The sequence below is a fragment of the Pseudomonas sp. AGC41 genome (genome assembly GCF_057334555.1).
This window is the reverse complement of sequence record NZ_JBHFJB010000020.1, coordinates 1-41,854: the sequence shown is the minus strand read 5'-3', so window position 1 is coordinate 41,854 and position 41,854 is coordinate 1. Positions and strand designations below refer to the sequence as shown.

41 protein-coding genes are annotated in these 41,854 nt (G+C 61.4%); 17 read left to right on the top strand and 24 right to left on the bottom strand.

What is annotated here, in order from left to right; genetic code table 11:
• The 12 genes from ACE04F_RS02465 to gspM all read left to right on the top strand — a co-directional run.
• Positions 1–571 (top strand): cytochrome b (locus ACE04F_RS02465; protein ID WP_486104561.1); only part of this gene is annotated, 571 nt, incomplete at its 5' end.
• Between the two features lie 50 nt (positions 572–621).
• Positions 622–1,104: a type II secretion system protein N gene (locus ACE04F_RS02460; RefSeq protein WP_486104559.1), complete on the top strand. Its 483-nt coding sequence runs from the start codon at positions 622–624 to the stop codon at positions 1,102–1,104.
• A gap of 7 nt (positions 1,105–1,111) precedes the next feature.
• A complete protein-coding gene (gene gspD / locus ACE04F_RS02455; protein ID WP_486104557.1) occupies positions 1,112–3,040 on the top strand; it encodes a type II secretion system secretin GspD in 1,929 nt (642 codons plus the stop codon).
• Positions 3,033–4,505, top strand: a complete 1,473-nt coding sequence (gene gspE / locus ACE04F_RS02450) for a type II secretion system ATPase GspE (RefSeq protein WP_486104555.1) — start codon at positions 3,033–3,035, stop codon at positions 4,503–4,505. Before gspD ends, gspE begins: the two co-directional genes overlap by 8 nt.
• Positions 4,506–4,510: 5 nt before the next feature.
• Positions 4,511–5,719: a type II secretion system inner membrane protein GspF gene (gspF, locus tag ACE04F_RS02445; protein WP_486104553.1), complete on the top strand. Its 1,209-nt coding sequence runs from the start codon at positions 4,511–4,513 to the stop codon at positions 5,717–5,719.
• Between the two features lie 3 nt (positions 5,720–5,722).
• Positions 5,723–6,178, top strand: coding sequence for a type II secretion system major pseudopilin GspG (gspG, locus tag ACE04F_RS02440; protein ID WP_486104552.1), 456 nt, complete (start codon positions 5,723–5,725; stop codon positions 6,176–6,178).
• A 3-nt stretch (positions 6,179–6,181) separates the two neighbouring features.
• Entirely contained in the window at positions 6,182–6,649 is a 468-nt protein-coding gene (gspH, locus tag ACE04F_RS02435; RefSeq protein ID WP_486104550.1) for a type II secretion system minor pseudopilin GspH, read from the top strand.
• Positions 6,642–7,016: a type II secretion system minor pseudopilin GspI gene (gspI, locus tag ACE04F_RS02430; protein WP_486104548.1), complete on the top strand. Its 375-nt coding sequence runs from the start codon at positions 6,642–6,644 to the stop codon at positions 7,014–7,016. Before gspH ends, gspI begins: the two co-directional genes overlap by 8 nt.
• Positions 7,009–7,542 (top strand): type II secretion system minor pseudopilin GspJ, encoded by a 534-nt coding sequence (gene gspJ / locus ACE04F_RS02425; protein ID WP_486104546.1) that lies wholly within the window; start codon positions 7,009–7,011, stop codon positions 7,540–7,542. Before gspI ends, gspJ begins: the two co-directional genes overlap by 8 nt.
• Complete coding sequence (locus ACE04F_RS02420) at positions 7,539–8,390, top strand: type II secretion system protein GspK (protein ID WP_486104544.1); 852 nt, start codon at positions 7,539–7,541, stop codon at positions 8,388–8,390. Before gspJ ends, ACE04F_RS02420 begins: the two co-directional genes overlap by 4 nt.
• Positions 8,387–9,493, top strand: coding sequence for a type II secretion system protein GspL (gspL, locus tag ACE04F_RS02415; protein WP_486104542.1), 1,107 nt, complete (start codon positions 8,387–8,389; stop codon positions 9,491–9,493). Before ACE04F_RS02420 ends, gspL begins: the two co-directional genes overlap by 4 nt.
• The gene (gspM, locus tag ACE04F_RS02410) at positions 9,490–9,945 is read left to right on the top strand and encodes a type II secretion system protein GspM (RefSeq protein WP_486104540.1); all 456 of its coding nucleotides are present in this window, start codon (positions 9,490–9,492) and stop codon (positions 9,943–9,945) included. The genes gspL and gspM overlap by 4 nt, the downstream gene beginning before the upstream one ends.
• On the opposite strand, the gene ACE04F_RS02405 is transcribed toward gspM, so the two are convergent.
• Complete coding sequence (locus tag ACE04F_RS02405) at positions 9,946–11,202, bottom strand: MFS transporter (protein ID WP_486104600.1); 1,257 nt, start codon at positions 11,200–11,202, stop codon at positions 9,946–9,948. It lies immediately after the preceding gene.
• Positions 11,203–11,343: 141 nt separating this feature from the next.
• Between ACE04F_RS02405 and ACE04F_RS02400 the strand changes: the two genes are divergently transcribed.
• Positions 11,344–12,231, top strand: coding sequence for a LysR family transcriptional regulator (locus ACE04F_RS02400; RefSeq protein WP_486104538.1), 888 nt, complete (start codon positions 11,344–11,346; stop codon positions 12,229–12,231).
• Between the two features lie 65 nt (positions 12,232–12,296).
• On the opposite strand, the gene ACE04F_RS02395 is transcribed toward ACE04F_RS02400, so the two are convergent.
• Complete coding sequence (locus ACE04F_RS02395) at positions 12,297–18,308, bottom strand: M3 family metallopeptidase (protein ID WP_486104536.1); 6,012 nt, start codon at positions 18,306–18,308, stop codon at positions 12,297–12,299.
• A gap of 490 nt (positions 18,309–18,798) precedes the next feature.
• Between ACE04F_RS02395 and ACE04F_RS02390 the strand changes: the two genes are divergently transcribed.
• Positions 18,799–19,359 (top strand): hypothetical protein, encoded by a 561-nt coding sequence (locus ACE04F_RS02390; protein WP_486104534.1) that lies wholly within the window; start codon positions 18,799–18,801, stop codon positions 19,357–19,359.
• A gap of 233 nt (positions 19,360–19,592) precedes the next feature.
• On the opposite strand, the gene ACE04F_RS02385 is transcribed toward ACE04F_RS02390, so the two are convergent.
• Positions 19,593–19,961 carry a DUF6124 family protein gene (locus tag ACE04F_RS02385; RefSeq protein ID WP_486104532.1) on the bottom strand — a complete coding sequence of 123 codons (369 nt, stop codon included), beginning with the start codon at positions 19,959–19,961 and terminating at the stop codon, positions 19,593–19,595.
• 441 nt (positions 19,962–20,402) lie between these two features.
• On the opposite strand from ACE04F_RS02385, the gene ACE04F_RS02380 reads away from it, so the two are divergent.
• A complete protein-coding gene (locus ACE04F_RS02380) occupies positions 20,403–20,999 on the top strand; it encodes a helix-turn-helix transcriptional regulator (RefSeq protein ID WP_486104530.1) in 597 nt (198 codons plus the stop codon).
• Positions 20,992–21,870 (top strand): queuosine precursor transporter, encoded by an 879-nt coding sequence (locus tag ACE04F_RS02375; RefSeq protein WP_486104528.1) that lies wholly within the window; start codon positions 20,992–20,994, stop codon positions 21,868–21,870. Before ACE04F_RS02380 ends, ACE04F_RS02375 begins: the two co-directional genes overlap by 8 nt.
• 43 nt (positions 21,871–21,913) lie before the next feature.
• On the opposite strand, the gene queC is transcribed toward ACE04F_RS02375, so the two are convergent.
• From queC to ACE04F_RS02270, 21 genes are all read right to left on the bottom strand, one after another.
• Positions 21,914–22,621, bottom strand: a complete 708-nt coding sequence (gene queC / locus ACE04F_RS02370) for a 7-cyano-7-deazaguanine synthase QueC (protein ID WP_486104526.1) — start codon at positions 22,619–22,621, stop codon at positions 21,914–21,916.
• 117 nt (positions 22,622–22,738) lie between these two features.
• Positions 22,739–23,965 (bottom strand): beta-ketoacyl-ACP synthase, encoded by a 1,227-nt coding sequence (locus tag ACE04F_RS02365; RefSeq protein WP_486104524.1) that lies wholly within the window; start codon positions 23,963–23,965, stop codon positions 22,739–22,741.
• A complete protein-coding gene (fabG, locus tag ACE04F_RS02360; protein WP_486104522.1) occupies positions 23,965–24,693 on the bottom strand; it encodes a 3-oxoacyl-ACP reductase FabG in 729 nt (242 codons plus the stop codon). Before fabG ends, ACE04F_RS02365 begins: the two co-directional genes overlap by 1 nt.
• Positions 24,690–25,157 carry a hotdog family protein gene (locus tag ACE04F_RS02355; protein WP_486104520.1) on the bottom strand — a complete coding sequence of 156 codons (468 nt, stop codon included), beginning with the start codon at positions 25,155–25,157 and terminating at the stop codon, positions 24,690–24,692. The genes fabG and ACE04F_RS02355 overlap by 4 nt, the downstream gene beginning before the upstream one ends.
• Positions 25,154–26,350, bottom strand: coding sequence for a beta-ketoacyl-[acyl-carrier-protein] synthase family protein (locus tag ACE04F_RS02350; protein WP_486104518.1), 1,197 nt, complete (start codon positions 26,348–26,350; stop codon positions 25,154–25,156). The genes ACE04F_RS02355 and ACE04F_RS02350 overlap by 4 nt, the downstream gene beginning before the upstream one ends.
• Positions 26,347–26,829, bottom strand: coding sequence for a DUF3261 domain-containing protein (locus ACE04F_RS02345; RefSeq protein WP_486104516.1), 483 nt, complete (start codon positions 26,827–26,829; stop codon positions 26,347–26,349). The genes ACE04F_RS02350 and ACE04F_RS02345 overlap by 4 nt, the downstream gene beginning before the upstream one ends.
• The gene (locus ACE04F_RS02340; protein WP_486104514.1) at positions 26,826–27,554 is read right to left on the bottom strand and encodes a class I SAM-dependent methyltransferase; all 729 of its coding nucleotides are present in this window, start codon (positions 27,552–27,554) and stop codon (positions 26,826–26,828) included. Before ACE04F_RS02340 ends, ACE04F_RS02345 begins: the two co-directional genes overlap by 4 nt.
• A 10-nt stretch (positions 27,555–27,564) precedes the next feature.
• The gene (locus tag ACE04F_RS02335; RefSeq protein ID WP_486104512.1) at positions 27,565–28,812 is read right to left on the bottom strand and encodes an NAD(P)/FAD-dependent oxidoreductase; all 1,248 of its coding nucleotides are present in this window, start codon (positions 28,810–28,812) and stop codon (positions 27,565–27,567) included.
• On the bottom strand, positions 28,799–29,956 hold the full coding sequence (locus ACE04F_RS02330) for a cation:proton antiporter (protein WP_486104510.1): 1,158 nt from the start codon (positions 29,954–29,956) through the stop codon (positions 28,799–28,801). The genes ACE04F_RS02335 and ACE04F_RS02330 overlap by 14 nt, the downstream gene beginning before the upstream one ends.
• Positions 29,953–32,292, bottom strand: coding sequence for an MMPL family transporter (locus ACE04F_RS02325; protein ID WP_486104508.1), 2,340 nt, complete (start codon positions 32,290–32,292; stop codon positions 29,953–29,955). The genes ACE04F_RS02330 and ACE04F_RS02325 overlap by 4 nt, the downstream gene beginning before the upstream one ends.
• On the bottom strand, positions 32,276–32,869 hold the full coding sequence (locus tag ACE04F_RS02320) for a LolA family protein (protein WP_486104506.1): 594 nt from the start codon (positions 32,867–32,869) through the stop codon (positions 32,276–32,278). Before ACE04F_RS02320 ends, ACE04F_RS02325 begins: the two co-directional genes overlap by 17 nt.
• Positions 32,866–33,291 carry an acyl-CoA thioesterase gene (locus ACE04F_RS02315; protein ID WP_486104504.1) on the bottom strand — a complete coding sequence of 142 codons (426 nt, stop codon included), beginning with the start codon at positions 33,289–33,291 and terminating at the stop codon, positions 32,866–32,868. The genes ACE04F_RS02320 and ACE04F_RS02315 overlap by 4 nt, the downstream gene beginning before the upstream one ends.
• Positions 33,284–34,828 (bottom strand): HAL/PAL/TAL family ammonia-lyase, encoded by a 1,545-nt coding sequence (locus ACE04F_RS02310; protein ID WP_486104502.1) that lies wholly within the window; start codon positions 34,826–34,828, stop codon positions 33,284–33,286. Before ACE04F_RS02310 ends, ACE04F_RS02315 begins: the two co-directional genes overlap by 8 nt.
• Positions 34,809–35,747, bottom strand: coding sequence for a lysophospholipid acyltransferase family protein (locus ACE04F_RS02305; protein WP_486104500.1), 939 nt, complete (start codon positions 35,745–35,747; stop codon positions 34,809–34,811). The genes ACE04F_RS02310 and ACE04F_RS02305 overlap by 20 nt, the downstream gene beginning before the upstream one ends.
• Complete coding sequence (locus tag ACE04F_RS02300) at positions 35,744–36,478, bottom strand: glycosyltransferase family 2 protein (RefSeq protein WP_434673371.1); 735 nt, start codon at positions 36,476–36,478, stop codon at positions 35,744–35,746. Before ACE04F_RS02300 ends, ACE04F_RS02305 begins: the two co-directional genes overlap by 4 nt.
• Entirely contained in the window at positions 36,471–38,156 is a 1,686-nt protein-coding gene (locus ACE04F_RS02295) for an ApeI family dehydratase (protein WP_486104498.1), read from the bottom strand. Before ACE04F_RS02295 ends, ACE04F_RS02300 begins: the two co-directional genes overlap by 8 nt.
• Entirely contained in the window at positions 38,153–38,698 is a 546-nt protein-coding gene (locus ACE04F_RS02290) for a COG4648 family protein (protein WP_486104496.1), read from the bottom strand. Before ACE04F_RS02290 ends, ACE04F_RS02295 begins: the two co-directional genes overlap by 4 nt.
• A complete protein-coding gene (locus tag ACE04F_RS02285; protein WP_486104494.1) occupies positions 38,695–38,949 on the bottom strand; it encodes an acyl carrier protein in 255 nt (84 codons plus the stop codon). Before ACE04F_RS02285 ends, ACE04F_RS02290 begins: the two co-directional genes overlap by 4 nt.
• A 9-nt stretch (positions 38,950–38,958) precedes the next feature.
• Positions 38,959–39,216, bottom strand: coding sequence for a phosphopantetheine-binding protein (locus tag ACE04F_RS02280; protein WP_260959455.1), 258 nt, complete (start codon positions 39,214–39,216; stop codon positions 38,959–38,961).
• Positions 39,197–40,006, bottom strand: coding sequence for a lysophospholipid acyltransferase family protein (locus tag ACE04F_RS02275; RefSeq protein ID WP_486104491.1), 810 nt, complete (start codon positions 40,004–40,006; stop codon positions 39,197–39,199). Before ACE04F_RS02275 ends, ACE04F_RS02280 begins: the two co-directional genes overlap by 20 nt.
• Positions 39,982–40,701 (bottom strand): beta-ketoacyl synthase chain length factor, encoded by a 720-nt coding sequence (locus ACE04F_RS02270; RefSeq protein ID WP_486104489.1) that lies wholly within the window; start codon positions 40,699–40,701, stop codon positions 39,982–39,984. The genes ACE04F_RS02275 and ACE04F_RS02270 overlap by 25 nt, the downstream gene beginning before the upstream one ends.
• Positions 40,702–41,055: 354 nt before the next feature.
• On the opposite strand from ACE04F_RS02270, the gene ACE04F_RS02265 reads away from it, so the two are divergent.
• On the top strand, positions 41,056–41,829 hold the full coding sequence (locus ACE04F_RS02265) for a ParA family protein (protein ID WP_434602605.1): 774 nt from the start codon (positions 41,056–41,058) through the stop codon (positions 41,827–41,829).
• The last annotated feature ends 25 nt before the right edge of the window (positions 41,830–41,854 follow it).

The window sequence follows — 41,854 nt, the reverse complement described above, 5'->3', positions numbered from 1 at the left end:
GGGCTGCCTGGAGCCATACAAATCGGTGCAGAAATTGAAATTTTCAAGCTATTCCAAAAGACGGGTGCTGCTGCATTGGGTATCCGCCGTTGTCATCCTGTGGACGCTGATTTCCGGTTTTTATGTGGCGTACGCTCCCGTATCGTCTTCATTCAGGCAATGGATCGGATCACTCAATGTCTCGCTGACAGTTGTCTTCATTCCGCTTTTTCTCTGGCGGTTTTGGTTGTTTTGCTGCAACTGGGAGTTGCGCAGCGCGGGTTATTCATTTCAGAAAAGCCTGGCATTGACGGTTCACGTAGTGATTTACCTGACAGTCGCTGTCGTGCTGGCATCCGGCGTCATGATGATGACGACGCCCATTGGTGTATTCGGCCTTTTCCAGCTTCCACAGCCTCTGGATGATCGGCAACTGATTGAGCTCGCGTTCCTGGTTCATATCCGCTCCTGCATGACATTGGCAGCGCTCGTTGCCTTGCATATTTGCGCCGTGGTTTGGCATGAGTCCTCCGGTCGCAGGGTTCTGCGGCGGATGTCGTTCCGAAACTCTTTAAGTTCAATGCCCCGATGAGCACGGCGGCAGAACCGGCTTTTTGGGTCGACCGCTTGCCAAAGGCTGCGATGGTGCTTGTGCCTCTGTTGTACGGAGGTTTCCTGGCGACACAGGAATGGCGCTTTCGCCAGGCACTGGCGCTCGATGTGCCAACGGTCGCTACGCCGGATCCCGTGCAGGTCCACGAACGGCTCAATGTGCAGGCGGTGACGACCGTGCTCGGCCTGGCGCCCCTGGAAAACCGGGTACCCAGCACCGCACCGTTCACGCTGCATGCCAGTTTCGCGTCCACCCACGGTGCGTCCCGTGCCTTGCTCGCGGACGCTGCGGGCACACGCCTGTACCAAGTAGGGGAGCGCTTGCCTGGCGGCAGCGTACTGCGCCGGGTCGAGGCCGGTAGCGTGGTGCTGTGGCGCAACGGGCGCGAAGAGCGACTGGAGCTTAAATCGGCAAGTCAGCCTTTCCTGCGCCGACAGGGTCCGGAAGGCACCCGCCAGGCGATGCCTCATTCCTCGCAGTACCTTCGCCCGGTCGACGGGCAAGCAGGATGATCAACTCATGAACCGCTATCTCCGGGGCCGATTTTTGCGCCTCCTGTTCTGTCTTGCCGCGTTTGTGCCATCGGTTCTCCCGGGTTCGCCACGGGCCGAAGAGGCCCGGTGGCAACTGGCGATGAACCATGCGGAACTGCGCGAGGTAGTCGGCGAAGTCTCGGCGATCCTGGGCGAGACCATTATCCTGGACCCCCGAGTGTCGGGTCGCATCACGGTCATGTCGCGCGAGGCGCTGGATCGCGAAGGCGTGCGGCGGCTGTTCTATTCGGTGCTTGATGCCCATAACTTCACGGTGATCGACGAAGGGGAGCGGATCCTGATTGCTCCTGTTGCCGAGGCCAAGACCCAGGCTGGTGCCCACTCGGCAACAGTCACGCCGTCGCAGTTCACCACGCGGGTCGTCAATCTGCATTTCAGTGTTGCTGCCGATATCGCCGGGCTGGTTCGACCGCTGGTCTCTACGGACGGTTATCTCGGCCCATCGGCTTCAGCCAACGCGCTGGTGGTCACGGATACCGTCGCCAATGTGCAACGCATTACCCGGGTAGTGCAGGAGCTCGACTCGGGCACCAGTCGCAATCACGTGGTGCTGCAATTGCGTCATGCCCAGGCCGCGGATATCGCACCGATCATGGAAGCCTCCGGTGGCAAGCGTGACGGCGCTGCAGCGGGCATTGTCATCGCCGATGCGCGTAGCAACCGCTTGGTCATCGTCGGCGCATCGGCAACGCGGCAGCGCCTGGCGGACCTGGCAAGGACACTGGACGTTCCGGCAGCCGCTTCTCAGGACAACGCGCGGGTCATTCGACTGCGTCACAGCAATGCCAAGCAACTGGCCGAGGTGCTGCACGCGGTCGGGCAGGACAAGCAGGTATCCCAGACAGTGCCTGGCGTTCGCGAAAAGCGCTCGGATGCGTCATTCAAGGTCGAGGCCGATGAAAGCCAGAACGCCTTGGTACTGATCGCCGAGCCGGCTCAGATTCGCACGATCGAGCATATTGTCAGCGAGTTGGACCAACCCCGTGCACAGGTGCTTATCCACGCGGCCATTGTTGAAATATCGGGTGATATTTCCGAAGCGCTCGGCGTGCAATGGGGCCTGAATTCAGGGAGCGTGACAGGCAGCATAAATTTCCCCGGCACCGATATTCCACTCGTCGGCGGCGGAGCGTCCGAAGGTACTGAAAACGCGCCGGAAGGGGCGGTGTTGCGTCTGGGCAGCGACCGCTTCAGTGCACTGATATCGGCGCTGGCAAGCAATACCCGAAGCAACCTGCTGTCCACGCCGAGCCTGCTGACCCTGGATAACCAGGAAGCGGAAATCATCGTTGGCCAGAACGTTCCGTTCAAGACCGGCTCCTACGCCACCAACGGCAACGGTGCGGACAACCCGTTCACGACCGTAGAGCGCAAGGACGTCGGCATCAGCCTCAAGATCAAACCCTTCATCAACGAAGGCTCGACCTTGCGCCTTGAAGTCGAACAAGAGGTATCGGACATTGCGCCGTCGGTCTCAGGAGTGGATTCCTCGGACCTGATCACCAACAAGCGAGCCCTGAAAAGCACGATCCTTGCTGACGACGGTGAAATCATCGTGATCGGCGGGCTGATCCGCGACAGTGTGCGCACCCAGGAAAGTGGCGTGCCGTTGCTGCGCAGCATTCCCTATCTGGGGGCGCTGTTTCGCTGGACCCGTGACACCCAGACCAAAAGCAATCTGATGGTTTTCCTGCGTCCCACCATCGTACGCAGCAAGGAAGATTTGGCCGGCGTCAGCCGCAAGCGCTATGACACGCTGCGGGAGCTGAGCAAACCCGGCGCACGGCAGAGCAATTCGTTGCTGCTGCCTCGCGAGCCCGGTCATTTATTCGAGCCACAGGCGGAGGCGTCGCTGACCGATCTGCGGCGGCAGCAGGCAAATGATCATGAGTAGCGCGCCGGTCCGATTGCCCTTCGGTTTCGCCAGGCGCTACGGCCTGTTGCTTGATGGCGAGGGGCCGACAAGTTGCCTGGCCCTGCGCCACGATACGCCGTTGGCGGCAGTGGCCGAGGCTCGGCGATTGTGCTCGGCTGACCTTCCGATCCAGGTATTGGACCCCGCGCAGTTCGCCGTGCGCCTGGCCAGTGTCTATCAACAGGGACAGAGCGCGGCCGAGCAAGTCGCCCAAGGACTGGATGAAGAGTTGGATCTGCTCAGTCTGGCGGACCAGCTACCGCAGACAGCTGACCTTCTGGAGCAGCAGGGCGACGCGCCGATCATTCGGTTGATCAACGCGCTGCTAAGCGAAGCGGTGCGCGAGCAGGCCTCGGACGTGCACTTGGAAACCTTCGAACACTACCTTTCGGTGCGCATGCGGATCGACGGCCAGCTACAGGAAATGCTGCGCCCGCGTCGAGAATTGGCGACGTTGCTGGTGTCGCGCATCAAGGTCATGGCGCGCCTGGACATCGCTGAAAAACGTCTGCCGCAGGACGGACGGATGGCGTTGCGGTTGGCCGGCCACGAAGTGGATGTGCGCGTGTCGACGCTGCCTTCGGCCCACGGCGAGCGTGTGGTGCTGCGACTGCTCGACAAACAGGCGGGACGCCTGGACTTGTTGCGGCTGGGCTTGCCGGACGACACCCTCGCGGGCCTGCAACAATTGCTCGGCAAACCCCACGGCATCGTGCTGGTGACCGGCCCCACCGGTTCTGGAAAAACCACCAGCCTGTATGCGGCCCTCAGCAGCATCAACGACCAGAGCCGCAATATTCTTACCGTCGAAGACCCGATCGAATACCACCTGCCGGGGATCGGCCAGATGCCGGTCAATCCCAAGGTCGACATGACCTTCGCCCGTGGCTTGCGGGCAATCCTGCGCCAGGATCCTGATGTGGTGATGGTTGGCGAAATACGCGACCGCGAGACGGCCGAAATCGCTGTCCAGGCTTCGCTGACCGGCCATCTGGTGCTGTCCACCTTGCACACCAACAGTGCCGTTGGCGCCGTGACGCGACTGGTCGACATGGGCGTGGATAGCTACCTGTTGGCCTCGTCCCTGGCAGGCATCGTCGCGCAGCGACTGTTGCGCACGCTATGCCCGGATTGCAAGGGCGAGTACGTCGCCAACGAAGCGACTTGCCAACGCCTGGGACTCGAGGCTGACGCTGCGCCATGTCTGTTCAAGGCCCATGGCTGTGATCGATGTCAGAACGGCTATCGCGGGCGAATCGGCATTTATGAGCTGGTAAGCATCACGCCGGCGCTGTCGGAGCTGATTCATCTGGGCGCGACCGAACGGGCGCTGGCCGATGAGGCGCGCAAGGCATCGCGCAGCTTGTTTCAAGATGGACGTCGTCGGGTCCTGCAAGGTGTGACCAGTGTCGAAGAACTGCTGCGCGTCACCCAGGAGCACTAGCGTTCATGCCAACTTTCGATTACCGCGCCGAAGATGCCCGTGGTCGGCGCCGCAAGGGCCGCATAGAGGCTGATGGCCCACGCCATGCCCGCCAATTGCTGCGCGAGCGCGGCTTGCTGCCCTGCGAGCTGCTGGAGGCGCGGCAATCGGGAGCGGCTGGGGGCAAGCCGGTCGGAGGTCGTTTGAGTTCCGCCGACCTGGCGCTGCTGACCTTGCAACTTTCCACGCTGATCCAGGCTGGGCTGCCCCTTGAAGAGGCGTTGGATGCGGTAGCCAGGCAAAGCCGCAAACGGCGTGTCGCCAACCTGCTGGCGGCGGTGCGAGGCCGGGTGATGGAAGGCCACGCCTTGGCTACAGCGTTGGGTACGTTCCGTCAGGCCTTTACCGAGCTGTACTGCGCCACCATCGCTGCCGGTGAGCAGTCGGGACATCTGGGCGAGGTGCTTGCACAACTGGCGACATACACCCAGGCCCGTCAGGCCTCGCGTCAACGAATCCAGTTGGCCTTGGTGTACCCGTTCATCCTGATGCTGGCCTGCGTCGCCATTGTGGGCTTTCTGCTGGGTTACGTGGTGCCGGACGTGGTGAAAATTTTTGTCGATAGCGGCCGGCCGTTGCCTTGGCTGACCCAACTGATGATCGCCCTGAGCGGTGGCTTGCGTCGCTATGGCCTGCTGCTGTTCGTCTCGTTGGTCATGGTGGCCGGGCTATGGCGTTGGAGCCAGCGCCAGCCCTTGTGGCGACTGCGCTGGCATCGGCTGTTACTGAAGCTGCCGGTCGCGGGCGAAGTGCTGCGCACGATGGAAGCCGCCCGCTTCGCCAGCACCTTGGCGATCCTCAGCAAAAGTGCCGTGCCGTTGGTAGATGCCCTGCACATCGCTGCCCAGGTGGTCGGCAACCTGGCAATTCGCGCCCGCTTGGCCGACGTGGCCCGTTCGGTCCGCGAGGGAGGGACCCTGACCCGTGGCCTGGAGCTGAGCGGTGATATCCCGCCGCTGATGCTGCACATGATCGCCAGCGGAGAACGGGCGGGCGAATTGGACAACATGCTGGCCCGGGCCGCGGAACAACAGGAAGCCAGCCTCGCGGCGCGCATTGCCCTGGTCGTGAGCCTGTTTGAACCGGCCATGCTGGTGGTGATGGGCGGCGTCGTGCTGCTGATCGTCATGGCCATCCTCCTGCCTATCCTGAGCCTCAACCAATTGGTGAATTGAACCATGAAACTCCAAGACAAACGGCCCGCGCGCCGTCAGCGCGGCTTTACCCTGATCGAAATCATGGTGGTGGTGGTGATTATCGGCGTCCTGGGTGCCATCGTGGTACCGCAGTTCATGAGTCGCCCCGACCAGGCCAAGGTCACGGCGGCGCGAACGGACCTGCAGGCAATTGCCACGGCCCTGGAAATGTATCGCCTCGACAATTTTGATTACCCCTCAACCGCACAAGGCCTGGAGGCGTTGAGCAAACGTCCCTCCGGTACGCCTGCGGCCAGGAACTGGAGCTCCCGGGGCTACTTGAAGAGTCTGCCGATCGATCCTTGGGGCACTCCCTACCAATATCTCAATCCCGGCCAGCAATCGCTCGATGGCACTTATGACCTGTACTCTCTGGGCGCCGACGGCGTGCTCGGTGGCGACGGCTTCGCGGCCGACATCGGCAACTGGGACGAGTAAAGCGTGGACCGCCATTGCCGGGGTTTCACCTTGCTGGAACTGATGATCGTCATCGTCCTGATCAGCGTATTGCTGAGTACTGTCGGCCTTGCCATCGGCCAGGACTCGGCGCGCCAGGCTCGCCAGCAGGCTGGAGATTTCATTCGTCTGGTGCAGCACCTACGTGAACAGGCGGTGCTGGAGGGGCAGGAATATGGTTTGCGCGTCCAGCCGGGCGCGTATCAGGTGTTACGGCTTGAGGGCCGAGAGTGGGTGACACGCACAGCTGTGCGGCGTTTACCTGCAGACTTGAGACTGGCGTTGGACGTCGACGGCCATGCGATCGTGCTCGATGACGCGCCGGGCTCGCCTCAATTGTTGATGCTCAGCAGCGACGAGGTCAGCCCGTTCAGCTTGCTGATCCGCGCAGGCGAAACGGCCCTGGCGCAGGTCTCCAGTGATGGGTTGTCGGAGCCGGTTCTGCATGATTGACGGCCGCAATTGCCGCGGCTTCACCTTGCTGGAGGTGATGGTCGCGCTGGTGATCTTCTCGACGCTGGCCGCCGCGGTGTTATCGGCCAGCCAGTTCGTGCTCAAGCAAAGCGCCGGGTTGGAGGCGCGTCTGTTTGGCGCCTGGCTGGCGGACAATCAGCTGAGCGAATTGCGTCTGCAATCGGCTGCTGCGCCAGGCCGGCTACGGCTGAGTCGAGGCCTTGACCACCGCCACTGGATTCTGGAGCAGCGGATCACGCCGGCCCCAGACCCACGTCTGCTCAAGGTCGATATCCAGGTGAGCGTCGAGGGCAGCCGCGCGGTCGTGTACCGCACCAGCGGCTGGATACGCAATCCCAATGAATAAACAGTCAGGTTTCACCTTGCTGGAGCTGGTGATCGCCATTGCCATCTTTGCCCTGCTCGGCCTGGCCGGCTGGCGCCTGTTCGACAGCGTGGTACGCACCCAGCAGATCACCGACATCCATGCGCGTGAAGTCAGGGCTCTGCAACGGGCAGTCGGGGTTATCGAGCGGGATGTATGGCAAGCCGTCGCCGGCACCGTCAGGCTGACGCCGCAAGGCTTGCAGTTGCAGCGCAGTCAATGGCGCAACCCGCTTGACCAGCCGCGCAGCGGGCGGCAGGTGGTGAATTATCGATTCACTAATGCCCAGTTGTGGCGCGACAGCCGCGGTGAGGGCGTGGACATCGTGCAGCAGCAGAAACTGCTCGACGACGTGCGCAGCCTGAGTTGGCGACTGTTCGAACCGAAGCGCGGCTGGCACAGCGCAACGACGGATAGCGGCTCGCCACTGGCGCTGGAATTGGTGGTGTCGGTGGGACGTTTCGAGCAGGTCCGGCGGGTGCTGCTATTGCCGGAGGCGTTGCCTTGAATCGGCAGCGAGGTGTGGCGCTGATCAGCGTGTTGCTGGTGTTGAGTCTGGCGCTGCTGCTCATTGCCGGCATGTTGCGCAGCCATCGGCTGTTGGTGCAGGGCACCGCGCAGCAGTTGCAACAGATCCAGTTGCGTCAGCTGGGATTGGCCGCGGAAGCCTGGGCGCTGGCGACATTGCAGAACAGTGCCATGGCGCCTTCCGGTCCCGTCGACCTGACCCAGGCGTGGGCCCGCCGGCAACCCGCGCTGGAAATCGACGACGCCAAGCTACATGTCGTGATCGAGGATTTATCCGGACGCCTGAACCTCAACCTGTTGACGGCCCATGGGCAAGTCGATCAGGTCAGCCTCGGTCGTTGGACCCGGCTGCTGAAGCTGCTGGGCCTGCCCGAGCTCACGTTGCCGCAGGTCGGTACGGTGGCGGAGTTGAGCCAGTTACGCCTGATGCCTGGCATCGACGGCGGGATGTTGCAACGCCTGGAACCTTGGGTAGTGCTGCTGCCCCGTGAGGCGCGGCTGAACATCAACACCGCGCCGCAGTTGTTGTTGATGACGCTCGATGGCATGGAGGCCGGCCCGGCCACGGCGCTGGTCAACAAGCGGCGCGACATGCCTTATGCCAGCGTGCAGGCATTTACCGGCGACCCGTTGTTGTCCGGGCAGGGCATCAACAGCCATGGACTAGGTATTGGCAGCCGCTGGTTCCGGGTCACGGTGAATGTGGCCCGGGGCAACGATCACCTGCGTCTGGCCGCGGATATCGAGCGCGACGTTGCTACTGGTCGCTGGATGGTTTCTCAACGGCGCTTTTTACCGACCACCACCGCGAGGGAATCTTCTCGATGAAAACCTGGCTTTACCTGACAGCCGCTGGGCTGGGCGCCCCCTCTGCCGATTGGCCGTGCTGCATGTGGTCGTCCACCGGCGAGCGGCGCTACCTCCCCTTGCGCGAAGCCTCCCGTGAGCTGCACGGGCAAGCCGTGGACGTGTTGTTGCCAATGGAAATGTGCAACCGCTTTCGCAGCGAACCCTGGCCTTCGCGGCGCCAACCCAGGCCGCAGGCCGTAGCGTTTGCCATCGAAGAGCAACTGGCGCAAGACCCGGAGTCGGTGCACGTCTGCATCGGCCGACGCGACAGCGAACAACGTTACCCGGTGATGGTGATTGAGTTGGTAAGGTTCCAGGCGTTGATGGCATTGCTTCGTGTGCAGGCGATCGAGGTACGTGCGGTTCATGTCGATGCCGATCTCCTGCCCCAAGACTATGCCTACGGCCTCCGTTGGTTTGATCGATGGCTGCTGGGCGGGGCACTGCCGGCCCGGGTCTCGTTATCCACCGAGGCGTTGGAAATGCTCCGGGCGGGCCTACCGAAAGATCTGCGGTGGCGAGACGAGGAGCAGGATCGCCCAGGCATAGATGAATGGCTGCTGCGTGCGAGCGGACAGCCGGTCGACCTGTTGCAGGGGGCGTTTCGTCGGCGCCGACCAGTGCTGCCATGGCGCGGCGTTGCCGCCGCGTTGTCGGGCATATTGTTGCTGAGCGGAGTCTTCAGCGAGGCGCGTATTCGTTTTCTCGAGAGCGAGGCGCAGAACCTGCAGGCTCGGAGCGAACAGCGATTCAGGGATTTGTACCCGGAACAAAACCGCATCGTTGACCTGGCCGCCCAGTTTCAAGCCCTGCACAATCAACGTGGCCGACAGCAGGATACCCAGATCGCCCGTCTGGTGCGCTTGACCGAGCAGGTTATGGGCGCCAGTAGCGTCGAGGTGCAGCGTATCGACTTCCGCCCGGACGAAGGATTGAAAATCCGGCTGACGGCAAACAGTTTCTTCGAACTGGAACAACTGCGCGAACGTGGCCGGCAAAGCGGCATGCCACTCACCCTGGGCAGCGCCAGCAAACAAGGCGCCCGCGTGCAGGCCACGCTTACCCTGGAGAACCGCGGATGAGCTTCACAGGGTGGCAGGGTTTGAAACAAAGTTGGGGGCGGATCTCCCGCCGCGAACAAGGGTTGTTGCTGCTTTCGCTTGGGGTCGTGCTGGTGGTTGGGGCGTATTTCTCGATCTGGCTGCCTTCCCGGCAACGGCTCGATCTGGCTGAGCGACAGTACCGCCAGCAGGCCGCGCTGGCTGTGCGCATCCAGCACGCAGAACCGCGCACGGGTGTGAACGCGGTCAGCGGCCCTTTATCGGTGCGGGTCAACGATAGCGCCACAGCAGCGGGGCTGGAAATAACCGAAATGAACGTCGAGGGCGATGCGCTGCGTCTGTCCATCAGCGGCGATGGCAAGCGCCTGCTCGATTGGCTGGACCAGTGCGAACGACAAGGCGCGCCCTTGAAGTCTTTGACCCTGGAGGCGCGTAACGGCGCGTTGGAGGCCCGGGTAGTGTTGCGCCAATAGTCAGACCTGGACGTTGTCAGGCAGCAGTGGCAACTTGGCCAGTTTTACCGCTACCAGCAACGCCACGAGTAGCAAGGCGCCGATGAACAGGCCGATGCCGTTCCAACCGCCCACGTGCCAGAACACGCCGCCGGCAGTGCCGGCGATGCTAGAGCCGGCGTAATAGCTGAACAGGTACAAAGAAGAAGCCTGGCCTTTGGCTTTCTTGGCGCGGCGGCCGATCCAGCTGCTGGCCACCGAATGCGCGCCGAAGAAACCGAAGGTGAACACCAGCATGCCGATGATCACCAGCCAGAGCGGCGTGAGCAGCGTCAGTAGCAGGCCCGCGATCATCAGCGTGATGGTCGCCCAGAGCATTTTCCGCCGGCCGAGCTTATCAGCCATGGCCCCGACTTTCGCCGAACTGTAGATGCCGGACAGGTATACGACCGACAGCAACCCGACGAATGCCTGGTCCATATGGTAAGGCGCGGCGAGCAGGCGGTAGCCGATGTAGTTGAACAGCGTGACGAACGCGCCCATCAGCACGAAGGCTTCAAGAAACAGCAGGGGCAACCCGGCGTCGCGAAAGTGCAGAGTGAAACCGTCCAGCAGGCTGCGCGGGTGCAGCGAGCGGGGGCGAAAGTTGCGCGACTCGGGAAGAATCCGCCAGAACACTGCCGCGGCGACCAGGGCCAGGCCACCGATTACCAGCATCGCGGTATGCCAGCTGACAAAGTCGATCAATACACCGGTGATCAGCCGCCCGCACATGCCGCCAATGGCATTGCCGGCGATGTACAGCCCCATCGCCAGGCCGATGTGCCGGGGATGGATTTCTTCGCTCAGGTAAGTCATCGCCACCGCCGCCAATCCGCTTAACGACAACCCCACCAAGGCGCGCAAGACCAGCACGCCTTGCCAGGTCGGCATCATCGCACTGGCAATCGTGCACAGCGCCGCTGCGAACAGCGCGGCGACCATCACTGACTTGCGGCCGATGCGGTCGGAAATCGGACCGGTGATCAACAGGCCGATGGCAAGCAGGCCGGTCGCCACCGACAGGATCAAGCTGCTCTGGGCGGCATTGATGGAAAATTCCGCCGACAGCATCGGCATCATCGGTTGCACGCAATACAACAGGGCGAAGGTTGCAAAACCGCCGCAAAACAGCGCCAGCACCGTACGCATGAACAGCGGCGTGCCTTTTTCGATATAAATTTCCTTCAGTTCGACAGCGGTATCACCCTGAGGGCGCGGCGGGATTTCATGGGCCAGTGGAGCGACAGCAGTTTTCACGATGGACCTCGAGGAGTACGGCGCGGCAGGCAATGAAAAAAAGCATATAGCCGGCTATTGTTTCTATCCAATATATTGTTCGACCTGTTTAAGACGTTGTACGACTTATTGGAAAAGACCATGGAGCTGCGTCACTTGCGTTACTTCATCGCCGTCGCCGAAGAGCTGCACTTTGGCCGCGCCGCCTTGGCCCTGGGCATCTCCCAGCCGCCACTGAGCCAGCAAATCCAGGCGCTGGAGCAAGAGATCGGTGCGCGCCTGTTCGAGCGGACCAATCGTCGCGTCGAACTGAGCGAGGCCGGACGGCTGTTTCTCGAAGAGGCGCGCCGGGTCCTGGCCCAGGTCGACAAGGCCGCCGACGTAGCCCGTCGCGCCCAGCTGGGGGAATTGGGCGAACTGAAAATCGGCTTCACCTCCTCGGCACCCTTCAATTCCACCATTCCCCAGGCAATCTTCACGTTTCGCCAACGCTTTCCCGAAGTCCATCTGAACCTGCGAGAAATGAGCAGCACTCAAGTGGCCGATGCGCTGGTCGACCAGGTCATTGAGGTGGGCATCATGCGTCCGCTGCCGCTTCCCGACGCCTTGAGCGAAATCGAACTCAGCCGCGAACCCTTGGTGGCTGTGCTCAGCTCCAAGCATCCGTTAGCCCAGGGCAGTGACGAGGGGCTGTTCCTGTCGGCGCTGGCCCAGCAGCCCTTCGTGTTTTTCCCTCGCAGCTACGGCAGCGGCCTATATGCCCAACTTGTCAGCCTTGCCCGCGATGCCGGCTTCAGCCCGCATTTTGCCCAAGAAGCTGGGGAAGCCATGACCATTATCGGCCTGGTGGCGGCCGGGCTGGGAGTCTCGGTCTTGCCAGCGTCTTACCAGCGCATGCGTATCGACGGCGTGGTCTACCGGCCGTTGCTCGATCCGGCGGCGGTTTCGGCGGTGTGGCTGGTCCTGCGCAAGGACCAGCGGTCGCCAATGGCGAAGGCGTTTGTGGCGCTGCTGAACGGTAAACGTTGACGCGGTGGATCCGCCGTCAGGCACGGCGCGGTTCAGAGGCGTTAGCGAGTCATCGCCGATTGCCCTCAGGTCCCCCAAACCACTGCAGGCCGATTGACGTGGTAGTTGTAAAATCCCTGGAGTTGCCACGTGTCCCCCTTGCGCTCGAACGCGGCGCGCCATGCCCCTCTGGCGCCGCCGGGTTCCAGCTGGGCCATGTCGTACCAGTAATAACGGTTAATTCGCTTTGTCGTTGTCCTGCCGGCACGTATGTCTTCCATGATCTCGCCGATTTTTGTCCTGGCGGGTTCAGGGAAATTTTCATAGGACATTTGTGTCTCCGCCAGTGGGCTGATCTCTACGATGAATTTATCTGTTGGGGCAGAGGCCGTGGGTTCCGAGGGGGCCTCGATGGCGGTTGACGGCTGACTGCTTACCTTTTTGGAAGGAACCTTTCTGAGGATCTCGACTTCCGGCTCTATATAGTGTTTCAGACTCGATCCAAAGCTTTGGATTTCCTCTCTACTGACGAGGTTGTTTTTCTGTTGGGTCTTTCCCTTGCTATAAACAAGATAGGGGAGACTTTGGTTTCTGATTTGCGTCAACAACCCGGGGGTGTTGGTTTTCGCCATGTTATCTTTTATTTCTTTGCGCACGATCTGCAGGAATGCATCAAAGCCTTCAGGTGTGTTGATGTAAGTGTCTGCGGCAGCCGTATCGCCCGAAAATTTATTCTTGATGTCCGTCTTGGCTTTCATTTCTGCGGACACCAGCGTCTTTGCCAGGCGGTTTCGGATATTATCCAGCATGCTGGCCTTTCGCCCTGCTGCGATCACGATGTATTTCGCGCCGGTCAAGTGATCGGGTAATACTGAGGTGTTGACCTTGAAATTCCCGGCGTTGTCGTAGAGCTCATGTTTGAGTTGCAATATCGCGTCGAATATTTTTATTTTCTGAGCGGTAGACAGTGCGGTATTCGGTACATTGCGTTCGATATCCAGGGTGCAATAGTCAGTTGCCTTCCATACCAGGAGTTTATCGCGCAGGGCCACCAGTGCGGGGTTGTGCGGTCCAAGTGGTATCCGGAGCTGAGCCAAGTCACGGATGAGCGAGCGATAGGCCGTGACGTTGTCGACGCGCATATCAACCATGCTTTCCTGCAGAATGCGCTCCGCCAGTTCTGAGGGCATCGAATAGGTTGTATCCCTTCGTTCCTTGCGCATTTCAACGGTGGCGTTGGGGTGGCCGGCCAAGGTCCCTTCCACCAGGGCGTTATAGGTTTGTTGCTGTAAGGTTTCCGGCGTTCTCAGCAGACTCATCAAGGGACCGCCTCCGAGCAACCGGCTCCGCTCTTTGGCCTGCCATTGACCGCCGTCCCAGCTCACCCTTCGCTGATTTGAGTAGTTAGCCGCAGCGTAGACGATCCTTTCACCGCCTTGCACCGCTGTTTTGTAGAAGTCCCCGCCCTGCTTCAGATAAGCCTGCCCGCCTGCATCCCTGAAAAGGTTTCGGCCCTCAGGTATCAGCCCTTTGCCGTCCATCCCTTTTAGCCGTAATGGTTTCAGCTCCGAGGCCGGCATCGGTGGCAGCTTCGACAGGGGGCGGGTCCTGCGCCGCCGCTTGCTGGCGCGACTCATGATCAGATCTTCGCCACCTTCCGCCAGCACGTCTCCCAAACCACTGAAGAAATCGACTGCCCATTGCTCGAAGCTGCCTTTTTCATCTTTTATCGCCGCCACTGCAGTGCCCCCGACCATTACCGGCAGGATTGCGCGCCCCAACATTCCGCCCAGCCGGCTCGAGGGAAACATCGATAGCATGCCCGTCAGCAACGTGATGCCCTTGCGGCGTCCCTCCTGCGCCGCTGCGCTATCGCGCTCAGCATTGGAGACTGTCAGCACATCCACAGCTGCGAGCGCGTGGGCGGTCTGCGTTTCATGCAAGGCTTCGAGTAGATTTTTGTCCACTACCGGAAAAGAAACGCCAGAAGAAAAGCTGCTGACGATCCTGGATTTGGTGAATGAAAAAATCGATTGCGTGACTTGCTTGATTTTTTCATCCACGGTGAGATCCGGTCTGGCCGGCAATATGCTGGCAATCTTAGCGGCCTGTTCCGCCAGCGGCAGCCTGGAAATAAGCCAGCGGGTCATTTCAGGCGTACGGGTAAGTGCCTGCGCTACGGCTTGCGTCAAGTCCCGGCTTGCTCCGGCATGTACCTCGCGAAACACCCTGCCATCCGGTGCCTGGGGGGTGTACAGCGTCAATGAAGGCCGACTCGCAGGTGTCTTCACCCCAAACGCCAGGACCTCGTTGAGTACACTATCGCCCCACTGCAGGCGACGGACCATCGTTTCATGGCCGTTCACCTTGCGGCGTCCTTCAGGCAGGGGGCTGTCGAGCGCGGCCAATACCTGATTCAGCCCGGTATTATCCCGATCATACGTAAAGTCTCCCGAAATGTAGGCGGCCCATGCCTCAGCCCGCAGCTGCTTCGCTTTCAAGGATATCCATTGTGCCTTGCGCTCGCTTGCCTGGAGCCGTAGCGCGGCTGGAAGGCGTGTGCCTACGTCAGCGCGTTCAATGATGTCGATGATCTGGGCAAAGGTGAGCGGCCCCTCTTCACGGTGATGAAGGGCATTGCGTTCATCAGGCGTCAGGTTGGACATCGCCCATTGCGTCATCGAGCGCCGGTCTTCGAAAAAGCCTTTCACCGGATTCAACACGATCCCGGAGCCAAACGGCGATGTACCTTGCGGGGCGCGCGGATCCATTATCTGCTTTCGTATGCTTAAAAATACCCGGTCAGGATCTGCAGCCAGGTTGTCCTCGCGGATCAGCCGGGCAAGCTCGGTGCGGGTCCAGTTCTCGATGGCTTCAGAAGTTGCCAGGGCCACCGGATCAGGCGGCAGCGAAGCCATGTCCGCTGCGGTTTGCTGCCAGTCCCGCAGCGCTGCCCACCAGGCAAGGCGATCAGCACCGCTGACGTACTGGTTGCCGTGCAGCCAGTCATCGAGTTTTGTCTGGGCGCAGCGCAGCTGGTAGGCGTCCATGGTCCACGTCAAGTCAAGGCTTTCGCCAAGGTCCACTGCCTGCTCCAGCCGTTGCACCCAGGTATCGAACGGCTCTTGCGGCGCATATCGCAGCACCTCCAGCACTGCCTCTTTCTGTGCCTTTCGCACAGCGTCGGCCTGGCGGACGAGGAAATTTTCCGGCAGGGGTACAAGCTGTACTTCACCTTGTATTTCGCCGTCTTGCTGAAGAAGGCCTGTCAGCGCGGCCATGCTGTTGATCGCTTCCAGGGGGGCGCCCGGGCGCCACAGTGCAGACACGGCCCAGTCGTCGCCACTGCCCGGTTGCATCAGTATCACGGCGTTGCGTACCGGCAGGCTGCTTCCCCACTGCGGCGGGGTATATCGCACGGCGTATACACGGGGACGTGTGTGGGCAAGCATCGCCTCTCGCGATTTCGCTTCCGGCGCTGACAACGCGAAATCAGTTATCGTCCCGTGCAACTGTGGCGTCAGTGTCCTGTCCAGCAGATGGAGATCCGCTTGCGTCATAAGTTGCCTGCGCAGTTCCTCTGCAAACCAGTCGATGACATTACTGTCCTCGCTGAAATCGGCCGGTTTGTCCCAAAACCCGTCCAGCGCCTGCTCCAGCAGCGATTCATACGTGGTTTGGGCGGAGGCGAACATCCGCTCGATAGCGGCCTTGGCTTCAGGGCTGTTCAGCTCGTTCGGCAATGTCGTGGTGGCATCCCGCTCATGAACGATGCTCACTTCATCCGGTTCGAGGAACAGCTCGCGGAAGTTGGTCTGCCCGGCCGCTGCACGCCAGAACAGCGTGCTGAAACCGATAGCCTGCCCTTGGCGGGGCCGGACAAACAGGTCCTGCACGCTGAAGGTATCGCTCAGGACAGGGAAGGTGCTGGCGAACCAATTGTCCAGGTGTTGCTTGGCGTAGGCCGAAGGCACTGGAACGGCATCGTTCAAGCGAATCATTCGTTGCTGGGCGTCATCCAGCTGATGGATCAGCGAGGCGCTTGGGTCCTCTGGGCTGTCGGCCTGTTCTAAATTGTCTGCACCAGCTGGAGCGATCAGACTATCGACGGGATGTCCGAGGAACAGTTCCACGGACAGGGTCAACGGACGAGTGTCCCCCGGGGTAAAAAACGTTCCTCTAAAAGCGCGGCCAGTCTCGGCATCGAACACACCGTTGGCTACAAACTGCCCATAGGCGGCCCTTGCGAGCTCATTCGCCCAAAAATACGAGTAGGTTGCGGCTGCGTAACGCGAAGCGTTGGTGACCCAACTGTTAAATGGGCGCGCGCCGGCGGGCCATTGCAACAGGCCGATCTCAGTGTTCAGCTCGTCAAATACTTCTTGAGCGCTGCGCCCGTCTCCATGGGTGCGGTGCACTTCTAAATCGAACAGTGTGTGAAGAAAGGAATGTGCCGCAGCCCAGCTGGTTTGCGTTCCGTTAGCCATCAGCAAGCGATCCGCCTGTTCAGCAGACAACGGCTCGCCTGTGCGGTAATGGCTTGATACCCAGACCAGGAACTGCCGGGAAAAACTCCACTGCTCAAATACCTGGGCGGCGAACTCGGTAGTATCGGGGGCGAGGTCGTTCAGTCCGGAGATGTCCCGGTGCTGCGCCCCCGTCAACAACAATTGCAGGCAGTGGCCGAGCTCATGCAAGAGGGTTTTCAATTGCTGGTGGTCGAGTAGGCAGGGCGTCTCCCCGACGCCCGGTATGAGGTTGCCGTGCAGCACGGCAACGGGCAGCAGAGGCAGCCATTCGGCGGTGATCCTGCGGTTACGCAGCGCGCGCATTTGGCCCAGCGCGCCGCTCAGTTCATGTCTAAAGGGGTCGATGTAAAGATAACCAATGGTTTGTTCGTACTCCTTGAGCTCGAAGAGGCGAACATCTTCATGCCAGGTATCGAAATGCGTGCGTTCGAGCAGTTCAACGCCAAATAACTGCTGGACGAATTGGCCGAGGCGGCTCAGCACGCCTTCCAGTGGAAAGTATTCGCACAGTTCCTGCCGAGACGCACCGTCATCCCAGCGTATTTTTTCGGCCAGGTACTCATAGTCCCAAGGTTGCGGCTCAGCGATGTCGTGTTGCAGGGCCAGTGCCTTGAGTTCCTCTGCTTCAGACGCAAAAAGGTTTCGATACCCATCAAGCGAGTCGCGTATAAACGTCAACACCTGATCGGTGGACTGCACCGTCTGCCGGTCAACGACCAACTGAGCGTAATTCTCATACCCGAGTATTCCGGCTTTTTTGTGTCGAGCCTCCAGCAGTGCCTTGAGCACCTCATCGTTGCCGGTTTGCCCGGCGAACGGTCCCTGGCCCGTCGCCCGCGCGTGGTAGGCCAGCCACATTGCCTGGCGCAAAGGACGGTGTCCGGCATGGAGCATCACTGTGCGGTACTGCCCGTCGTCCAGGCGGACCAGCCAACCCTGAAGATTTTGCGCCTGGGCGTCGTTCGCCATTGCCTGCTTCAGCGAATCAGGCACACCGACCAATAGCGACTCGTCTTCGATGTGCTTGCTCCACCCTTCGCCGGACTGTTTCACCCGCAACAGGAATTCACGTTCGAGTCGGTTTATGTCGACGTTCAACTCGGTCAGTCGTTGCTGCGGGGCTTGTGGGAGATGAATCCCGGACAAGCGGAACTCCTCCAGTATTTTCTCCAGTACCCTTCGACGTGGCCTGTCGAACAGGGCCGCCATCCGGCTATCGGCGAGCCTTTGATACAGCTGGAACAACTCGTTGTTTCGCCCGAGCTGTGCCTTGAAGTCCGCAGCGAGCTCGATGCAGCGCGTTGCCGCTTCCGTCCATGCCTGTTGAGGGTTCACGGAGCTGAGCATGTCGATTACTTCGAGAGTGCCATCGAGCCGTGCCTTGACGGCGTCCATCGCCACCACCAGATCATCCCATGTCGGGAAAGGGGTTTGGCTGGCAATGATTTCGGTAATGGCAAGGTGGCTGTCGGCAATGATCTTTTCAATGGCCGGTACCAGATGCCGGGCACGGATAGCTGAGAAGGGGGGCAGATCATAAACAGACAGCAAGGGGTTGTTCGGTGGCATGGTCGCTTCCTGATGAGTTTTCGGAAGCACACGCTAGGGGAAGCGCGAAGAGAGAGTGCGGTATATGAATACCGCACGCCGGGTGGGGAGGACGCGTATGAGGCCCGCCCGTGCTTGCTTACGCTGGGTAAGCGAGCCGTTGCGCATTTGGCGTCATCGAGCCCAGCACCACGGGGCGCCTGCCGCAGTTACTGGCTGATATCATGCGCGATGCCCGCGGGTATCGATGGAGCTGAGGACGGGAACTTGGGCTCAGTGGCTGATCGACTGCTTTAACGTCTTATTGAACGCTCCGATATTCGTTCGGCTTAGCGCGCTTATTCAGGAAGAGGAAAGGGCGCCCCTGCGAATAACGTTCATTGAACACGGACCTGAAATGAGCACACCCTTGCATGCCTCTTACACCAATCAAGTCAGCGCCGAGTTCCTCTGTCGCCTGAACAACTCGCCCTTCACGCAACAGTAACTTGCCGGGTTCGATGAGCAGACATTGGCGATTGTCAGTCAACAACGAGCGTACCAAAAGGCCCATCCGCCCATCGCCATTTACCGAGTGGCCACCGAGGGCAGCCAGACCCGCAAGGGTGGAGTAATCCAGCAAGGGACATCCCCCCTGGAACTGACGCCGGCCAACGGCCAACCAGTGCGCGCCGCTCAGAAAGGCGATCACGTCGTGTATGCCGATGGCAGCACGGCGCAGATCATCATCGCCGCCGGTGAAGCCAACGGTCACGTTGCGCTGGTGGGCAGTTGCCTGAGCAATGGCGATGAAATCATCAATACATGCCAGGACGTGATGTTGCTCATCGCCCGCAAAGGCGTGCCAATGGCCGAGGACTTAGGCCACCGACATCTGAACGATATGCTGCAGGCTCTGCAGAACGGTCGATATGTCCATATCTGCGGAGCCGCATGGAGGAGGCAGGGAATGTTCGGGGCCTGTGTGCTAGTCAATAAAATTTCCGGAATGGTCACTTGGCCGCGAGCGTACATTCAACTTGGGGATGTAGGCCCTGTTGATATCGATAATTTCCCCGCCCACCTGAAATGACTTCTAAGTATCTACGTGGTGATGATGCTCGTTGCGTCAATTGGAATAATGTCGGAGCGCTATTGGTAAAACTCAGATGACCGGTTCAGGAGGTATGCAACCGCCGCTATGAGGCGGCTGCCGGTACCTGAGCGATCTGGATCGAGAGCCAGAACTGTTTGGGAAGGGCGCCGAAAGGCACCCTTTATCTTCAGGTGAACAAGCCACTTCGGAAGAGCCGACGCTGTTCAGCGTTAGCCGCTTGAAGCAGTAGATAGCTCTTGGCTGGCATCCAGCTCATCGAGCGCCCGGTTTACGAGCAACTCGCAAAGCACGCAGAGCTGCTGCATAGCCAGCGCAATGTTACGGCGGGAGCCGTCCATTTCGTCGGCGAGATCGGTGGACATGACGCTCAATGACGCGAGGTTCTCACTGGCGTGGCAGAGGAGGGATTCGATATCAACATTCGGAATAATCGTGAACACATTACTCACTGGGTCGGGGCGCTCCACGTCGCGTGGTCGGGGGCTGACAGGCTGTTCCACAGTGTTGGTGGGCGCGGATGATTTGTCGGTATCGATGGGGTTTGGTGATACTACGACGTCTGGGATGACCTTTTTCATTAAGTAGCTCCTTGCAAGGTTAAAAACGTCAATCTCATTGGCCGAACAGGAATGTCGGCGGCCCAACATGAGCGGACGTTATGGGAGATTTAATACTAGAATTTATTTTTTTTAATCAAAATAATGAACATCTATGTAATAAATAATTCACGCCTGCCTGTTTAATCTACTTCTTCACTAGTTCGTCTGAGCTGGGGTGCTGATTAAGATCGATACCACATGCTTTCCTAAAGAAGTTTCCTGCAGGCTTGTAGGAAATATCGCTAGACGAAGAGCCGCAAAGCGCTGCCTTAATACCGAGAGAAGGATATGAAGGAGTATGGCAAGGGTGTTTTTTCTCTCGGATGAGGTGTGTAGGATGCCAATCCTGCGGAGATAATCCCGTGGTCAGCTCGCTAGGACGTGTGGTTTGTTGCCGCAAAAGGGAATGATGAGGCCTGTATGTACAAAAAAGATCGAACTGAAAAGTTAAAGAAAAATATTAAGTACCTCATGAGGAGTCGTGGAGAAACACGGCTTTCGTTATGTAATGCGAGTGGTTTGACTAGAACGACAATCTATAACATTTTGGAAGGTCGGGTACTTAACGTACAGCAGTCCACTGTCCGCAAAATATCCGATTTTTTTGGCGTCTCTTATCAGGAAATAGAAACCGTAGACTTCGAAGGAGAGGAGTCGGTTGAAAGCACCCTGTCTTTACATGGAAATATGAATCCGGCGGCGGTGCCGGTCATTTTGGAAAGCCAGCTGAGTCAAAGCCTGGGAAAAAGAATAGGCGAATTGGCTGTTTCGCATCCACTGACCTACTACTTTGGCGCGGCAAGCAATTTAATCGCCGTTCTCTTGGAGTCCAATATTGACGGAATGTATGAGGCAGGAGACCTGTTGATAGTTAAAAAGGGCGTTTCAAAAGGAGGTGGCGAGAAGTTGGTGTGCGACAAGATAACAACAGAGCTGACCATTGTCAGTAGGTCTGATTTCAGTTCCGACGCTGTGTTTATTATTGGCGAAGTCGTGGAGGAAAGGTTCAATGGTTAATCACGATGGGCACGGAGACGGGAAATATAAGCTGTTGGGGTTTGAGAAGACCAAGGGCCTCGCTGTCATCATGGTGATTGCTACGGGCAGAGTTGTTAAGGTAAAACTCGATGACTTGGTAAAAAGTGAATTGGTTGATAGTTTGAACAAGTCGGAAATCAAGAATGTCTATAAAAAATTTTATTCAGGTGGCGCTGCACTGACCGCCTATGAAGTGAATGATCGTCATGAAAGGTCTTGGTTGATTTATGTGGCTTTGAACCTGGCATTATTTGTGCTTTATATTTTTACTAATGTCTCTGCCGCGAAGCTTGTTTACATTGAGTATTTAGATGTCGTCGTTACGCCTGGTGTATTTCTTTATCCGCTGACCTTCTTGGTTGTAGATGTATTGAACGAATCGTTCGGGCTCAGACTTGCCCGAAAGGCAATCTTGTTTGCCTTCGCAAGTAACGTGTTTATTCTTGTTTTGTTAACTGGAAGCGCTTGGCTTCCGGGGTTGCCTAGTTGGAAGTACGACGCACCCTACAGTGAAGTCATTGCTCATGTATCCTCTGTGCTAATCGCGTCTTCTGTTTCATTTCTTGTTTCTGAGTACGTGAATTCATATTTGTTGAGTAGGATAAAAGAACTTACGAGTTCGAGATTTCTTTTCTTGCGAGTATTCTTGAGCACTTTTTTCGCAGTGATTATCGATAGTTTTATTTTCTGCTTTATTGCATTTTATGGAAAAATGCAAAGCGCAGACATTTTGAGCATCGTTTATGTCCAGATTGTAATAAAAATGTGTTTTGCTTTTTTTAATATTTTACCCGCTTACGGTGCAAGAGCATTATTCAAGAAGTATGTGGCGCGAGCACAGTCAGCGTGAACGGGAGATTGGGCTATCTCTTCAATAGCCCGCATTGCTCGTATCAGAGTGGAAAGACCAGCTCTAATTTGATGTTGAGGCTGTTCATGATCTCCGTTCGGTTTTCCAGATAGTGGTTCAAGCCTTTTGCGCGGAGACTACAGGCATCACAATGGCCGCATCCGCTGCCCTTGATTCCGTTATAACAAGACAGTGTATCCCGCTTGATCAGTTCCAGTTGCTCGTAATAATCAGCCAGTGCCCAGGTTTCGGCTTTGTTCAGCCACATGAGTGGCGTTGCAATGCGCAGTTCATAGTCCATACCCAGTTGAACCGCTTTATTCAGCGCTCTGACAAATTCGTCGCGACAATCCGGGTAGCCAGAGAAATCGGTTTCACACACGCCGGTGATCACGGTTTGAGCGCGAACCTGGTAAGCGTAGATAGAAGCCAAGGTTAGAAACAGAATGTTGCGGCCCGGTACAAACGTATTGGGCAGGCCTCCATCGCCGCTCTTTGCCGGTGGCACTGGAATGTTGTCGCGGGTCAGGCTGCTGACGGCCAACTCGTTCAGCAGCGACACGTCCATTACTTTGTGAGCGGTCACACCGAATTTCTGGCAAAGCTGTTGCGCCACGGCGATTTCTTCGCGATGGCGCTGGCCATAGTCAAAAGTAAGGCAATGGACCTCGTCGTATCGGGGTAATGCGTGGATCAAGCAAGTCGTTGAGTCTTGTCCTCCGCTGAAAACGATCACTGCCTTGGTAGTCATTTATAAATCCTTTATGTGCTTTCGGCTGTAGCGGGCACAGATCCTATCGTAAAGCCAACGCTCCTGATGGTGGGACGTTTCCGAAATGGTAGGCGCCGGTTTCGAAGCTTACATTGATCAACGCCAGCGCCGAAAAATCAGCGAGGTGTTGACCCCGCCGAAGGCGAAGTTGTTGTTCATCACGTATTCGTTGCTCATGCTGCGAAACTCGTTGCGCAGGTAGTCGAGTTGGCCGCACTCGGGGTCGACTTCGTCGAGGTTGAAGGTGTGCACGTAGCGGTCGCGGTTGAGCATTTCGATGCTGAACCAGGATTCCAGGGCTCCGCAGGCGCCCAGGGTGTGGCCGAGGAAGCTTTTCTGCGAGCTGATGGGCATGTGTTCGCCAAACAGGCTGCTGGTGGCCAGGGTTTCGGCGATGTCGCCCTGCTCGGTGGCGGTGCCGTGGCCGTTGACGTAGCCAATGGCGGACGGTTCGAGGCCGGCGTCTTCCAGAGCCAGTTCCATGGCGCGGCGCATGGTACTCAACTCGGGGCGGGTGGCGTGCTGGCCGTCGGCATTGCTGCCGAAGCCGACGATCTCGGCGTGGATCCGTGCGCCACGGGCCAGGGCATGTTCGAGTTCTTCGAGCACCAGCATGCCGGCGCCCTCGCCGATCACCAGGCCATCGCGGCCCTTGTCGTAGGGTCGCGGGCTGGTTTGTGGGGCATCGTTTTTCAGGCTGGTGGCGTAGAGCGCGTCGAAGACCATTGCTTCGGTCGGGCACAGTTCCTCGGCGCCGCCTGCGAGCATCAACGGCAGGCGGCCGAACTTGATCGCCTCGTAGGCGTAGCCGATGCCATGGCTGCCGCTGGTGCAGGCGCTGGACGTGGGAATCAGGCGCCCGGTCAGCCCGAAGAAGATGCTGATATTGGCCGCCGTGGTGTGCGGCATCATCCGCACGTAGGAGTTGGCGTTCAAACCTTCGGCGACGCTGTTGAGTAGCATGTTGCCGAAGGCCTTGATTTCATCGGTGCTGCCCGTGGAGGAGCCGCACGACACACCCATGCGTCCGTCCTTGATCGACGGGTCGCCCAACAGGCCGGCATCGGCCAGGGCCTGTTCCGCCGAGCCCACCGCCAGGCGCGAGACCCGACCCATGCTGCGCAGTTGCTTGCGGGTCCAGTGGGCCGGAACCTGAAAGTCGTCCACGGGCCCGGCCAGGCGGGTGTTCAATTCGCTGAAGCGGTCCCACTCGTGCATGCGCCGGATGCCGCTGCGGTTGGCGGCGAAGTTGGCCGCGATGGTGTCCCAATCGCTGCCCAGGGAGGTGATGCCGGCCATGCCGGTGACGACGACGCGCTTCATCAGCACAGGCCTCCGTTGACGGCCAGGACTTGCCGGGTGATGTAGCCGGCTTCGGCGGACATCAGGAAATTCACCGCGCTGGCCACTTCTTCAGGCGTGCCCATGCGCTGGGCGGGGATCATTTTCATCAATTCTTCCACGGGGACGTTCTCATCGAGCATGGCGGTGTCGATCAACCCCGGCGCGACGCAGTTGACGGTGATCTTGCGCTTGCCCAGCTCGATTGCCAACGCCTTGGCCGCACCGATCAGGCCCGCTTTCGAGGCGCTGTAGTTGACCTGGCCACGGTTGCCGATCAGGCCGGACACCGACGTGATGCAAACGATTCGCCCGGCGGCGCGACGGCGAATCATCGGCATCATCACCGGGTGCAGCACGTTGTAGAAACCGTCGAGGTTGGTGCGCATCACGCTGTCCCAATCGTCCTCGCTCAGCGCGGGGAACGCGCCGTCGCGGGTCAGGCCGGCGTTGAGGACCACGCCGTAATAGGCGCCATGGGTTTCCACGTCGGCCTCGAGGATGGCCTTGCAAGCGGCGCGATCGGCGACGTCGAATTGCAGCACCCGGGCGTTGCGGCCCAAGTCCTGGATTTGCGCCTGGACGGCTTCGGCCTCGGCGCGACCGCTGCGGCAATGCAAGACGATGTCGTGGCCGGCCTGGGCCAGGCGCAGGGCGATGGCGCGGCCGATGCCACGGCTGGAGCCGGTGACCAGTACGGATTCAGTCATGGCTGGTTTCCTGTTGCGGACGGTTCATTGAGGTACTGCGCGGCGTGGGGCGGGCGGAACACATTCAACCGTGCGCTGGCATGGATGCCGGGCGCGCGGATGTGGCATTCGAACACACCCATGCCATTGTCGTCTTCCAGGGAGCGCACGCCGTGCAGGGTCAGCTCGGTGCCGAGGGGGAAAGAGTCGACGTTGCATTCGAACTTGCGGGTTCCGAGCAAAAAGCCCAGCTCCACGGCATCGCCGCGTTGGCGTGCGTGGCAACCGGCAAATGCCGCGACGCTCTGGGCCATCAGCTCGATGCCGACCCAGGCCGGCAGCGCGCCGTCGTCGCGGTTGAACAAACCGCCGGGCCTGACGGTGGCGACGGTATGGATCTGCTCGTCATCGAAAGACAGGACCCGGTCGATGAGGATCATGTCGCCGGCGTGGGGCAGCAATTCGGCGAGCGGCCAGTCAATCATTGCGCGTCTCCGATAATCAGGCTGACGTTGTTGCCGCCGAAAGCAAACGAGTTGCTCATCAGGCGACGGGGCAGGTTCGGGTGCAAGCGGGTGTCGGGCGTTACCCAGGCCAATGCCGGCAGCTCGGGATCGGCCTGGCCGTCCCAGACATGCGGCGGCAGGGCCTGTGCGCTATTTTCACCGGACAGGGCCAGCCAGCAGAACGCCGCCTCCAATGCGCCTGCCGCGCCGAGGGTGTGGCCGGTCATCGGCTTGGTCGACGAGCAGGGCACGCCCGCCGGGAACAGGCCGGCCACTGCGTGGCTTTCCATGGCGTCGTTATGCTGCGTGGCGGTGCCATGCAGGTTCAGGTAGTCGATCTGGCTGGCGTCCAGGCCGGCGCAGCGCAGGGCTTTTTCCATGGCCTGGCGGGCACCCCGGCCGCTGGGTTCCGGCGCAGAGATGTGATGCGCATCGGAACTGGCGCCGTCGCCGAGCAGGGCAATCGAGTGCCCATCCGACGGGGTCTTGCTCATGAGAAACAGCACCGCCGCTTCGCCGATGTTGATGCCGCTGCGGTTCACCGAGAACGGATTGCAGCGCTCGCCGGAGACCGCTTCCAATGCTGAAAAGCCGTTGAGGGTCAGCTTGCACAAGCTGTCCACACCACCGCAAAGCACCGCGTCACACAATCCCAGGTCGAGCAGGCGGCGAGCGCTCATCAGGGCCCGAGCGCTGGAGGTGCAAGCGGTCGAGATCACGTAGGACGGGCCGCTCAGGCCAAGCCAGTCGGAGAGGAAGTTGGCTGGCGCGCTGAGTTCCTGCTGCTGGTAGTCGTAACCTTCGGGGAATCGTTGCTCGCGCAGATAGTGGGCAATGCCCTGGCTGGCCTCGTCGATGCCCGAAGTGCTTGTCCCCAGCACGATGCCGATGCGCGCACGACCGTAAGCCTGAATGGCCTGATCGATCTCGGGACGAATCTGCAACCCTGCTTCGAGTAGCAGCTGATTGTTGCGGCTGCGTTGCGCCGCCATGGATTCAGGAATAAGGGCGAGTTCACCGGTTACGCAAGCGACCGGCAACGCTCGCTCGGCCACCCAACCGGCTTCGATGCGCACGCCTGAGCAGTCGCCGGCAAACAGGTTGCGGGCAACGTTCCGTTTGCCTCGGCCCAGGGCGCAAATCACGCCCAAGGCGTTCAAATAAGCGGTCATCGTGCGCTCTCGCTCAACGGTGTAATGCGGTAATGCGGACCCTGCGGCAGGCTCAGTTGAAAATCCAGCGGTTGCGTGTAGCGCACCTGCCAGCGGGTATCGAGCGTTCGTCCAGCGTCTTGCTGCCGGGCGGCCGGGTAACGGCCGGCCAGTTCCGCCTCGGGGGTCAGGGCAAACAGCAGGGCGGCGAACAATTCCCGGGCTTCGGCATTGGGCGGCAGCAGGCCGTCGGCTTGCCATTGGCTGCCGACCAGGCGCTGGCGAGCGACGGGAATGCCCAGCGGATCCATCATCGACCAGCGGATGCCGGCGCTTTCGCGCTGGATCACCAGCAGCCAGTCCTGGCGCTGGCCGTCCAGTTGCCGTTCGATGTGCAATTGCAGCGGCAGCGCCAGGGTCGGCATGCGCTCGGGCAGTGGTGCCTGGCTGGCGCAGGCGCTGAGCAGCAAGAGTAAACCTGCAAGCAGACCACGGATCATCCGTCGCCCCCTTCGAGCGGCTTGCGGGCCACTACGTTGACCAGGGTTTCCTCGCGCTCGCCAAACGGCCTGGGCCGGCGCAGGCCCCAGCGTTCCAGCAGGCCGAAGTCCTTGGCGCGGCTCCACCACAGGTACGGATAGGAGACGTTGCAGTCTTCGAAGCGGAACCCTTGATTGGCGATCATCGCCAGGTATTGCGCGGCGCTTTTCTGCACCTGCATCGGGTGGCGGAACAGCCAGCGGATCACCCAGGTATCGATGTAGGCCTTGGTGGATTCGGCGAACAGCAGGTAGCCGCCGGGCTTGAGCACGCGATAGAACTCGGCGAGGGCTTTTTCCTGTTCCACCAGGTGATGGAAGGTCTGGTGGCAGAACAGCAAATCGACGCTGGCATCGGGCACCACCAATGTCGCGCAGTCGCTGCCGATCAGCTCCACGGCCATGCCTTGGCGAGCCGCTTCCGCGGCGCTCAGGTTCAGGCTGTGCGGGTCGGCGTCGACGCCAATCAGGCGTTGCGGTGCGAACTCCTGACGCAGGTACCGAAACGATTTGCCCTGGCCGCAACCGGCATCGAGCAGCACCGGATTTGCCGGCGGCGCGGAGCTGAACAGGCTGCGCAAATCGTCGATGGCCACGCGCAGCACATGGTGCTGCCAGGTGTGGCTGCGCAGGAACCACAAACCGAAGCGGGTTTCTTCGACGTAGTTATCGCTCAGGTAGCTCATGGTTGCTTGCTCATGGCGCCGGGCTCGCGCAGATTTCCGAGAGCATGCGCAGGCGTCGCTTGGGTTCGCTGACGAACGGGTTGCGCTGGTCCCAGGCATAGCCGGCGAGGATTGCGCTGATCATGCGGCGGATGTCGGCAGAGCCTTCGCTGTAGAAAATCACGTCCTGGAAAGTGCCGGCGTACCAGCCCTCGACGTAGCAGCGGAAGGTATCGACGCCGCGCTTGAGCGGTTCGGCGAACTCGCTCTGCCAATCCACCTGTTCACCTTGCAACTGGCGATGCAGCACGCCGGCGGCCATGCTTGCCGAGCGCATGGCGATGGTCACGCCGGAAGAAAACACCGGGTCGAGGAATTCCGCGGCGTTGCCCAGCAGGGCGAAGCCAGGGCCATGCAGGGTCTTGACGTTGGCCGAGTAGCCGCCGATGGTCCGTGCCGGCGTGTCCCAGATGGCCTTGCCCAGTACGCCGGCCAGGCTTGGGGTTTCGTTGATGAAGCCGCGCAGGCCGGCATCGAGGTCGTCGGTGCGGCCTGCGAAGTGCTCCGCCGCGGCGACCACGCCGACCGAGCAACGACCGTCGCTGAACGGAATGGTCCAGAACCACACATCACGCTGGGTCGGATGCGTGGTGATGAGGATTTTCTCCCGATCGAATGCCGGGCTGTCGATGCGGTCCTCGATGTGGGTGAACACCGCTTGGCGCAGCGGGAAGTTCGACGGTGCCTCAAGGTCCAGCAGACGCGGCAGGACCCGGCCGTAGCCGCTGGCGTCGAGGACGAAATCAGCCTCGACGCGGTACTCGCTGCCGTCTTCGCGCTGCACCCCCAGTTGCGGTTTGACCAGGCTGAAATCGGCGCTGACGATGGCCTGGCCGTAGCGGATTTCCACACCTTGCAGCGCCGCTTGATCAGCCAGCAACTTGTCGAAGTCGGCGCGCTGGACCTGGAACGTGGTGGGCTTGCCTTCGCTGAAGGTGTCGCCGAAATCGAAGGCGCTGTAGCGCTCGCCCCAGGCGAATGCCGCGCCATTCTTGCGCTGGAACCCGGCGGCGTTGACCGCCTCGAGCATGCCGGCTTCTTCGACGAAATCCAGGCAATGGGACAGCAGGCTTTCGCCAATGGAGAACCTGGGGAAATGCTGGCGCTCGATGACCAGCACATCGTGGCCCTTGCGCTTGAGCAGTGCGGCGGCGATGGCGCCGGAAGGGCCTGCGCCGATGATGACGACCTGTCGACGTTCCATTTCAACTGTTGGCACTGGGGCTCCTCGCCTGGACGGCAATCGAGGGAATACGGTGAAAGCCGGCCAGGGCCGGCAACAATGTGGCGAACAACCCCATCAGCATCAGCGCGAAATACAGCGCCGGGCTGATGAGTTGTTGTTGCAGCAGCAGATTGAGGAAGACGATTTCACTCAAGCCGCGGATATTCAGCAGGATGCTTTCCCGAAAGCGGCTGGCACCGGCGAACGAGGCTCCGGCCCAACCCAGCCCCAGCCAGTTGCCCAGCAGTTTGCTGGCAATCGGCAACAGCAGCAACGCCGCCAGCTGGACCCAGCCGAGGCTGTCCAGGGCGCTGTGCACATTGATCTGGACAATGCCGAACGTCAGGATCAAGGGGATGGCCAGGTAGGTCTGCAACCTGTGCATCCACGCAGCGCCGAGCGGCAATACCAGCGGCACTTTGAGCGCCGCCATGCACAGCAGGTAGCCGATGCCGGTGATCAGCGCGTTGAGCCGGTAATGTTCGGCCGCCACCAGCAGGGCAAAGAACAGGCCACTGTGCAGCAAGGGTTGGCGCAGGCCCGCCAGGCGCAGCAGCAACGGCACACCGGCGGCGGCCAGCGGCAGCAGCAGGCTGGCCAGGTGCAGGCTGCCCTGGGCGAGGGCGAACAGGCTCCAGCAGATCAGGTCGATCAGGATCGCGGTCTGCACCAGACGGCGGGTCGCGTCGGGCGGGTAGGCGATGTGGCGCAGATACAGATACAGCACGGGTATCGCCGTGATCGCGAACAGCAACCCCACCGCCAGCGAGCTGATCCACGGCTGCGGCGGCAGCAGCCAGAACGCGGTCGCCAGGCCGCAGGCAAACGGCACGCCGAAGCTCGGCAGGGCGATTTTCACGCTCTGGCGGTCCAGGCGCAGGTCGATCACATCGCTGAGGATGTGCCCGAGCAAGAGGGCGAACGCCAGGCTGTAGAGGTTCTTCAACCACACCGGCGAAACCAGTTGCGCACCGCTGAGGTGCCAGCCCGGTTCGACCCAGAAATACATCAGCAAGGGCAGGCCGAACGTCGCCAGCAGCAACTGGCTGACGATCGGAATCAGTCCGCAGCGTCGCCCGGCCACCGTCGCTACCGCAAACAGCGCCAGGGCCATCAACCAGAACAGCAGGGTCATCATTCCACCGGCTCCGTAGCGGCATTCGCATGGGCCTGCTGCCCGGCCCACGGCGCCAGCATGAAGCTGAACGCCAGCCCCAGGCTCACCGCAAGACCGAAGTTGCTCACGGCCGGTGTGCTGGACAACGCCAGCAGGCCGAACGACAGCCAGGTGGTGGTCGCCGCCAGCAGCGTGCCGAGCAGGCTCACGGCGGCCCCACCGATCTGTTCACGCATGAGGATGGCGTAGTCGACCCCGATGGCCGTCACCAGCAACAGGCCGAACAGACTGAACAGCGTCAACGGTTGCCCCAGCCAGCCGAGGCTCGCCAGGCTGCACAGCGCGGCCAACAGCGGCAGGGCGACGACGCGCAAGGCCCCGCCGACGCCGAACGGCCAGATCAGCACCAGCACGATCAGCACGCAGGAGGCCAGCTTCAGTTCGGCGGCGCTGACCTGTGTGGCGGCGAAGACGCGGTTGAGGTCGCCGAGGCGATCCACCAAATGCACGCCGGGCAGATCCACCGCCTGCACACGGAGCAACGCGGCATCGTTCAAGCCTTGCAGGCTGACCACCGCCGCCACGCCTTGGCCTGTCGGGCCGAGCCAGAGCATGCGGTAGGGTTGGGCCAGCGGCCCGCTCAGTGCGGCATCGATGTCGGCGGTTGGCAAGGCTTGCAACTGCTTCAACTCCGCTTGCAGCGCGGCGAGCGGCACGCCCAGGTCCAGCAGCGGTTGCCAGAACGCCGGCAACCGCGCCAGGGCCGCGCGGAGTTTTTCCTGTTCGGCAGGTGGGCTGACCAGCTGATTGAGGGACAGGTAGCCCTGGAGTTTTTCCAGGCCGATCAGTTGGTCGAGCCGTTCGTTGAGGGCGGTCTGGCGTTCGAGCAGCTGTGCTTGATCATCGGCACGGATCAGGAAGAACTGGCTGGTCGGCTGGAAACCGGTGATGCGCGCGACATCGCGGGCTTCGTCGGTCAGGTGCTGGGGCGTGCCGATCCACTGGCGGATGTCGTTCTTGCTGGTCAGTTGCCACAGTCCGCCACCACAGAAGGCCAGCAACAAGGCCAGCAGAATCGGCGTGCGCACCCGCGCCAGCAACGTTTCGCGGCACCTGAGCAGGTTATCGCAGAGGCGTAGCGGCCATAACGCGGGGCGCAGGTCGGCGTGCTTGAGCAGGGCCGGCAACAGGCAGACCGCTGACAGATAGGCGCCGACCAGGCCGGCGGCAGAGAAGATGGCAATCTGGGTCAGGGCCGGGAAGGGCGTCCAGGCCAGCGCCAGATAGCCGATGCAAGTGGTTGCCAGGCTCAGGCTCAGGCCCGGCAGGGTCAGGCGCAGGGCCGGCCAGCTGCGCCACGGCTTGAGGCTCCAGCTTTTGGACAGGTAGTGCAGCGGGTAATCCACCGCCACGCCGATCAGGCTCGAACCCAGGACCAGGGTCATCACATGCATGCGCCCGAACAGCGCCACGCACGCCACCGCACCGAACAATATGCCGACCAGCACCGGCACGAACGCCAGCCATACGGCAAAGCGTCGGAACGCCAGCAACAGCAACACCAGGATGCCGACCGTCGCGCCGCCGCCGACCCAGGTGATCTCGCGTGAAGCCTGTCGCTGACCACTGGCGGCATACAACAGGCCGCTGGCCGCCAGCAGTTGGCCCTGGGCCTGGCTGGCTTGATCACGGCTGAGTTGCAGCAGATCGGCGACTTGCAGCGGCAGGTGCATGTCGAAGGCATTGCCCTGGGTACGCGCCCGCAGCATTACCCAATGTTTGCCGTCGGCTTCGGCGACCAGCGCGCCGCTGCCCACGTCCAGTTGTATGGCGCCGCGTTGTGGCTGGCTGTTCTGGATGCGCCCGGTCAGGCCGAGCCAGTCGTCCTGGCTGGGCACCAGGCTGAAGCCGCTGAACGGGTCGAACAGGGCCTGTACCCGCTGCTGGATAAATGCCTGGGGCTGCTCGATCAACTGGTGCCGGTCGACCGCCGAGAGCATCGCCAAGCGGCCATCCAGCAACTGCGAACGAAGCGCCGGCAAGTCGGCCTGGAGCGTCCATTGGACCTTGTCGAACAGCCCGCTGGCCTGCCATTGCTCACCGAGGGCTTGCGCCAGGGCGATGGCCTGCTGGCGATCGGCGTGGCCGACCAGCATCAGGACCTCGCGATTGAGCGGTTCCTGCATGCGTTGTTCAGCGACAAGCTCCAAGGCGTCCGGAGATGTACCCGGGACCAGTTCCATGAGGTTGGCCGACAGCGGCGCACCGTTGCGCCATTGCCAACCGGCGAGCGCGAGCACTGCCAGCAGCAGGATCAGGAACAGCCGTGGCAGCGTGCGTTCACTCGGCAAAGTCATGTTGCTCCGCTTCGCTCAAGGGTTGCGCGCCGGTAGCGTCCTGCATCTGCAGTAAAGTGCTGTCACCCTGGGTTTCCAGCAGTTCGATGCGCTGGACCAGTTCGCCGCCGTCGATATTGATCTGCTTGAAGACCTGTTTGAGCAGCACCGAGCGTGGGGTCAGGGTGAGTTTCCACTGCTGCGGCTGGCCCGCGAGGCTCAGCTCGAAATCCCGCTGCAAGCCGCTGCTGTCGCCCTGCAATACCGCCAGGAACAGGCGGTTCTGCTCGGCGCCGGCGCTCTTGTTCGGCAGCATCTGCCAGGCGTTGCCGTCGCGCCGGGCGATGCCTTTGGCCGTGATGCGGTAGTCCTGTTGCAGCGGGGTTTGCAGCAACCACAGCAGGCCGTGGTTTTTCGCCAGCACGAAACGGCCCTTGCTGATCAGCGGCTGGGGCAGGGCGCGCAGATGTTTTTCCTGGATGAACTGGCCGTGGATCACCTCCGGGCGGGCCAGTTGCTCGCTCAATTGCTGCAGGTCGAACGCCTGGGCCAGCGGCGCCAAGCCACACAGCAGCAGCCAGATGAACAGGCGTTTCATGGCAGTTTCCTCTCGACGGCTTCGACAAATACCCGCGGCGAGGCCAGCAGCATTTCACGGCTGGCCATGTCCACGGCCACCTGCACCGAACTCGCCCGGGTCAGGCGTTCGCCGGTGGCGGCGTCGCTGATCAGGTAGTTGATCTTCAGCCGGTTTTCCCACTCCACCAGGCTGGCGCGTACGGTCAGGGTCTGGCCGAACACCGCGCTGCGTACATAGCGTAACTGCAAGTCGATGATCGGCCAGGCATGGCCGGATTCGAGCATGTCGTTGTAGTTGTGGCCGATCAGGTCGAGCAAGGCGCAGCGGGCCACTTCGAGGTATTTGACGTAGTGGCCGTGCCAGACCACGTTCATCGAGTCGACGTCGAAAAACGGCACCACGATCCGGGTGTCAACGTGCAGAACGCCCTGGCTACGCATGCAGCCTCCAGTGTTGCTCGGCGATGCGTTGCAGGCACAGGCGTAATTCGCCTTCCAGGGCGCGGTCTTCGATGACCGGCGGGAAGTCTTCGGCCAGTTGTTGGTGCATGGCGGCCAGCGCCGGCGGTAAAGGTCGCGCATCGTCGGCGCGACTGCGTAGCCACACGCCTTGGTTGGCCGCCAGCAAGGTCGCGGCAGCGACCTGTTCGGTCAGCTCCAGCACACGGATCGCGTCCCGGGCGGCGATGGTGCCCATGCTCACCTTGTCCTGGTTGTGGCATTCGGTGGAGCGCGAGAACACGCTGGCCGGCATGGTGTTCTTCAAGGCTTCCGCGGTCCAGGCGCTGGTGCCGATCTGCACGGCCTTGAAGCCATGGTTGAGCATCGCCCGCTCGGCGCTGGCGCCGGACAGGTTGCTCGGCAGGCCATGGTTGTAGCGCTCGTCCACCAGCAGTGCGAGCTGGCGGTCGAGCAGGTCGGCGACGTTGGCCACCAGGTTTTTCAGACTGTCCATGGCAAAGGCGATGTGCCCGCCGTAGAAATGCCCGCCATGCAGCACGCGCTCGGCTTCGGCGTCGATGATCGGGTTGTCGTTGGCGCTGTTGAGCTCGGTTTCGATGAACGAACGCAGCCAGCCCAGGCTGTCCGCCAGCACACCTAATACGTGGGGCGCGCAGCGCAGGGAGTAGCGATCCTGCAGGCGATGCAGCGGTGCGGTGGGCGCGTCGATGGCCAGGTCCTTGCGCAGCCACGCGGCGACCTGCATCTGGCCCGGGTGTGGCTTGGCGGCGAACAGGCGCTCGTCGAAGTGCTCCGGGTTGCCTTGCAGGGCGACGACATTCAGCGCGGTAATGCGGGTCGCCAGTTGCAACAGATAATCGGCGCGGGCGAAGGCCAGGCAGGCGAGGCCGGTCATCACCGCGGTGCCGTTCATCAGCGCCAAGGCTTCCTTGGGCCGCAGCACCAGCGGCGTCCAGCCCAGTTCGCGGTGCACGTCTGCAGCCAGCCGGCGCTCGCCACGGAACAGCACTTCGCGCTCGCCGGACAGCGTGGCGGCGACGTAGGACAGCGGCGTCAGGTCGCCACTGGCGCCCACCGAACCTTCTTCCGGAATCAGCGGCAGAATGTCGTGTTCGAGGAACGCCTGGAGCCGTTCCAGCAGCTCCACTCGCACCCCTGACACGCCGTGGCACAACGACTGCAAACGCGCGGCCAGCACGGCGCGGGTAGCCTGGGCATCGAGCAGCTTGCCCAGCCCGCAGCCGTGGAAGGTGTACAAGTGCCGCGGCAAGGCTTCGACATGGTGCAACGGCACGGCCACCACGCAAGAGTCGCCGTAGCCGGTGGTGACGCCATAGATGACGCCTTCCTTGTCCAGCAACGAGTCGAGAAATTGCGCACCCTTGGCGATGCGCTGGCGGAACGTCGGGTCAGCCTGCAATTGCGTCGGCGCCTGACGGTTGGCCAGGGCCTGCACGTCTTCGATGCGCAAGGCGTGTTCGCCGAAGGTTACCGGCTCAGGAATGGGCTTGGTCATCGGTCTTCCAGAAAGGGTAGAAGTTGAACCACTGTTGTGGCGCCTGGAGGCAATATTGCGCCAGGCGGGCGGCGTACAGGCCGGCCCAATGGGCGATCACCTGTTCGCGCTCGTTGCGTTTCCAAACCACGGCATCGGCGAACGGTTCGAGGGTGACGCGATAACGGCCCTCGTGCTTGAGGCACATCAGCAGGTTGACCGGGCATTTCAACAGGCCGGCCAGCAGCCAGGGGCCTTGCGGGAACGCGGCCGGGTGCCCCATGAAATCCACCGTCACGCTGCGCCCGCCATGCAGCGGCACGCGGTCGCCGGCGATCGCCAGCCATTCGCCGCGCTCCAGGCGCTCGCTCAGTTGCAGCATGATCAGCGGGTCCAGCTCGCTGACCTGGATCAACCGCAGGTGCGTGGCGCCGGCTTCGCCGAGCAAGCGATTGAACTGCTCGGCGTGCTTGGTGTGCACCAGCACGTTCATGGTGACTTTCTCGCCCAGTTCGGCCAGGGCCCGGCACATTTCCAGATTGCCCAGGTGCGCGCCCACCAGCATTTGCCCACGGCTGTCACGCAGATGATTGCGCAGCAGCGCCGGGTCGACGATTTCGATCTGCTCGATGCTCAGTTTGCCGTTCCAGACGTCGAGTTTATCCAGCAGTGAATCGGCAAAAGCCATGAACTGCCCGAACACTCGCCGGTGCGTTGGGCGCAACTCGGGCTGATGGCTCCAGTCGGCGAGCCGCTGCTGGTATTGCCACGCCGCCTGCCGGGCGCTGCGCCCGCAAACGAAGAAATACAAGACGATGCCGTACAGCACCGGCGTGAGCAGCCTGCGGCCAAGGACCTTCGCAGCCAACGCGGTGAGTTTCATCAACCAGAAACTGCCGCGCTCCTGGCGGTCTGCCCAATGCTGTTGGTCTGTGCTCATGCTCGCCACCGTCGCCAGAGGATCACCGGCAAGCGCACCAGCATGCCGAAGAACAACCGAGTGTGCATGCGCGAAATCAGCACGTTGTCGTGGAACAGGCGAAAGTGCGAAACCCCGTCCAAAGGATAATGCACGCGGGTGCGCAACCAGTGCATCGGCTGGTTGCGCCAGGACAGGCGCACCAGGATGTCCGAATCGAAGTCCATGCGCTTGCCGATGTTCGCCGAGTCGATCAGCGCCAGGGTGGGGGCCAGGGGATAGACCCGGAAGCCACACATCGAATCGCGGATCTGCAGGGACAGGCTGTTGATCCAGACCATCACGTGAGTCAGGTAGCGTGCGTACAGGCGCCCCTTCGGCACGCTGGCGTCGTACAGCGGATAGCCGCAGATCAGCGCGTCCGGGTGGGCGCGGGATTGCTCGATGAAGGTACGCACGTCGCCAAGGTCGTGTTGCCCATCGGCGTCGACCTGCAAGGCGTGGCTGAAGCCCAGCCGCGAAGCCTCTCGCAGGCCGGTCATCACCGCGCCGCCCTTGCCCTGGTTGACCGCCAGCCGGACCAGGTGAACCCGCTCGTGCCCGGCCAGTTGCTCCAGCACCGCCGCGCAGGCCGGGCTGCTGGCATCGTCCACCAGCACGCAGGGCAAACCGTTGCCGAGCAACGTCTGGACCACCGTCGCGATGGCGGTTTCGTGGTTGTAGACCGGGATGACGGCGCAGGGGTTATGCATGCGGTATGTCTCCCAACACAATCCGCCCACTGGAGCACGCCGCGGTGTCGTTGCGATAGGCGAAATACAACTTGCCGCGCTCGCGATCGAAGCGCAGGTGCAGTTGGATTTCATCGCCGGGGCGCACCAGTTGCTGGAATTTCAGCACTTCCATGCCGACGAATCGCGGCGGCAGGTCCATCCGTTGGCGGCCCAGGTGCAAGGCCCAGTCCACCTGCACCACGCCGGGCAGGACCGGCGCGGTGGGAAAGTGACCGCTGAAGTACGCCAGGTCTGGCGGCACGGCCAGGCGCAGGTTCCATTCGCCGTCGGCCTCGCCTTGGTCGAGCACTTCTGGCGCCTTGGGACGTGGCGCTATCAGCAGGGCTTCGACCTCGGTCTGGGCCAGTTTGCCCTGGGCGTTGAACGGCAGTTGCCGCAGCCAGCGCCAGCGTCGTGGCAGGGCCAGGGTTTCGCAATGTCCGCTCAGGTGCTGGCGCAGGGCCTCGGTCAAGGCCCGTCGGCCCAGGTTGCGCAAGGCATGCAGGCCGGTTTCACTGAGCACCAGCAGAGCACCGAGGGAGGCACGATTTTCCTGGACCACCCCCAGTCGTGCTTCGCTGACCCAGTCGTGGGCCGTCAGCGCCTGCTCCAGCATCGGCAGCGAGATACGTTTTTCTTCAAGCTTGACGATGCGATCCAGGCGGCCGAGCAATTCGAAGCGCCCGTCCTCAGTGATACGCGCCGCGTCGGCGCTGTGCTCGACATGGCCGCTTGGGAGATACGGCGAAGCAATCAGCAGGGCGCCGTCACTGTCCTGGCCCAGTTCGACGCCGGCAAAGGGTTGCCAGAGGTCGCCGCCCTGACGCCAGGCGATACCGCCGGTTTCCGAGCTGCCGAACACTTCCGTCGGCCATTGTCCCAGGCGTTGCTGAAGGCTGCGGGCTGCTTCGGCCGGCAGCGCGCCGCCGGAGGAGAACACCCGGCGCACGCTGCTCAAGGCCGGCCAATCGAGGTTGTCGCCCATGCGCTTGAGCAGCGCCGGGCTGGCGACCCAGGCAAATTGCGGATGATCGCGACTGGCGCGCTGCAGATCTTCGGGGAAAGCCAACTGTCGCCGCACGAAGCTGCGTCCGGCGCATAACGGCCACAGCACCCGGAACAGCAGACCGTAGATATGCTGGGTAGCGACGCTGCCGATCATGCAGGCCTGCGGACCGAGGTCGGCGCCCCACAATTGCTCCAGCGCCTGGACTTCATTGCCCAGCTGGCGCAGGGTTTTCTCGATGCGCTTGGGCTCGCCACTCGAGCCGGAGGTGCACAGGGTCAACCAGCACTGATCGAGGTCCAGTTCGGCGGCCTCCAGCGGCGCCTGGCTGATCTCGTCGGGCCGGGCGTCTACGGGCAAGTCGGTCAGCCACAAGTCGACGTCGGCCGACCAGCGCTGGCGCGTCTGCGCTTGCAAGTCAGCGGGCAGCAGCACATGCGCCCCGGCGCGCCAGGCGCCGAGCAAAGCTACCGCGAGGTCGGCGGCATCTTCGAAGTGCACGGCCACGCGGCGGATGTCCCGGGCCTGCAGGCTAGCGGCCAGGCACAGCGCGGCGTCGCGCAGTTGCGCGTGATTCAACGCCGGGTCGACTGCAACCACGCGCTCCGGCTGGGCCTCGAGCAGCATCTGCTCAAGCGTAATCCAATTCATGGGCGGCCTCTTACCCGTTGTCGTATGAGCCATTCAATGGCAAACATCAGGCCCATCAGTCCGTAGGAAATCAGGCCGGTGTACAACATCCACCAGCTCAGCGGCGCCCAGAGGGTCAGGGCGGCGGCGAGCACACCGTTACACAAGAAAAACACACTCCAGGCCACTGTTACCCGGCGGGTGTAAACCATCGCTTTGGCCGGCAACTGCGGTTCGCGCAGGCGGGCCAGGCGTTCAACCACCGGCGGGCCATATTTCAGGCTCAGGGTGAACAGGCCGAGCATGAACGCGCTGATCAGCACCGGATACCAGCGCAGCAGGAGCGGGCTGTCGAACACCGCGAGCAATACACAAAAGGTAATCGCCGAGGCCGCCATCCAGCGATTGCCGGGGTTGCCTTTGCCGAGCAACGCCCGGGCCAGCCACAGGCCACCCAATAACAGCCCGAACTGCCATGGAGCAAAGTGCTCCATGCCGAAATACACCGCGAAGGGGTACAGCAGGCCCGCCAGCAGCAGGCCGAGGCCAATCAGCCGGCTCATGCGGCTGGTTGGACCAGTCGATAGACCGCCTCGACCACGTCATTGACGGTACGCACCGACTTGAATTCCTCGGCGGCAATCTTCTTGCCGGTCTGGCGCTTGATGTGGTCGATCAGGTCGACCGCATCGATGCTGTCGATTTCCAGATCCTGGTACAGGTTGGCTTCCAGCGTCACGCGCTCGGGCTCCAGCTCGAAGAGCTCAACCAGGGCCGCACGCAGAATGTTGAAAATGTCGTCGCGAGTTTGCATGGTCCGGTCTCAGGGGCGTTTTGCAGTGACGAAGGCCGCAAGGCTTGCCACGTTGCTGAAATGGTTACGGGTGTCCTTGGCGTCGGCGTCGATCTTGATGCCGTACTGCTTCTGAATCGCCAGGCCGAGCTCCAGGGCATCCACCGAATCCAGGCCCAGGCCTTCGCCGAAGAGGGTCTGGTGGTCGCCGATGTCGTCGACGCCGATGTCTTCCAGGCCAAGGGCGTCGATGATCAGCTGTTTGATGTCACGGTGCAGATCGCTCATCTTCGGCGAGCTCCTTGATGTAATAGTGATGCAGAAAATCGTTGAGCCGGCGCGAAGCCTGCGGCGGGGGGCCAAGCGCGATAAAGGCCTGTGGATCTATATCGGCCCCTACGCGAAAACTGAAGTGCACGCGCCGTTGGGGGATGCGATACCAGGGTTCGGCCTTGGTCAGGGTGGTGGGGTTGACCTTGATCGTTACCGGGGTAAGGACCTTCGCGCCCCGCAGGGCGATGGCCGCGGCCCCGCGATGAAAGGCCGGCGCCTGGCCTGGCTGGGTGCGGGTACCTTCGGGAAAGACGATCAGGCATTGGCCGTCCTGCAGCGCGTCGCTGGCGGCATCGAGCATGTCCATGCTGCCATCGTTGCTGATGTACTGCGTCGAGCGCAGCGGGCCACGGGTGAAGGGATTGGTCCAGAGACTCTGCTTGACCACGCAGTTGGCGTCGCGCACCAGCCCGATCAGGAACACCACGTCGATCAGCGAGGGGTGGTTGGCGATGATCATCTGCCCGGGCCGGCCGAGTTTCTCCGCGCCGTCGATCTGATAGGTGAGCACGCCGGTACGGGCCATGAAGCGGATGAAGGACCAGAACAGGCGCCCGACCGTGCGCCGGGCGCGTTGTCGGTGGGTTGCGGGATCGCCGGGCAATGCATTGAGCAACGGGAACACCACCAATCGCAGGCACAGTCCGCCCAGCCCGAAGAGGGCGAAGCTTGCAGCGGTCGCGAGCAGGCGCCAGTAATAGGCGTCGCGATGTTTACCGGTCACCGGTTGCGTTGCCAGGTCCATAGACGATTCTTCCAGGCATGTTGGCAGGTGATGTTGTCATCCAGCAGCTTACGCAGCAGATCCAGGGCATGGGGCCAGTCGCTGCCGGGCACCGGCGCTGACGGAGTGGATAATTCAAGTTGCCAGTCGTCGCCCGGGGTCAGCAGGAGCCCCAGCGCATAGGGAAACGGCACGTCGTTGACCCACGGCGCGTACACCTGCGGCGGTTGCTCTTCGGTGATCACCAGCAGTACCGCTGGCGCACCCTCGTTCAATAACGCGGCGGCTTCGAGCATGCCGTGCTCCAAGCCGTCGCCCGTGGCGGCCAGGGCAGTCATCTCGCTGGTTTCGCCACGCATGATCGACCACAGGCCAATGACCGCATTGTGCACCGACAGGCTGAACTGCGTCGGTGACAAGGGCTGGTCGGCTGCCAGGTCTTTGAGAATCTCAAACGTGCGCGGGGTTTCGCCGTGACGGGAAATAAAGACCAACGGCAGGTCCGGTCGACCCTCGGCCAGCGGCCAGGCGACGCTGAACGCCATGCGTGCCAGGCGGCTGAGTCGGCGGCGCTGCATGGCGGGCAGGAACGACACGTCAGGGGCCGCATCGCTGGCGGGCGGCACGACCGGTTGTCGGTTCCATGCCTGCCAATCGTCCACGCTTTCGAGCCCAGTGGCCCAGGCGCGCCATTGGGCGATGTTGAAATTGATCACAGACTCATCCCACCCCTGCGGGCTTTTTCTTGTCACGGTTCAGTGCTTGACCCGCGTCCAACCCTGCATGGCCTTGCGACCCAAGTGGCGCGCATTATCCCGGTGCGGTTGGCTTGTAGCAAATGTTGGTTACATTTTGTCCAGAGAAATCCGTCGGCTGGTCAGGCTCGGCTCGGGCATGCCCATTGCGGTTGTGGAGACGTTGCATGTCGGACACTTCCGCCACTTTGCGGGTTAGTTGACGCTCGGTTGTCCGAAAAAGCCACCGACACTGTAATCCGTCCATGACGAAGGTAGCGAAGCGGCATCCCGGCCTACTACACTCGGGAATCTTTGATACACGGAGGTTTTGTCATGCGGCGTGTGGTGTTCAATCAGAAAGGTGGCGTGGGCAAGTCGAGCATCGCCTGCAATCTGGCGGCGGTCAGCGCCAGCGAGGGTTATCGCACGCTGTTGGTGGACCTGGATGCCCAGGCCAACTCCACTCAGTACCTGACTGGCCTGACCGGCGAGGACATTCCCATGGGAATCGCCGACTTCTTCAAGCAGACCCTGTCGTCGGGGCCTTTCTCGAAGAAGAACAAGGTCGATATCTACGAGACGCCCTTCGACAACCTGCACGTCATTACTGCCACGGCAGAACTGACGGACCTGCAGCCCAAGCTTGAGGCGAAACACAAGATCAACAAGCTGCGCAAACTGCTCGAAGAGCTGGACGAAGATTACGACCGGATCTACCTGGATACGCCGCCAGCCCTCAACTTCTATGCAGTTTCGGCGTTGATCGCGGCTGATCGGGTACTGATTCCTTTCGATTGCGACAGTTTTTCACGCCAGGCGCTGTATGGCCTGATGGCGGAAATCGAAGAGCTGAAGGACGACCATAACGAAGGCCTGGAAGTCGAAGGCATCGTCGTCAACCAGTTCCAGGCCCGCGCCAGCCTGCCGCAGCAGATCCTCGACGAATTGATTGCCGAGGGTTTGCCGGTACTGCCGGTATACCTGAGCAGTTCGGTGCGCATGCGGGAGTCGCACCAGGCGAGCCTGCCGCTGATCCACCTGGACCCGCGGCATAAGCTGACCCAGCAGTTCGTGGAGTTGCATAATCTGCTGGAGAACGCCGACTGACTGGCTTGTACAAGTCCACTGTGGG

Excerpts from the sequence above, each read along its gene's own strand:
- ACE04F_RS02460 (WP_486104559.1), top strand. The coding sequence starts at position 622 with ATGGTGCTTGTGCCTCTGTTGTACGGAGGTTTCCTGGCGACACAGGAA.
- gspD (WP_486104557.1), top strand. The coding sequence starts at position 1,112 with ATGAACCGCTATCTCCGGGGCCGATTTTTGCGCCTCCTGTTCTGTCTT.
- gspE (WP_486104555.1), top strand. The coding sequence starts at position 3,033 with ATGAGTAGCGCGCCGGTCCGATTGCCCTTCGGTTTCGCCAGGCGCTAC.
- gspF (WP_486104553.1), top strand. The coding sequence starts at position 4,511 with ATGCCAACTTTCGATTACCGCGCCGAAGATGCCCGTGGTCGGCGCCGC.
- gspG (WP_486104552.1), top strand. The coding sequence starts at position 5,723 with ATGAAACTCCAAGACAAACGGCCCGCGCGCCGTCAGCGCGGCTTTACC.
- gspI (WP_486104548.1), top strand. The coding sequence starts at position 6,642 with ATGATTGACGGCCGCAATTGCCGCGGCTTCACCTTGCTGGAGGTGATG.
- gspJ (WP_486104546.1), top strand. The coding sequence starts at position 7,009 with ATGAATAAACAGTCAGGTTTCACCTTGCTGGAGCTGGTGATCGCCATT.
- gspL (WP_486104542.1), top strand. The coding sequence starts at position 8,387 with ATGAAAACCTGGCTTTACCTGACAGCCGCTGGGCTGGGCGCCCCCTCT.
- gspM (WP_486104540.1), top strand. The coding sequence starts at position 9,490 with ATGAGCTTCACAGGGTGGCAGGGTTTGAAACAAAGTTGGGGGCGGATC.
- ACE04F_RS02400 (WP_486104538.1), top strand. The coding sequence starts at position 11,344 with ATGGAGCTGCGTCACTTGCGTTACTTCATCGCCGTCGCCGAAGAGCTG.
- ACE04F_RS02395 (WP_486104536.1), bottom strand. The coding sequence starts at position 18,308 with ATGCCACCGAACAACCCCTTGCTGTCTGTTTATGATCTGCCCCCCTTC.
- ACE04F_RS02385 (WP_486104532.1), bottom strand. The coding sequence starts at position 19,961 with ATGAAAAAGGTCATCCCAGACGTCGTAGTATCACCAAACCCCATCGAT.
- ACE04F_RS02380 (WP_486104530.1), top strand. The coding sequence starts at position 20,403 with ATGTACAAAAAAGATCGAACTGAAAAGTTAAAGAAAAATATTAAGTAC.
- ACE04F_RS02375 (WP_486104528.1), top strand. The coding sequence starts at position 20,992 with ATGGTTAATCACGATGGGCACGGAGACGGGAAATATAAGCTGTTGGGG.
- queC (WP_486104526.1), bottom strand. The coding sequence starts at position 22,621 with ATGACTACCAAGGCAGTGATCGTTTTCAGCGGAGGACAAGACTCAACG.
- ACE04F_RS02365 (WP_486104524.1), bottom strand. The coding sequence starts at position 23,965 with ATGAAGCGCGTCGTCGTCACCGGCATGGCCGGCATCACCTCCCTGGGC.
- fabG (WP_486104522.1), bottom strand. The coding sequence starts at position 24,693 with ATGACTGAATCCGTACTGGTCACCGGCTCCAGCCGTGGCATCGGCCGC.
- ACE04F_RS02355 (WP_486104520.1), bottom strand. The coding sequence starts at position 25,157 with ATGATTGACTGGCCGCTCGCCGAATTGCTGCCCCACGCCGGCGACATG.
- ACE04F_RS02350 (WP_486104518.1), bottom strand. The coding sequence starts at position 26,350 with ATGACCGCTTATTTGAACGCCTTGGGCGTGATTTGCGCCCTGGGCCGA.
- ACE04F_RS02345 (WP_486104516.1), bottom strand. The coding sequence starts at position 26,829 with ATGATCCGTGGTCTGCTTGCAGGTTTACTCTTGCTGCTCAGCGCCTGC.
- ACE04F_RS02340 (WP_486104514.1), bottom strand. The coding sequence starts at position 27,554 with ATGAGCTACCTGAGCGATAACTACGTCGAAGAAACCCGCTTCGGTTTG.
- ACE04F_RS02330 (WP_486104510.1), bottom strand. The coding sequence starts at position 29,956 with ATGATGACCCTGCTGTTCTGGTTGATGGCCCTGGCGCTGTTTGCGGTA.
- ACE04F_RS02325 (WP_486104508.1), bottom strand. The coding sequence starts at position 32,292 with ATGACTTTGCCGAGTGAACGCACGCTGCCACGGCTGTTCCTGATCCTG.
- ACE04F_RS02320 (WP_486104506.1), bottom strand. The coding sequence starts at position 32,869 with ATGAAACGCCTGTTCATCTGGCTGCTGCTGTGTGGCTTGGCGCCGCTG.
- ACE04F_RS02315 (WP_486104504.1), bottom strand. The coding sequence starts at position 33,291 with ATGCGTAGCCAGGGCGTTCTGCACGTTGACACCCGGATCGTGGTGCCG.
- ACE04F_RS02310 (WP_486104502.1), bottom strand. The coding sequence starts at position 34,828 with ATGACCAAGCCCATTCCTGAGCCGGTAACCTTCGGCGAACACGCCTTG.
- ACE04F_RS02305 (WP_486104500.1), bottom strand. The coding sequence starts at position 35,747 with ATGAGCACAGACCAACAGCATTGGGCAGACCGCCAGGAGCGCGGCAGT.
- ACE04F_RS02300 (WP_434673371.1), bottom strand. The coding sequence starts at position 36,478 with ATGCATAACCCCTGCGCCGTCATCCCGGTCTACAACCACGAAACCGCC.
- ACE04F_RS02295 (WP_486104498.1), bottom strand. The coding sequence starts at position 38,156 with ATGAATTGGATTACGCTTGAGCAGATGCTGCTCGAGGCCCAGCCGGAG.
- ACE04F_RS02290 (WP_486104496.1), bottom strand. The coding sequence starts at position 38,698 with ATGAGCCGGCTGATTGGCCTCGGCCTGCTGCTGGCGGGCCTGCTGTAC.
- ACE04F_RS02285 (WP_486104494.1), bottom strand. The coding sequence starts at position 38,949 with ATGCAAACTCGCGACGACATTTTCAACATTCTGCGTGCGGCCCTGGTT.
- ACE04F_RS02280 (WP_260959455.1), bottom strand. The coding sequence starts at position 39,216 with ATGAGCGATCTGCACCGTGACATCAAACAGCTGATCATCGACGCCCTT.
- ACE04F_RS02275 (WP_486104491.1), bottom strand. The coding sequence starts at position 40,006 with ATGGACCTGGCAACGCAACCGGTGACCGGTAAACATCGCGACGCCTAT.
- ACE04F_RS02265 (WP_434602605.1), top strand. The coding sequence starts at position 41,056 with ATGCGGCGTGTGGTGTTCAATCAGAAAGGTGGCGTGGGCAAGTCGAGC.